A 56,016-nucleotide genomic window follows, 5' to 3' on the forward strand; every position below is an offset into this window, starting at 1 on the left:
GGCGACCCGGCCCGAGGCCACGCTCGACGTGGTGCCCGTCAGACCGAAGCCGGCCGCACCCGCCCCCGCCTCACCGAGCCGCGGACCGTACTCCTGGGCCATCACACCGGCGAACACGCCCGCCTGGGTGCCGCGCAGGGAGTCCGGGGCGATCCCGGCCCGCTCCAGCGCCTCCCAGCAGGTTTCGAGGAAAGCGCGCTGCTGCGGGTCCATCGCCAGCGCCTCACGCGGCGAGATCCCGAACAGTTCGGCGTCGAACTCCGCCGCGCTCTTCAGGAAGCCACCGTTGCGTACGTAGGTAGTGCCCACATGGGCGGGGTCGGGGTGGTAGAGACCGTCGAGGTCCCAGCCCCGGTCCGCGGGGAAGCCCGAGATGACGTCGCGCTGCTCGGCGACGACCTGCCACAGCGCCTCGGGCGAGTCCACTCCGCCCGGGAAACGGCAGCCCATGCCGACGATCACGATCGGATCGTCGTCCTGGCCGGCCCGGTCCTCGGGGGCCGCCGCGTCGTGCTGCCCGTCGGCCAGCACCGCGGCCAGGGCGGCGGGGCTCGGGTGGTCGTACACCACGGTCGAGGGGAGCTTGCGCCCGGTGGCGGCGACGAGCCGGTTGCGCAGCTCGACGACCATCACCGAGTCGATGCCCAGCTCCCTGAACGTCCGCCGCGGCTCGATCTCGGCGGCGGAGTCGTAGCGGAGCACTGCGGCGGTGTGCGCCCGCACCAGCTCCAGGGCGGCAGGGCCGGTCAGCGAGCGGGTCCGTTCGACGTCCTGCGCGTCCTCGGTGTCCTCGGCGGCCCGAACGGAGGCCGCCGGCGTCGGCGCGGTGCCGGCCGACGGCAGTGCGGGAGCGATGTCGGAGTGCCCGGCGATCCAGTGACGGCGCCGCTGGAAGGCGTACGTCGGCAGCTCGGCGCGCGTGCCGCCGGAGGGCAGGACGGCGGACCAGTCCACGTCCGCGCCGTGGCAGAACGCCTCGCCGAACGCGAGCAGCAGCCGCTGCGGGCCGCCCTCGTCACGGCGCAGGGTGCCCAGCGCGGCGACCGGCAGGTCCGCGGACTCCGCGGTCTGCTGGACGGCGAGCGCGAGTACCGGGTGCGGGCTCATCTCGATGAACAGCTCGTGCCCCGCGTCGAGCAGCGCGCGGACGGCGGGCTCGAACTGCACGGGTTCCCGCAGGTTGCGGTACCAGTAGTCGACGTCCAGCTCGGACCCGTCGAGCGCGGTGGCGGTCACGGTCGAGTGCAGCGGCACGGTTCCCGTGCGCGGTGCGATTCCGGCCAGCTCCGCCGGCAGCGTGTCGCGTACGGCGTCGACGTGCGGGCTGTGCGAGGCGTACGCGACCGGCACCCGCCGGGTGCGGACGTCCTCGCCGTACTGGGCGGCCAGGGCGTCCAGGGCGGTCCCGTCACCGGCGACCACGGTCATGCCGGGCGAGTTGACGGCGGCGACGCTCAAGCCGGGGTGTGCCACGAGGTCTTCGCGTACCCGGTCGGCGGGCAGCGCCACGGTGAGCATGCCGCCGCCGCGTCCGGCCAGCGCGCCGAGGGCGGCGCTTCGTACGGCGACCAGCCGGGCCGCGTCGTCCAGGGTGAGGGCGCCGCTGACGGTGGCGGCGGCGATCTCGCCCTGCGAGTGGCCGACGACCGCGGCCGGTTCGACACCCGCCGCGCGCCACAGCGCCGCCAGAGCGACCATCACGGCCCACAGCGCGGGCTGCACGACGTCGTCGCGATCGAGGGCCGGGGCGCCGGGGCGGCCGCGCAGCACATCGGTCAGCGACCAGTCGCGGTACGGGCGCATCGCGCGCTCGCAGTCCTCGACGACGCGGGCGAAGTCGGGGGAGCTGTCGAGGAGTTCGGCGGCCATGCCGGCCCACTGGGAACCCTGGCCGGGGAAGACGAACACGGCCTCGCGGACGGCCTGGTGGCTGCTGCCCTCGACCGCGCCCCGATGGACGCCGGCGTCGGCGACCGCGTCCAGGGCGGCCAGCAGCTCGTTCCGGTCGGCGCCGACCAGGACGGCCCGGTGGCCGAAGGCGGTCCGGTCGTGCGCGAGGGCCCGGGCGATCTCGGCGGCACCGAAGTCCTGGCGCGCGGCGAGATATTCGCGTAAGCGCGCAGCCTGGGCGCGCAGCGCCTTGTCACCGCGTCCGGAAAGCACCCAGGCGAGGGATTCGGAACGATCCGAATCGTCCCGCTGATGTGGCGTGATATCGATGGCCGAAGCGGTGTCCTCCGGCCACGAGCCGAGCACCAGATGGCAGTTGGTTCCGCCCATGCCGACCGATGTCACACCGGCGACGAGCGGCCCGTCGGGATTCGGCCATGGTCCGGTTTCGGTGGCGGCGGAGAGCCGAAGATCGGCGAAAGGAATCTGCGGATTCGGCGTCTCGTAGTTCAGGGTCGGTACGAGTTCCCGCTCGGCGAGGCAGAGAATCGTCTTGACGAGTCCCGCGATGCCCGACGCGCCTTCGAGGTGGCCGATATTGGTCTTGACGGATCCGAGCCTGAGGGGATTCTCCGGAGAACGGGAGGAGGCGAAAACAGCGCCCAGAGCAGATGCTTCGATGGGGTCGCCGACCCGGGTGCCCGATCCGTGTATTTCTACGTACTGTGCTTGTTCCAGCGGTATTCGCGCGTTATCCCAGGCATCGCGTATGACGCGTTCCTGGGCTTTTCCGTTCGGGGTGGGAAGGGTGTCGCTCGCGCCGTCGCTGCCGACGGCCCCGCCGTGCAGCACACAGTGGATGCGGTCCCCGTCGGCCAGTGCCCGGCTGAGGAGCTTCAGCGCCACCACGCCGCCGCCCTCGCCCCGGACGTAGCCGTTCGCCCGGGCGTCGAGTGCGTAACATCGGCCGTCGGGCGAGAGGCTGCCGAAGGCGGCCAGGGCGTGGGTGCTCTCCGGCGCGAGGTTGAGGTTGACGCCGCCGGCGAGGGCCACGACGGACTCGCCGCGACGCAGGCTCTCGCAGGCCAGATGTACCGCGACCAGCGCGGATGACTGTGCGGTGTCGACCACCATGCTGGGGCCCTGCAGCCCGAGGACGTACGAGACCCGGTTGGCGATGATGCCCCGGTGCAGCCCTGTCACGGTGTGCGCGGAGGTGGCGTCGGGGCCGGCCGCGTGCGTGACGGCCGCGTAGTCGTCGGCGATAGCGCCCATGAAGACACCGGTGGCGGTGTCGGCGAGGGTGGCCGGAACGATGCCGGAGTCCTCGAGCGCCTCCCAGGCGAGTTCGAGGACGAGTCGCTGCTGCGGGTCCATCGCGGCTGCTTCGCGCGGGGAAATTCCGAAGAACTCTGCATCGAAGGTGTCGACCCTGGGCAGAAAACCACCGGGGCGCGGCGACCCGTCGGCCATGGAGGCAAGGTGTGCGCGATCTGCGGGCGGCTCGGCTATGGCGTCGCGGCCGTTCCTGAGAAGTTCCCAGAATTCGGCGGGGTTCGCTCCGCCGGGAAAGCGGCAGGAAAGCCCGACGACGGCGACCGTCCGGTCGTCGATGCCCTCCGGAACCTGCAGCGACGGTCCATTCTGGACCGTCGGTCCCCGCATTTCCGCCGCACCGCCTGAAGGGCCTCGTACCGCGCTGTCTGATGGCGTTGCTGCCGCCTGAATTTGGGCATGGCGGATCATGATGTTCTTGCTCCCCCCGTGAAGCACGATCAACGGCACGGCCGACTCGGCGGCCCAGCCTGACTCAATCTCAATTTGGACCCTAGCATCGAGTCGGCGCTCCGTAAACCAATGGCCAGGGCGCGGGAGTTGGTCCAAGAATCAATATGCCGGTAATCGGGGGGACCGGCATCGAGGACCCGTCTCGCGTAACCGCACAGTTAACCACGCAGAAACAGCGCGTACTTGTGCAGCACGCGCTTTCTCGCCTCGGAAGACGTATGCCGTCGGAGAACGGCGTGTCCTCCGGCGCCCCATGCCTCCCGGCCCGGCGACCTCACCCAGGTCGCTCGACAAGGGCGAGAATCAGCCGGGCCGGAAGTCCGGAAACCCTGGGGCCGAGACCACGGGGAAGCCGGCGGGGCGGGCGTGTGCGGGGCAGGATCCACGGTTCGACCGTGGACCGGTCACCGGGAAGCGGCCGGAATGTTTCCGTCGGCCGCCGGCTCGCCCGCGGCCTTCGCCGCCGGGTCCGCCTTGGTGAGGGTGCAGACACCGTCCACGCACTGGCGCTCCAGCCGGCCGCGCGAGATCGTCTGCGCCAGGCCGACCATCCAGCAGGTGGGGCAGCCACGGAAGGCGATCAGGGCGAGCGGGGCCGCGAGGAGAGTCGCCGGACCGGCGACGGGCACCATGGCGATCGAGCCGATGATCAGCCCGAAGCCGATGACGCCGCGCGCCAGGTGGCGCGGGACGGACTTGCTGGCGAAGTTCATGTCGTTCGCCGGGGCCTTCGTGGTGACCCGGATCTGGTCGCCCTGTGCGGGCTTCACGATGTTCACGGTCCTGACTCTCCTCCGACGGGGTGGTCGATGGCTCGATCAAGCCGCCTGGTCGGTGGCCTGTTCGGGTGCTTGGTCGATCGCTTCCAGTGACTGACGTACCGCCGCGCGTGCTCGGTGCAGCCGGGACTTCATCGCGGCGTTGCTCAGACCGAGGGAATGGGCCACGGTCCTGCCGGGCAGACCCTGGACGTCCCGCATGATCAGGACCTGCCGCTGGTCGCGGGGCAGTGCGCCGACCGCGGCGGCGATCCGCTCCACTTCCAGCCTGTGCAGCACCGCTTCCTCGGCGGACGGCTCCGCGGACGCCTCCGGCTCGGCCGGCGGCTCGTCGTTGCGATGGACGAGAAACCGCACCTGCCGGAGGCATTCGTTGCGCACGATCCGGAACATCCAGGAGGCGAGCGCGCCGGTGGCCCGCAGGGTGCCGATCTTCCGGTAGAGGATGATCAGCGCCTCCTGCGCGGCGTCCTCGGCGTCCTGAGGCGAGGAGCACAGCGACTTGGCGAACTTCCGCACATGAGGCTGCGATTCCATGACGACGGTGGTGAGCGACGTGACGTCGCCGTCCTGAGCGGCCTTGATCAGCCGTTCGTCCGGCCAGGAGAAACGTTGGTTCATGTGCTACTCATACCCGGCGGGCGCCTCGCGCGCAGGCACTCGTCAGCTTCGGCTCTTGTAGCGCCGCATGAGGTGCCAGCTGCACGCGCCCACGAGCAGGACTCCGATGACTACGAGGGCCGTGACCATTGTGTTCCTCCTGTTGTTCCGCCGGCGCGTTCGGCCGGTACACACATAAGAGACGGCGACCCCCCAAGAGGATTCAGCTCCGGCCGAAGTTTTTTTTGCCGGGCACCGCGCGGGGGCCGTCCAGGGGGGTCGCGACCGTCCACGGCGCTCGCGTCGTGCCAGGTCAGCGCCTTGTGAGCAGCTGTCTCCAGGCGGACTACCAGGAGGACTTGGTCACGCCGGGAAGGAAGCCCGCGTGTGCCTGCTGCCGGGTGCGGACGCGGGAGAGCCCGAACCTCCGCAGGTGGCCGCGGGGCCGGCCGTCGACGCTGTCGCGGTTGCGGACCCGGGTGGCGCTGGCGTCGCGCGGCTGCCGGTCGAGTTCCTTCCGCGCGGCCAGACGCTGCTCGGCGGTCGACGACGGGCGACGGACGATCTCCTTCAGCTCGGCCCGCCTGGCGGCGTGGTGCTCGACGATCACCTTGCGCCTCTCGTTCCGTGCGATCTTGCTCCGCTTCGCCATCAGACCTTCCCCCCGCGCGCCCGGATCCGGGCCACGGCCGCCTCGATGCCGATCGCGTCCACCGTCCTGATCGCCCGGGCGCTCAGGGTCAGCCGGACGATGCGGCCCTCGCTGGGCAGCCGGTAGCGCTTGCGCTGGACGTTCGGGTCGAAGCGGCGCGAGGTGCGCCGGTGGGAGTGGGAGATCGCGTTGCCGAAGCCGGGCTCGGCGCCGGTCAGCTGGCAGTGGGCGGACATGGGTGTTACCTGCCTCTCTCTGCGGCCGTCGCCGGCCATTGCTTATTGGAAATGAAAACCGTTGCCATATACTAGCCTCATGGCACGCAACGAACTCCGCCCCGTCATCAAGCTGCGCTCCACCGCGGGCACCGGCTTCACCTACGTCACCCGCAAGAACCGGCGCAACGACCCCGACCGGCTGGTGCTGCGCAAGTACGACCCGACGGCCCGCCGCCACGTCGACTTCCGCGAAGAGCGCTGAGCACGTCCGCCGCGGAGAACGGCCCGGAACCGCATGCGGCGGTTCCGGGCCAGAGGTGCCCCGCACAAGCGCCGTACGAAGCGGAGCACGCACGCGCCGTACAGAAGCGGCGTCCACAAGCACCCCACACAAGCGCCGTACAGAAGCGGCGCCCACAAGCACCCCACACAAGCGCCGTACAGAAGCGGTGCACACAAGCGCCGCACACCAGCGCCGTACAGAAGAAAGGTCCCGCCATGAAGCCCGGCATCCACCCCGCCTACGGCCCCGTCGTCTTCCGCGACACCGCCTCCGGCTCCGTGTTCCTCACACGCTCCACCGTCACCAGCGAGAAGACGATCGAGTGGGAGGACGGGCGGACGTACCCGGTCGTCGACGTCGAGATCTCCTCGGTGAGCCACCCCTTCTACACGGGCACCGCCCGGGTGATGGACACCGCCGGACGCGTCGAGCGCTTCGAGCGCCGCTACGGGGCCCGCTGATGGGGCGGGATTCCCGGCTGCCCGTCGTGATCGTCGCCGGGATCCACTCGGACGCCCGCAAGGAGGCCGTCGACCGCCTCCTGCGGGCCGTTCCCGGCAGCGTCGCCCTCCACCACGACCTGACGGGCGCGCCGGACGGGACGGTGCGCCGCCTCGTCCGCGACGCGAGCGGGCTCCTGTCCGAGGACGGGACGCCCCTCGTCAACGACTGCGCGTGCTGCGCGCTGCGCGAGGACCTCGTACCGGAGCTGGAGCGGCTGGCCGGTACCGGCCGGTCCCGGCTCGCCGTGGTCGAACTGTGGGACTCGGTCGAGCCCAGGGCGATGGCCGAGGTCGTGGCGGCGCACGCGGGAGACGCGCTGGTCCTCACGAACGTGATCACCGCGGTGGACCCGGCTCTCGTGCTGCCCTGCCTCGCCAACGGCGACGACCTCGCCGAAGCCGGCCTGGCGGCCGCTCCCACCGACCGGCGCACCGTCGGCGACACCTTCGCCCGTCAGCTGGAGTACGCGCCTGTCCTCGCCCTCGTCGACAAGGGGGAGGCCGACGAGGAGGACCGTGCGCTGCTCGCCCAGCTGCACCCCACCGCCCGCCGGGTGGCGGCCGACTCGGGTGATCTGGTCGAGGCCGCCTTCGCGGGATTCGACGTCGAGGCCGCCGCCGCGGCTCAGCACCCCGCGTGCGCGCTGCTGCCGCAGGACGCGGACGACGCCGGTGTCGCGACCCTCGTCTGGCACCGCCGACGTCCCTTCCATCCCGAGCGGCTGTACGCCGCGCTGGAGGACCTGTGCTGCGCCGCCGCACGCAGCCGTGGCCGGTTCTGGCTGGCCGACCGCCCCGACACCCTGCTGGCCTGGGACGCCGCGGGCGGTGCGCTGTGCGTCGAGAGCGCCGGCCCGTGGCTCGCCTCCCTGCCGGACGCCGCCTGGGAGTCGGTCCCGCCGATGCGACGGGCCGCCGCCGCTCTGGACTGGCACCCCGAACACGGCGACTGCTGTCAGCACCTCGTCTTCACTTCGCCCGGGCTCGACCGCGACGGACTGGAACGGCTCCTCGAGTCCTGCCTGCTCACGGACGAGGAGTACGCGTCCGGGCCGGACGGCTGGAGGCACCTGCCCGCAGCCTTCGACTCCCTCCTCGACGCCGCCTGACCCACGAACGACTCGACCCGGCAGAACTCCTGCCCCCGGAAGGACATCCTCATGGCCCGCCGCCAGGAACCCCGCAAGCCTCCGAAGTCCCGCCCCAACCCGCTCGACGCCGCCGGGATCACGTCCATCGACTACAAGGACACCGATCTGCTGCGGACGTTCGTCTCGGACCGCGGCAAGATCCGCAGCCGCCGTGTCACCCGGGTCACCGCCCAGCAGCAGCGGCAGCTCGCCGCCGCCGTCAAGAACGCCCGGGAGATGGCCCTGCTGCCGTACGTCACCCGGTGAGATCCGGGAGGGAGGGCCGCCCGCCGGGCCGACCGGGGGGAGCACCCGTGGCCACGGTCCGGCATCCCCCTGCTCCCCGGCCGCGTGCCCGACCGTGTGCTCACCCGTTCGTCCCGCCCTGTCTGGCCGGAACCGTGCGGGCGGGATTGGCTGGGCGCACACCGCGAGGAGGCACCCGTGCCGGACGACGAGAATCAGAACGAACTGGCCGCGTTGCGCGCGCGGGTCGCCGCGCTGGAGGGGGAGGCGGCCGCCCGGCCCGCTCCTCGCCATCGAGGCCGCTCGTTCCTGGCCGCCGTGCTCATCGTGATCGGGTGCCTCCTCGTTCCGCTGGGCATCGTCGCCGCGTGGACCTCCGACATCGTCGGCGACACCGACCGGTACGTCGCCACGGTCGCCCCGCTCGCCTCCGACGCGGACGTGCAGGCGGCGGTCGCCAACCGGGTCACCGGCGCGGTGATGGAGCACATCGACCTGGAGGCCCTCTTGGAGGGGGTCGCGCCCGAACAGCGTCCGCTGCTCGCCAAGGCGCTGGGGAAGCTCGGCGGCTCGCTGGAGAGCGCGGTCAGCAGCTTCGTCCACGACAAGGCGCAGGACGTCGTCGCGTCGGACGCCTTCGAGACGGTCTGGACCGATGCCAACCGGGCCGTCCACACCGCCCTCGTCCGCGCCCTGACGGGCAGCGGCGACGGAGCCGTACAGATCAACAACGACACCGTGACGGTCGACCTCGCACCCGTGATCGAACGGGTGAAGGAACGGCTCGTCGACGCGGGACTCACCGTGGCCGCCAAGATCCCGGAGGTCCACACCGACTTCACGGTCGTCAAGTCCGAGGACATCGGCAAGGTCAAGACCGGGTTCCGCCTGCTTCAGGTGATGGGTCTGTGGCTGCCGGTGATCGCGGTGCTGCTGGTGGTCGCGGGCGTCCTGCTGTCCACCCATCGTCGGCGCACCGTGATCGCCTCCGCGATCGGCGTCGCCGTCGCGGCCCTGGTCCTCGGCATCGCTCTGACCGTGTTCCGTACGGTCTACCTCAACGCCCTGCCCGACACCGTCTCCCAGCCCGCCGCCGGGTCCGTCTACGACGCGCTGATCCACTTCCTGCGCACCACGGTCCGCATGGTGGTGACCCTGGGCCTGGTGGTCGCCCTCGCCGCCTGGCTCACCGGCCCCAGCCGCCCCGCGGTCGTCGTCCGCCGCATGTGGAACTCCGGCATCGACGCGACCCGTGGCGCGGCGGACCGGGCCGGTCTGAAGACGGGCCCGGTCGGTCCCTTCGCCCGCCGGTACCGGACGTGGATCACCTGGATCCTGGTGGCCCTGGCCGTCCTCGTGTACGTCCTGTGGGACCACCCCACCGGCTGGGTGGTCGTCGGTCTCGCGCTGGCCCTGCTGTTCGCCTTCGCGGTGGTCCGGTTCCTCGGGGCGGAGCATGTGGACGCCGACGAGGAAGCGCCGCCTCTCCGGGCGTAGGGCGGATGTCCGGAGAAGGCCGGATGGCGCGTGGGGCGGCCCGATGGCGGCGACTGCGCGCGAGGGCGGAGGAGCGGCTGCCCGTCCTCACCGAGATCGCGAGCCGGCTGCTGGGCGGGAGCCTGCTGGACGCGGGGACCCGGCTCGCGGCTCAGGCCTTCCTGGCCGCCGTACCGCTGCTGTTCGCCGTCGCGGCCTTCGCCCCGGCCTCCGTACGCGACCAGCTGCGGGAATCCCTGCGTGCGATGTTCGGGCTGACCGGGCGCTCGGACGTCGAGCTGCAGCAGATCCTGGGCGACTCCGCCGACGAGGAGCTGCGGGAGACGACCGGTGCGGTCGGTCTGGTCATCGCGCTGGTCTCCGCGACCAGCTTCAGCCGGGCCATGGCGAGGGTCTGCGAGCGGGCCTGGGCCCTGCCCAAGGCGAAGACGCGGGTCGCGGCCTGGCGGTGGGTGGTGTGGCTGCTCGCGCTGTTCCTGGTGGTCCTCGTGCAGGGCCCGCTGCGGAACGGCTTCGGCGTGGGCCTCTGGCTCGGGGTGCCGGTCTTCTTCCTCGTGAGCGTGGGCATCTGGATGTGGTCGCAGCATCTGCTGCTGGCCAAACGTGTCCCCTGGCTGCACCTGCTCCCCGGCGCGATCCTGGCGGCCGCGGCGACGAGCGCCCTGGCCCTGACGGCCCGGCTGTACATGCCCGCCGCGCTGAACAGGGCGCTGGGGGAGTACGGCTCCCTCGGCCTCGTCCTCACGCTGCTGTCCTGGCTGATCGTCGTGTGCGCGGGGATCACGTTCGCGCTCACCATCGGAGCGGTACTGGCTCAGGAGCCGCCCCTGTCGCACCACCTGGGGCCGATGGGCGACCCGCCGGGCGGGGCGGCGGACGGAGACGCGACACCCGCGCCCGAGCCGGATCCGTGACGGACCGACCCGCTTCAGCGCGTGCCGTGCCGCCCTCTCCGCTTCACCGCTGTGCGCGGCGCCGGGCGATGAGCAGGCCGAGGACGATGCCCACGAGGAGGGTGACGGTGAGGACGATCCACAGGGGAAGGGTGACCGTCGGGATCCAGAGCCTGACGGTGATCGAACCGGTATTGGCCGCGATGAACCAGATGGCCAGGGCGGCGAGGATCACGAAACCGATGGTGCGCACACGCATGTCCCGCCCCTTGACCGTCAAGGTCGAGGGGCCGTGCGACGTGTCTGCGGTCTTCTGGCGCATAGATCCCATTATCGGCCGATCGTGCCGCCCGGTCGATCGGACGGCATCGCCGACAAGGCGTGCGACGCCGCCACCCTGACCTACGTGCGCTCCTTCACCAGCACCCTGCGCGCCAAGACCTATCGCGCCGGCCTCGGCTTCAGCAGCTCCGGCGCCAAGGCGATCGCCACCGCCGAGAACCGCACGGACCTGCCGGGAAACCTCTGGTGCGCCCGGTGGAACGGCCAGGGGACCAACACCAGGGACTGGCCCTGGGATCCGAAGCTGTACACCGACCACAGCCGCGGCCACCACTGCAAGGCCGACAGCAGGGAGACCCGCGGCGCCCACACCATCACCGTCGGCCGCAACGCCTGGGACGCCCCGGTCGCCGTCATCGGCTGACCTGGTCGGACCGGTTCGGCCGTGACAGCCGTGCCCCCGGTCGAAGGGGCGGGCGTGAGAGATGAGAGGGTCTAGCGGGTGAGCGAGACATCACCGAACACCCTTCAATACCGTGTCGACGGGCAGGAACAGGCGCCCGTCCTCGTCCTGGGCCCCTCGCTGGGCACCACATGGCACATGTGGGACCGGCAGATACCGGAGCTCACCCGGGACTGGCGGGTCGTCCGTTTCGACCTTCCCGGGCACGGCGGGGCGCCCGCCGAGCCCTTCACCTCCGTCGCCGAGCTCGGCGACCGGCTCCTCGCCACCCTCGACTCGATCGGCGTCCAGCGCTTCGGGTACGCGGGCTGTTCCCTCGGCGGCGCCGTCGGCCTCGATCTGGCGCTGCGCGCGCCCCACCGGGTCGCCTCCCTCGCCCTGGTCGCCACCTCGCCCCGGTTCGGCAGCGCCGACGAGTTCCGCCAGCGCGGTGTCATCGTCCGCGCCAACGGTCTGGAGCCGATGGCCCGCACCGCGCCCGAGCAGTGGTTCACCTCGGTGTTCGCCGGCGCGCAGCCCGCGATCGTGGACTGGGCCGTGCAGATGGTCCGGACGACCGATCCCGCCTGCTACATCGCCGCCTGCGAGGCCCTCGCCGTCTTCGACGTGCGTGAGGCCCTCGACCGGATCGCCATCCCGGCCCTCGTCCTCGTCGGCTCGGAGGACCAGGTCACCGGCCCCGCCGAGGCCCGCACCCTGGTCGCGGGGATCGCCGACGCCCGGCTCGCCGTCGTCCCCGGCGCCTCGCACCTGGCTCCCGTCGAGCAGCCCGCAGCCGTCACCGACCTGCTCATCGAGCACTTCGCCGGTGCGGCCCCGGACACCAGCGGCACCCTGACCGTGCCGCCGCTGCCCGCGGCCCCGGCGCCCGCGGCCGAGCCGGTCCCGGACGCCGAGCCCGCCGGGGCCGGCCGCCCCGACCCGTACGAGAAGGGGCTCGGGCTGCGGCGCGAGGTCCTCGGCGACGCCCATGTCGACCAGGCCCTCTCCGGAGACGCCGACGGCGCCTTCCAGGACCTCGTCACCCGGTACGCCTGGGGCGAGGTCTGGAGCCGGGACGGCCTCGACCGGCGCACCCGGAGCGTCGTCACCCTGACGGCCCTCATCGCCGGAGGCCACCGGGAGGCCCTCGCCGACCACACCCGCGCGGCCCTCCGCAACGGCCTCTCCGCCGAGGAGCTCCGCGAAATCGTGCTCCACACGGGCGTGTACTGCGGCTTCCCCGCCGCCGAGACCGCGCTGCATGTCATCGCCCGGGTCGTCGAGGAGGAGACGACGCCCCCGGCGTAGCCTGGCCCCGTGAAGCTGACGAAGAAGTCCCACGCGTGCGTGCGGCTGGAGAAGGACGGGCGGACGCTCGTCCTCGACCCCGGCATGTTCACCGAGGAGGACGCGGTCCTCGGGGCCGACGCCCTGCTCGTGACGCACGAGCACCCCGACCACTTCGACGAGGGTCACCTGCGGGCCGCACTGGAGGCCGACCCGGCCGCCGAGATCTGGACGCTGCGCAGCGTCGCCGACCGGCTCTCGGCGGCCTTCCCGGGCCGCGTGCACACCGTCGGGCACGGTGACACGTTCACGGCCGCCGGGTTCGACGTCCAGGTGCACGGCGAGCTGCACGCCGTGATCCACCCCGACATCCCGCGCATCACCAACGTCGGATACCTCGTCGACGGCGGCGCCGTCTTCCACCCCGGCGACGCGCTCACCGTGCCCGACCACCCCGTGGACACGCTGCTGCTCCCCGTCATGGCCCCCTGGAACAAGATCTCCGAGGTCATCGACTACGTGCGCGAGGTCGAGCCGCGCCGCGCGTACGACATCCACGACGCCCTGCTCACGGACCTCGCGCGGCCCATCTACGACCGCCAGATCGGCGCGCTCGGCGGCACGGACCACCGGCGGCTCGCCCCCGGCGCCTCCGCCGAGCTCTGAGCCCGTCCGCCGGGCACCCCCGGCCGCTCCAGCCCGGCACGGCGTCGATTGTCGGACCCCGCACGTAGGCTTGCGCACATGCGCATCGCCACCTGGAACGTCAATTCGATCACCGCCCGGCTGCCCCGTCTCCTCGCCTGGCTGGAGAGCAGCGGCACGGACGTGCTGTGCATCCAGGAGACCAAGTGCACCGCCGAGCAGTTCCCCACCGAGGAGCTGCGCGCCCTCGGCTACGAGTCCGTGGTGAACGCCACGGGCCGGTGGAACGGTGTGGCCCTGGTCTCCCGAGTCGGCCTCGCGGACGTGGTCACGGGCCTGCCCGGCGGCCCGGAGTACGACGCGGCGGAGGAGCCCCGGGCGATCTCCGCGACCTGCGGCCCGGTCCGCGTCTGGTCGGTGTACGTGCCGAACGGCCGGGAGGTCGAGCACGAGCACTACGCCTACAAGCTGCGCTGGCTGGAGGCCCTGAAGGCGGCCGTCGCGGAGGACGCGGCGGGGGACCGGCCCTTCGCGGTCCTCGGCGACTACAACATCGCGCCGACCGACGACGACGTCTGGGACCGGGCGGTCTTCGAGGGCCTGACGCACGTGACGGAGCCCGAGCGGGCCGCGCTCGCCGGTCTCCGCGAGACGGGTCTGGCCGACGTGGTCCCGCGCCCCCTCAAGTACGAGCACCCCTTCACGTACTGGGACTACCGCCAGCTGTGCTTCCCGAAGAACCGGGGCATGCGCATCGACCTGGTCTACGGCAACAAGCCCTTCGCCGAGGCCGTCACCGACAGCTACGTGGACCGCGAGGAGCGCAAGGGCAAGGGCGCCTCGGACCACGCGCCCGTCGTGGTCGACCTCGACGTGTAGAAGCGCCCGACCCACCCGGCGGCGGACGATCTCCGCGCGCCGGGTGGTCGACGGGCAGGTGACGGTGCGAGGCTGTTCGGATGAACATTCCATTCCTGGACATCTGGCGCAAGCGGCACGCACCCGAACCGGCCGGCTCCCCGCTGGTCGCGGCCTTCGACCGTGACCCCGACGGTGTGGCCGAGCTGCTCGCCGAGTGCGAGCTGCTGCGCGCCCGTGTCGCGCAGTCCGGGGTGGCACTCGACGACACCCCGCGTTCTCTCCAGGAGCTGGACCAGCTGCCGCCCCGCTGGCGCGACGACCCGGAGGAGCTGCCCTGGATCGGGAACGACGCCGGGCTCTACCTCGGCACCGTGATCGTGCGGAACGTGCCCGGCGCGCGCTGGCAGGTGTGGCCCGGCGGCGGCCCCGTGGTGCGGCTCGCCTCCGGCCGGGAGATCCAGGTCGTCGAGGCCGGTCTCGACTGGGCGATGACGGGCTCGCCGGAGCTCTCCCAGGTGTACGCCGAGGCCGCCGAGTACTGAGTCCGCAGCCGCGCTCGCTCCGGTCCCGCACCCTCCGCCCCACCACCCTTTTGCAGTAAATACGGCTTATCTCGGTTTCATGCGTGTCGGGCGCGAAGTCCCTTTTCTGGTGGATAGCTTGCGCTGACTCGCACCGCTGAGAAATGGGGCAGGGCAGCGTATGGCCGTCGTCGATCCGCTGATCGAACTGCGTGGCGTCAACAAGCACTACGGCACGTTGCACGTCCTCCAGTCCATCGATCTCACCGTCGGCCGGGGAGAGGTGGTCGTCGTCATCGGCCCGTCCGGATCCGGCAAGTCCACCCTCTGCCGGGCGATGAACCGCCTGGAGAGCGTGGAGTCGGGCGAGATCGTCATCGACGGACGGCCCCTCCCCGAGGAGGGCAAGGCGCTCGCCCGGCTGCGTGCCGAGGTCGGCATGGTCTTCCAGTCGTTCAACCTCTTCGCGCACAAGACCGTCCTCGCCAACGTCTCCCTCGCGCAGATCAAGGTCCGCAGACGCAAGAAGGAGGAGGCCGACCGGCGTTCCCGCGAACTCCTCGACCGGGTCGGACTCGCCGCGCACGCCGACAAGTTCCCCGCCCAGCTCTCCGGCGGCCAGCAGCAGCGTGTGGCCATCGCCCGAGCCCTCGCCATGGACCCCAAGGCGCTCCTCTTCGACGAGCCGACCTCGGCCCTCGACCCCGAGATGATCAACGAGGTCCTCGACGTCATGCGGCAACTCGCCCACGAGGGAATGACGATGGTGGTCGTCACCCACGAGATGGGCTTCGCCCGCTCCGCCGCCAACCGGGTCGTCTTCATGGCCGACGGGAGGATCGTCGAGGACCGCGCTCCGGAGGACTTCTTCACCACCCCGCGCAGCGAGCGCGCCAAGGACTTCCTGTCCAAGATCCTCACGCACTGAGCGGGGGGAACGATGCCGCGCTCGCACCGCTCGCACCGCACCCCGGCCGTGCTCGCCGTGCTGCTCGTCCTGACGGCGACGCTCGTCGGCTGCGGCAGGGAGGGCAGCCCGCCGGTCAAGGGCCCGCAGCCCGACCGACTCCCGGTCTACCAGGTCCAGTCCGGCTTCACCCTGCCGGACTCCAGCACCTGGAACCGGGCGAAGAAGCGCGGCCGGCTCGTCGTCGGCGCCAAGGAGGACCAGCCGTACATGGGCGAGAAGGACCCGGCCACCGGCCGCTACTCCGGCTTCGACATCGAGATCGCCAAGATGATGGCGGCCTCCCTCGGCTTCGACCCGGCCGGCATCGACTTCCGCACGATCGCCTCGGCCAACCGCGAAACCGCCCTGCAGAACGGGCAGATCGACTACTACGTCGGCACCTACACCATCAACGACAACCGCAAGAAGCTCGTCGGCTTCGCAGGGCCCTACTACATGGCCGGTCAGTCCCTCCTCGTCCGCACCGACGAGAACGACATCGACGGCCCACAGGACCTGGCCGGCAAGCGCGTCTGCTCGGCCGCCGGCTCCACCCCGTACCAACGCATCGAGAAGGACTACCCGAAGGCCGAACTCGTCGCCTACGACACGTACTCCGCCTGCGTGGACAACCTGCTGACCTACCAGGTCGACGCGGTCACCACCGACGACACGATCCTCATGGGCTACGCCGCCAAGGTCCCGGACGAACTCAAGGTCGTCGGCAGACCGTTCTCGAAGGAGCCGTACGGCATCGGCGTCCCGCGCGGCGACAACGCCCTGCGCTTCGCCCTCGACGACGCCCTCGCCGCCCACGAGAGGAACGGCGACTGGAAGAAGGCCTACGACGCCACCCTCGGCCTCTCCGGGGTCCCCGCCCCGGCACCGCCCCCCATCGACCGCTATCCGGCGAGCTGACGAGAGGAGCCTCCCGACATGGACGTCCTGACGGACAACTTCTCGCTCTACGCCGAGGGATTCCTCGGCACCGTCGAACTCACCGTCTACGCATCGGCGCTGGCCCTCGTCCTGGGCTTCCTCATGGCCTCGTTCCGGGTCGCGCCCGTGGGCTCCCTGCGGGTCTTCGGGACGGTCTGGGTGACCGTCCTGCGCAACACCCCGCTGACACTGCTGTTCTTCGCCGTCATGCTGGGTCTGCCCCGGTTCGGACTCGTGCTGCCCTTCGAGCTGTTCGCCGTCCTCGCGCTCGGCTGCTACACGTCGGCCTTCATCTGCGAGGTGCTGCGCTCCGGCATCAACACGGTGCCGCGCGGCCAGGGCGAGGCCGCCCGCAGTCTGGGGATGAGCTTCACCCAGTCCCTCGGCACGGTCGTCCTGCCGCAGGCCTTCCGCACGGTCATCCCGCCGATCGGCTCCACCCTGATCGCCCTCGCCAAGAACTCCGCCATCGCCGGCGCGTTCAGCGTCACCGAACTCCTGGGCACCTACAAGACCTTGAGCGAGCTCGGCTACAACATCGTCTGGACCTTCGTCTGGATCGCCGTCGGATACCTCATCATCACCCTCACCATCAGCGTCCTCTTCAACGTCCTCGAGAAGCGCTGGGGAGTCGCCCGATGACCGATTCCACCGCCCTCTACGACATCCCCGGGCCTCAGGCCCGGCGGCGCCACCTCCTCTACGGCGTCGCGTCCACCGTCGTGATCCTCGCGCTGGTCGGATGGATCCTCTATCTGCTCTTCGACAACGACCAGTTCACCTCCACCAAGTGGTCGCCCTTCCTGTACAAGGGAATCCAGGAGCTGCTGCTCGAAGGGCTCGGCAACACCCTCAAGGCCTTCGCCTACGCCTCGGTGCTGTCGCTCGCCCTCGGCGCGGTCCTCGCCACCGGACGCCTCTCCGACCACCGGGCGCTCCGCTGGATCTCGACCCTGCTCGTCGAGTTCTTCCGCGCCATGCCCGTCCTCGTGATGATCTTCTTCATCTTCGTGGCACTCAAGGTGCAGGCCCTGCCCGCACTCGTCGCCGGACTGACCCTCTACAACGGCTCCGTGCTCGCGGAGGTCTTCCGCACCGGCATCCACGCCGTCGCACGCGGCCAGGGCGAGGCCGCGTACGCCCTCGGCATGCGCAAGACGCAGGTCATGACCTACGTCCTGGTTCCCCAGGCAGTCCGTGCGATGCTCCCGGCCATCATCAGCCAGTTGGTGGTCGCCCTGAAGGACACCTCGCTCGGATTCCTCATCACCTACGAGGAGTTCCTCCAGGCGGGAAAGCTGATCGCCTCCAACCTGGACTACGACCTGCCGTTCATCCCGGTCGTCCTGGTGATCTCGCCGATCTACATCGGGATGTGCATGCTGCTCTCCTGGTTCGCCACCTGGGTGGCCCGCAGGGAGCGCCGCAGCCCGAAGACGAAGGCCGTGGACGTCGCTCCGGCCGAACCACAGACGCTGCTGCCGGGACCGCAGTAGCGAGCGAGGGCCGCACCCGCCCGGCAGCAGCCGGTGATCACTCCTTCCGCAGCGGTACCGACACGTACGACGGGTCGGCCGAGGGGGAGGAGAAGGTCAGCTGCGCGCCGGTCGGGTTGTGCTCGATGTAGAGCGGGTCGACGGTGTCGACGACCAGCGCGAGCCGATGCCCCGCCGGGACGTCGTACGCCGTGGAGAACAGCTCCAGATCGACGCCGAACGCCGTGCCCGGGGTCCGGTCGTGGAAGGTGTACGGGGCGTTGCTGACGAGCTTGCCGACACCGAGCGGACCCACGTCGTAGAGGTACGCCACGAGGGTGCCGCTCTCCTTGGTGGAGGTGACGGTGGTGTGCACCTTCACGGTGCCGCGCACCCGCTGCGGGGTGTCGTACCGCTCCGACTGCCAGACACCGGCGAAGGCACGGGGGAGGAGAGGTACGGAGACGACGGGCGGGATGCGGAGGAACTGGTCCAGGGCGTTGGTGAGCAGGGTGACACCGCCGTTGGCGCCGGAGTCGATGTTCGCCCAGACCCGCTGCGTACCGCCGAGGTCGAACTTCCGCTGGTTCGCGTGCACGGACTTCCAGTCCGGGTAGCCCTCGTAGCCGCCGGTGGAACGGGACTTGAGCTGGACGGGCTGCTCGCGGTCGATTCCGTTGTCAGCGCCCTTGAGGTAGCGGTCGAACCAGCGGTGCGCGCTGGTCCAGGTGTCGTTGGGCAGCCCGAACAGGCCGGTGGCCTCGGCGGTGGCGTGGTCCCCGGGGCGGAACTCCAGCCGCTTGGGGCCGGTGAGCTTCTCGAAGAAGCTCGCGTACTGGTTGGGCGGGAAGATGGTGTCGCCCCAGGCGTTGCCGAGCATGATCGCGGCGCCGTTGGCGTTGATCCGGTCCAGCTGCTCGACGGGGGAGCGTGTGCGGCCCCAGGCGATCATGTCCTCCTCCTTGTCCAGGTTGGAGGAGAGGAAGTCGCCCAGGATCTGCTTGAGTTCGGGGCCGGGGCGCCCGGTGAGGTAGCCGGCGCCGCCGAGCAGGGCGGCGGCCTGGAGGTGCTGGGTGCGGCCGCTGTAGATGGACTCGATGAGGTCGGCCCAGCCGCTGAGCGCGGCGACGGCCTTGATCCGCGGGTCGTTGGCGGCGGCGAGCAGGCTGATCCCGGCGCCGTACGAGACGCCCGCCATGCCGATGTGGGCGGGGTCGGCGGCGGTGTGGGCGAGAGCCCAGTCGATCACCTTGGAGGCGTCGGCGATGTCCTTGGGGCCCGCGGTCTCGATCTCACCGCCGGACTGCCAGAAGCCGCGCGAGTTGTAACTCACCACGATGTAACCCGAGTCGGCCAGCAGCTTGGCCTGGACGAGGTACTCGACCTGGGGCATGGCCCAGCTCGTGGGCAGCACGATCAGGGGGTGGCGGGTGCCGTCGGCGGACCCGGCGGGGGTGACGACGTTCGCCTTGAGGACGGTGCCGCCCTCCCCGGCGATGTCGACGAAGCGGATGCCGGTGCCGGCGGTCTCTCCGGCCTCGGCGGCCTGGGCGGCGGGTGCGAGCCCGAGGGCCGTCCCGGCCACGAGGGCGGCCGAGACGGCGAGGGTCAGGGGTGTGCGTCGCACGGGTCACTCCTCACTGGGTACTGCTGGGTGGGCAGTACGGGCACTGATGGGGGGCAGTGAAAGTGACCCGACGGTAACCGCGAGGTCTTACCCTTGGTAACCAGTCGGTAAGTTACGTGCGGGTAACGATTGGGGTGTTCGTCGCCCCGCCCAGGAGGGCCATGGCCTCCGCGAAGTCGGCGTGGGCGTCCCCGTAGCGGGCGACGGCGGCGAGGAACATGGCGCGGTCGGTGAGGGACCGGACGATCGTCTCCGGCATCGCGGGCACACGCCGGGCGAGTGCCACGCCTTCGTCGAAGAGGGGGCGCAGGCACTCCTCGATGCCGTGGGCGTGCCGCTCGTGGAGCACGGCGGAACGCCGGACCAGCCGACGGTGCGCCTCCACCGCCTCGGCGATCCGTCCGGCCGCGGCCAGCTCGGCGACGTCCGTCTCGAGGGAGGGGATGCCGGCGACGTACGACTCCTTCGCGTCGGGGGACCAGTGGAGGCAGTCGATCCCGAAGGGCGGCATCGGCGCGTCCCGGGTCCCCGGCGGCTCGGCCGCCCGGCCCGACAGGGCGAACACGGTGGACCACCGGCCGAGGTCGTTGCTCCGGAGGCCGGGCTCGCCCCCCTCCGCCAGCCGGGCGAGGATCCTGAGGGCCTCCCGTCGATCCGCTCCGGCCTCCTCCCGCCGGCCGCCGGTGTCGAACATCTTTGAGCGGTGCACGAGTTCCCACACCAGGTTGGCGGACGAGGACGCCCCGGACTCGATCTCGCTCCGGATGCGGTCCATGTGCTCCGTGAAGGCAGCCAGCGCTTCCTCGTGCCGTCCGGCGGCGTCCAGATCCCCCACCGCTGCGACGCTCCTGCCACGGAGGTCGGCCGCCTCCCCGTGACGCCCCTCCTCGGCGAGCATCGTCGCCAGTCGACACTGCCCGTGCGCGGGACTCTGTACCTGCCCCCGCTCGAAGCCCAGCCGCCCCGCCTCGGCCATCTCCTCGCACACCGCGAACGCCTCGGCCCGCCGCCCGGCGGTGAGCAGGGTCCGCCGATACGAGTCCAGGGTCCAGCAGAGCACCTCGGTCCTGTTCGGCTCGCCGCGGTCGATGCGCCGTGCGGCGTCCGCGGCCTCGGCGTGGCACGCGAGCTCCACCTCGGGGCGGGCCGTGCGCCAGTGGTTGTTGCGGTACGAAGTCAACGTCGCCGCCAGTTTCGGCAGATAGGCCGCCGGGCTCACTTCCGCAAGCACCCGGTACGCCTCGACCTCCTGCCGCCAGCTCGGCCGGCCGGATCCGAGCAGCATCGTCCGTGCCCGCAGCACCGCATCATGATCGACGTTCTCGGAGTGATTCATGACGGCGATTCTGGGATCCGGGCGAGGGGCCGGACAAGGCTGTCGAAGTGTGCGATCAGTCCTACGAAAACCGCCCCTGACCTGTCATGATGGAAACGTCTTCACCCCTGACTGGGAGGCGCGGTGCAGGAGTCGAGCGGCGTACCGGACGTCTTCGACCCACGGATCTACGCGACCGGGATCCCGCACGAGCGTTTCCGTGCCCTGCGCGACCACGCGCCCGTCGCCTGGCAGCGGGAGCCCGAGGTCCTGGGCTGGCCCGCGGGTTCCGGGTTCTGGGCCGTCACCCGGCATGCCGATGTCGTCCGGGTGCTGAAGGACTCCGGTACGTACTCCTCGTGTCTCGGCGCCACCCAGATCCGCGACCCCGACCCCACCGACCTGCCCTTCATCCGGCGCATGATGCTCAATCAGGATCCGCCCGCACACGGCCGGTTGAGGCGGCTCGTCAGTCGGGCCTTCACCCCGGGCCGGATCGAGCGGTTCGGCGCCACCGCGCGCGAGCGGGCCCGGCAGCTGCTCGCGGGGGCGATCGACGCCGGGGGTGAGGTGGACCTCGTGCGGGCCGTCACCGACGACTACGCCCTGCTCAACCTCACCGATCTGCTCGGAGTGCCCCCGGGCGACCGGGGTCTGCTGCACGCCTGGACCGAGCGGGTCATCGCGTACCAGGACCCCGACGAGCCGCCCGTCCTCGACGCGGAGGGGCGACCGGTCAATCCGCGGTCTCCCGCGATGCTCGCCGAGATGTTCGGCTACGCGCAGGAACTCGCCGCCCACAAGCGCGAGCATCCCGCCGACGACGTGATGAGCGTGCTCGCCGCATCCGAACTCGTCGACGCCGAGCTGGAGATGTTCTTCTTCCTGCTGACCGTCGCCGGGAACGACACGGTCCGCAGCGCCGCCCCCGGCGGACTCCTCGCCCTCGTCGAACACCCGGACGAGCAGCGGAGGTTGTGGGCGGGCGAGGTCGGAGCCGACACGGCGGTGGACGAACTCCTGCGCGTGCACCCGCCCGTGCTCTCCTTCCGGCGCACGGCCGCCGTCGACACCGAACTCGCCGGGCAGGCGATCCGCCGCGGCGACAAGGTCGTCGTCTTCCACGCCTCCGCCAACCATGACGAGCGCGTCTTCCCCGACCCGCACCGACTGGACCTCGGCCGGACCCCGAACCCCCACGTGTCCTTCGGTGACGGTCCGCACGTCTGCCTCGGCGCGCACTTCGCCCGGCTTCAGCTCCGGGTGCTCCACGAGGAGGTGCGCCGGGCCTGCGGCGGACTCGCACTCGCCGGAGAACCCCGGCGCCTCGTCTCCAACTTCATCAACGGCGTCAAGTCGCTGCCGGTGCGACTACGGGAACCGTCCGCGCCGACCGCGTGACGTCGGCCACCAGCTCCACCACATCGGGGCCGTACGCCTGCGAGTTGACGACCTTCAGAAGCACCACGAAGGATCCCGAGCGGTGCAGGCGCGCCAACTTCTCGTAGTGTCGGGCGAGATAGCGGGTCGCCGCCTGGTTGGTGATGGCCCGCTGCCCGCAGAAGAGGAACACCGGCCGGTCACCCTCGCCGGCGGTGAGCCGGGCGAGGATCACGTACTCGCTGACCCCCGGCTCCGAGGGGTAGCGCTGCCCGCCTATCAGGAACGCCCCGCGGTCCGCGCTCGGCTCGACCTCGACGTTCACCTCGATGCCCGGGAGCAGGGTCGCCAGATGGGCGGCCATCCGCCGGTTCGAGTAGGGCCCGCCCACGCAGAACTCCGTCCGGTCGCCGAACCCCTGGTGGGTCTGATCGTGCGAGAGGATCCGGGCCTGGGCCCCGCAGTCCTTGATCAGTGCGGACAGTTCGAGGAGGGCGAACACGTCGAACCGGTGCACCGAGCGGTCGCCGCCCGACTCCCTGTTCACCACGAGCAGGCACTCCGAGTTCCCCGGCAGGCCGAAGAACTCCCGCTTGCGGCGGAGCTTCCGCCGCCAGAGGTACGTGCGGCCCAGCCAGCCGAGCGAGGCGCTGACCCCCGTGGCCAGCACCCCGAGCACGATGTTGCGCAGGTCTTCGTCCATGGGCGCGCATGCTAGCGGGGAAACGGCCTTCTGTTCGAGGCGGTCCTGACGGGAGGGACCGGGGGAAGTTACGCTGCGCGGACGGTCATTGACTGGAGGTAGGGAATGCGTCGCTCCGCCGCTGGGAAGGTCTCCGTTCTCGCCGTCGCGGCGACGGTGCTCTCGATGGGTGCCGCCGCCCCGCCGACGGCCCCACCGGCCGCACCGCCACCGCCCGTCAAGGAACCCGTCGCCGTCGGCTACGGCGGAGCGGTCGCCAGTGTGGACGCCGACGCCTCGGCCGCCGGTGTCGAGGTGCTCCGCAAGGGCGGCAACGCCGTGGACGCCGCCGTCGCCGTCGCGGCCGCGCTCGGCGTCACCGAGCCCTACTCGGCGGGCATCGGGGGCGGCGGCTACCTCGTCTACTACGACGCGAAGAGCCGTACGGTCCACACCGTCGACGGACGCGAGACCGCGCCGCGCTCGGCCGACGCGAACCTCTTCGTGGAGAACGGCGCGCCGATCCCCTTCGAGGAGGGGATGACCAGCGGCCGCGGCGTCGGTACCCCCGGCACCCCGGCGACCTGGAAGACCGCCCTCGACGCCTGGGGCAGCAAACGGCTCGGCACCCTGCTCGAACCCGCCGAGCGGCTGGCCCGCGAGGGCTTCACCGTCGACGCCACGTTCCGCGCGCAGACCGCGGGCAACGAGGCGAGGTTCCGCGACTTCCCCGCCAGCTCCGCGCTCTTCCTGCCCGGCGGGCAGCTGCCCGTCGTCGGCTCGGTCTTCAAGAACCCCGACCTCGCCCGTACGTACGAGAAGCTCGGGCGCGAGGGCGTCGGCGCGCTCTACCGGGGTCCGCTGGCACGGGACATCGTGAACACCGTCCGTACGCCCCCGGTCCGAGAGGGCGCCACCCGGAAGGTCAGGTCCGGCGATCTGACGGAGCGTGATCTCGCCGCGTACCGGACCGAGTTCCGCAAGCCCACCAAGGTCGCGTACCGAGGTCTCGACGTCTACGGCATGCCCCCGTCCTCCTCGGGCGGTACGAGCGTCGGCGAGGCCCTCAACATCCTGGAGGGCACCGACCTCGCGAACGCCTCCCCGGCCCGCTACCTGCACCGCTTCATCGAGTCGAGCCGCATCGCCTTCGCCGACCGGGGCCGCTGGGTCGGCGACCCCGCGTTCGAGTCCGTGCCGACGCGCGGGCTGCTGTCCCAGCGGTACGCCGACTCGCGCGCCTGCCTGATCCGGGACGACGCCGCCCTGACCAGCCCCCTCGCGCCCGGCGACCCGAACAACCCGGCGCCGTGCGCGAGCGGTGGCACGGCGGCCCCGACCACGTACGAGGGGGAGAACACCACCCACCTCACGGTGGCCGACAAGTGGGGCAACGTCGTCGCCTACACCCTCACCATCGAGTCCACCGGCGGCAGCGGCATCACGGTGCCCGGCCGGGGCTTCCTGCTCAACAACGAACTGACCGACTTCTCCTTCGCCCCGGCGAACCCGGCCGTGCACGACCCGAACCTGCCCGGCCCCGGCAAGCGGCCACGCTCCTCGATCTCGCCGACGATCGTCCTCGACGGACACGACCGGCCGGTGCTCGCACTCGGGTCGCCGGGTGGCGCCACCATCATCACGACGGTCCTGCAGACCCTCACCGGGGTCGTCGACCGGGGCCTCCCGCTCGTCGACGCGATCGCCGCGCCGCGGGCCAGTCAGCGCAACCAGGCCACCACCGAACTCGAACCCGGCCTGTGGAACAGCCCGGTGAGAGCGGAACTCGAAGCCATCGGGCACGGCTTCCGGCAGAACCCGGAGATCGGCGCGGCGACCGGCGTCCAGCGCCTGCCGGACGGCCGGTGGGTGGCCGCGGCCGAGACCGTCCGCAGGGGCGGCGGGTCGGCGATGGTGGTCAGGCCGGTGGAGAAGTAGCGGCCGGAGGGGGCACTCGGATGCCCCCTCCGCGTCCCGCAGGGGATGTGCGTGCGACCCGAGCGTCTTGGTGTGCGCCGGTGGATGTGCGTCCCACCCGAGCGTCTTGGCGTACGCCGTGGACGTGCGTCCCACCCGCACGTCCCTCGCGTACGCCGTGGACGTACGTCCTGTCGTGCCCCCGTCGTGCCCTACAGCGCCGTCAGCACCCGCGGGCCCTCGTCCGTGATCGCCACCGTGTGCTCCGCGTGCGACGCGCGCGAGCCGTCGACCGTGCGGATCGTCCAGCCGTCGCGCGCCGTGTAGTGGTCGTCGGTGCCGCCCCCGATGAGCATCGGCTCGATCGCGAGCACCATCCCGTGGCGCAGCTTCATGCCCCGGCCCGGTCGTCCCTCGTTGGGGACGCCCGGGTCCTCGTGCATCGTGCGGCCGATGCCGTGACCGCCGAACCCGTCCGGGATGCCGTATCCGGCGGCGCGGCACACCCGCCCGATCGCGTGCGCGATGTCGCCGACGCGGTTGCCGACGACGGCGGCCGCGATGCCGGCCTCCAGGGCCTCCTCCGCCGCGCCGATCAGCCGGGTGTCCTCCGGCCGGGCCGGGCCGACCGTGAAGCTGATCGCCGAGTCGCCCGCCCAGCCGCCGAGCAGGGCCCCGCAGTCCGCCGAGACCAGGTCGCCCGGGGCGAGCCGGGTGTCGTCCGGGATGCCGTGCACGATCGCGTCGTTCACGGAGACGCACACGACCGCGGGAAACGGCACCGGCGCCCACTCCGGGCGGTAGCCGAGGAAGGGTGATCCGGCGCCCGCTTCGGCGAGGACCTCCCGTGCGGCCCGGTCGAGGTCGGTCAGCGGCACGCCGGGCGCCGCCTTCTCCCGTACGGCCGCGAGGGCGCGGGCCACCACCCGTCCCGCCTCACGCATCGCGGCCAGGTTCTCGTTCGTCTTGATCTCCACCATGCCAATTACTATACCGGTATTAGTATGGCCTCATGGTGCGCACACCCCTGACCCCCGAAGAGCGCGAGCGCGGCGAGCGCCTCGGCCTGTTCCTGCGTGAAGCGCGCGGCGAGCGGTCGATGGTGGCGATCGCCGCCGCCGCAGGCCTGTCCGCCGAGACCCTCCGCAAGATCGAGACGGGCCGGGCCCCGACCCCGGCGTTCTTCACCGTCGCGGCCCTCGCCCGGGTCCTCGGTCTCTCCATGGACGAGCTGGTCGTCCGCTGCGCGCTCGCGCCCGTCTGACGGCCCGGCCCCCGGGGGCGCGGGAATTCGGTGGCGCGGCCCACCGGAACCGTCGATCATGCGTCGCATGAGCGACGCACCCGCACGATGGACCACGGCGACCGTCTACCCCGACATGTGGGCGGACCCGGACGACGACCCCCGCAACAACAACGGAGGCCCCGGCTCGGAGGGCGAGCTCGCGACGCTGCAGGACGGCCTGCGGGACTTCCGCCTGACCCTCCTGATGAAGTGCGAGGGGCTGGACGCGGAGCAGCTCGCCCGCCGGTCGGTCCCGCCGTCGACCATGTCGCTGCTCGGCCTGGTCCGGCACCTCGCCGAGGTGGAGCGGGACTGGCGCAACTGGATCAGCGACGGTGAAAGGCTGCCGAAGCTGTACGGCGAGAAGGACGCGGACTTCCACGGGGCCGTCGCCGAACAGGCCGTGGTCGACGCCGCGTTCGCCGATCTGGAGCGTGAGCAGGCGGCGCTCGACGCCGAGCTGGCGGAGCACCCGGACCTCGGTGCGCGCGTGGGGCGGGAGAAGATCGCCGTCCGGGAGCTGATGGTGCACCGGATCGACGAGTACGCCCGCCACTGCGGCCACGCCGACCTGCTGCGCGAGTGCGTCGACGGCAGGGTCGGCCAGTGACGGGCGCCGGGCGGCTCCCGGGCCGGGCCCGGCTGTAGAGCGGGGTCGAGGCCGGGGTCGAGGACCGGGCCCGGGCGGGGGCCCGCCGGGGGAGCGGGCGAGCTCGTCGTGTCCGGGGAGGCCCTGGCCCGCACCCTCCGCCCGACACCGGCATAGGCTCCCGGGCATGATGCCCGAAGAGCTGCGGCGCGGCCGCTACGTCAGCCTGACCACCTACCGCAAGAACGGCACGGGGGTCGCCACACCCGTCTGGTACGCGGTGGAGGGCGACGAGCTGTACGCCTGGACCCGCACGGACTCCTGGAAGGTCAAGCGGCTGCGGAACGACCCGAGGGTCGAGGTCGCGGTCTGCGACCTGCGCGGCAACGTCGCCGAGGGCGCCGAGCGCTTCACCGGCGAGGGCCGGCTGGTGACGGGGGAGGAGCTGCGCCGGATCCGGGGGCTGCTCTCGCGCAAGTACACCTGGCAGTACTGGCTGACCGACGTGCCCGCCATGCTCGTCCGGCTCGGGAAGCGCCCGCACACCGGGATCGTCGTTCGCTTCGGGTGAATCGGTCCATAGGGCACGCGCAGGAAAACGGTCCGTAGTCGTCCCGTAACACGACTGCGGTCCAATACCCGCGGACCGGAGGGTTCCAGTCGACGGCGGGGCAGGTGCGGATCGCATGACGGTGTATCAACTTGTGGTGGAAGTCGCTACGTTCAGACACTGGCTGGCGGAGCTCACGCGCCGCATCCCGTCGGACGGCGGCTGGTACGGAGTCTTCGCCCGACGCGACCCCGACGGGCTGCGGGCCTGCTTCGACGGGACGGAGATCCTGCCCTGGGACATCGTCGAGTCCCTGCTCCAGGACGCCGGCGAACCGTTCGGGGGACCGTTCGCCCTCCGTGGCGCGACGCTGTACGCGGCGGCCGCCGGCGCCCATGACCGTCGGCCCGGCGGAGCGGAGGCGCTCACCGAACGCCGCGAGCTCTTGGAACGCGAACGCCGGTACGCCGAGTCCCGCGCCCGCGAACTGGGCGACCGGCTCCGCGCGGCCCCGGCCCCCGGCCCGGACGACACGGCCCGCCTGGAGAACGACCTGGCCTGGACGCGCGACGACCACGCGCGGGCGACCGCACGGGTCGCCGACCTGACGGCCCGGCTCGCACGCCTGGGGGAGTGGGCCGAGGGCGGGGCGACGCCGGGGCCGCCGCCGGCACCTGTTGTCCAGGCGGACCCGCCCGGGCCTGTTCCGCCGCCGGTGACGACGGCATCCGTCCCGACAGCCGAGCCGCCCGCCCCGACCGCCGAGCCGCCCGCCCCGACCGCCCAGTCACCGGCTCCGATCGCCGGGCCCCCCGCCCGTCCCGCCAGGACCAAGCGCCGCCCGCGCGGCGCGCGCTACGCGTGGCTGGACCGCGGCGCCGAGGACCAGGGGCCGGTGGCCGCACCCGCACCCGTACTCCCCGCCGGGGGAGCGGCGCCGCGAGGGGCACGGTTCGGGGGCGCCGGCCAGCCCTCCGAGGCCGCCGCGCCCGGCGGTGCCGACCCGGCCGTGCGCTCCGATGCCGACCCCGCCGAGGCGGGCCGCGCCGCCGCCAACGCGGTCTACGCGCTCCAGCGGCTCCGCGCCCAGGGGCGTAGCGGCGAGGCCCACGCCCTGCTCTGCGAGGCGCTCAACGGGCCGGCCGCCCGGCTGCCCGCCCTCGCCGGGGAACTGCACCGGGCCGGTCTCGGTGCCGACTGGTCCGTCCTGCTCTGGGAGGCGGCCTCGCTGCCGCCCGGCCGGCTCGCCGCCGTCGCCGGGGTGCTCGCCGACGCGGGGCGGGCCGCCGACTGCGATCAGCTCCTTCGGCAGGGCGTGGCGCGCCCCGTCGAGGAGCTCGCCGGGGCGTGCGCCGCCCTGCGGGCCGAGGGGCACCACCGCGAGGCCCGCGCGCTGCTCACCGCCTTCGTCCGGGTCCGCGCCCCCGAGGACTCGGCCCGCCTCGCGGCCGAGGACCCGCGGGGGCTCGCCCCCCAACTCCTCGAAGCCGCCCGAGCGGTGTCCGCGGTCCGCGAGAGCGATCTGCTGCACGCCCTCCGCGTGGCCGGCCTCGCGGGCGCGTGACCCGGTCGGGCGGCCTCCGGCAGGGGCCCGGCGGCACCCCGCACGGCCCGGAACACCGCTCCGGGCGGGAGGGTCGCGCCCGGACGTCTCCGGCATGCCCGGACGTGCCGGTACGTGTCGGTACGTGTCCGACGTGGACCACTCGGGTATGAAACATGATCGACCCCGCCGCTTCCCGGCGGCGGTCTTGCTCCGAGGTGTGACGGGGCTTACGTTCTCCTCCTACGCATCGCGTCTACGTGCGTAGAGGCTCTCTGACGCCGTGCCGAAGGAGCAGATCATGACCGACGTCGTACGCGCCGCGCTCGTCCAGGCGACCTGGACCGGCGACACCGAATCCATGATCGCCAAACACGAGGAGTACGCCCGGGAGGCCGCCCGTCAGGGTGCCAAGGTGATCGGCTTCCAGGAGGTGTTCAACGCCCCCTACTTCTGTCAGGTGCAGGAGCCCGAGCACTACCGGTGGGCCGAGCCCGTCCCCGACGGCCCCACCGTCAGCCGGATGCGGGACCTCGCCCGGGAGACCGGGATGGTGATCGTGGTGCCCGTCTTCGAGGTCGAGGGCGAGGGCTTCTACTACAACACCGCCGCCGTCATCGACGCCGACGGCAGCTACCTCGGCAAGTACCGCAAGCACCACATCCCCCAGGTCAAGGGATTCTGGGAGAAGTACTACTTCCGCCCGGGGAACGCCGGCTGGCCGGTCTTCGACACCGCCGTCGGGCGCGTCGGCGTGTACATCTGCTACGACCGGCACTTCCCGGAGGGCTGGCGCCAACTCGGTCTCAACGGAGCCCAGTTGGTCTACAACCCCTCGGCCACCCATCGCGGTCTCTCCTCATACCTCTGGCAGCTGGAGCAGCCCGCCGCGGCCGTCGCCAACGAGTACTTCGTCGCCGCCATCAACCGCGTCGGCATCGAGGAGTACGGCGACAACGACTTCTACGGCACGAGCTACTTCGTCGACCCGCGCGGGCAGTTCGTCGGCGACGTCGCCTCCGACAAGACCGAGGAACTCCTCGTCCGCGACCTCGACTTCGGCCTGATCGAGCAGGTCCGCCAGCAATGGGCGTTCTACCGGGACCGGCGCCCCGACGCGTACGACGGGCTGGTGCGGCCGTGAGCAGTCTCTTCGACCGGCACAAGGCAGTCATCCCCGACTGGGTCGCCCTCTACTACAAGGACCCGATCGAGATCACCCACGGCGAGGGCCGCCACGTCTGGGACGCCGACGGACGCCGGTACCTCGACTTCTTCGGCGGCATCCTCACCACCATGACCGCCCACGCCCTGCCCGAGGTCACCAAGGCCGTCGCCGAGCAGGCCGGGCGGATCATCCACTCCTCGACGCTCTACCTCAACCGCCCCATGGTGGAGCTCGCCGAGCGGATCGCCGGACTCTCCGGCATCCCCGACGCCCGGGTCTTCTTCACCACCTCCGGCACCGAGGCCAACGACACGGCGCTGCTCCTCGCGACGGCGTACCGCCGGTCGAACCAGATCCTCGCCATGCGGAACAGCTACCACGGCCGCTCCTTCTCCACCGTCGGCATCACCGGCAACCGCGCCTGGTCGCCCACCAGCCTCTCGCCGCTGCAGACCCTGTACGTCCACGGCGGTGTCCGTACGCGCGGTCCCTACGCCCAGTACACCGACGAGCGGTTCATCGAGGCCTGCGTCGCCGACCTTGAGGACCTCCTCGGCCACACCCGGGACGTCGCCGCCCTCATCGCCGAACCCGTCCAGGGCGTCGGTGGCTTCACCGTGCCGCCCGACGGCCTGTACGCCGCCTTCCGCCGGGTCCTCGACCGGCACGGCATCCTGTGGATCTCCGACGAGGTGCAGACCGGCTGGGGCCGTACCGGCGAGCACTTCTGGGGCTGGCAGGCGCACGACCAGGCCGGGCCGCCCGACATCCTCACCTTCGCCAAGGGCATCGGCAACGGCATGTCCGTCGGCGGAGTCGTCGCCCGCGCCGACATCATGAACTGCATCGACGCCAACTCCATCTCCACCTTCGGCGGTTCGCCGGTCACCATGGCCGCAGGCCTCGCCAACCTCTCGTACCTCCTGGAGCACGACCTCCAGGGGAACGCGCGCCGGGTCGGCGGTCTGCTCATCGAGCGGATCAGGGCCGCCTGCGCCGGAGTCGACGCGGTTCGGGAGGTCCGCGGCCGCGGCCTCATGATCGGCATCGAGCTGACCGAACCGGGCACCGAGCGGGCGAACCCGGACGCGGCCGCCACCGTCCTGGAGGCCGCCCGCGAGAACGGCCTGCTGATCGGCAAGGGCGGCGGCCACAACACCAGCACCCTGCGCATCGCGCCACCGCTCTCGCTCACCGTCGCCGAGGCGGAGGAGGGCGCGGCGATGCTCGAAGCGGCCCTGCGAGAGCTGTAGCCACACCGTCCCGCCGTATCGAGATCGGCCCGCCGTATCGAGCAGGGAGAGTCCCGTGAGCATCCGAACCGTCATCCGGGGCGGCCTCGTCGTCACCGCCGCCGACGAACTCCACGCCGATGTGCTGATCGAGGACGGCGGTGTGGTCGCCCTCGCGGCCCACGGCTCCGACGCGGCGGCCGCCTGGACCGCCGACCGGACGATCGACGCCACCGACCGCTACGTGCTGCCCGGTGGCGTCGACGCACACACCCACATGGAGCTGCCCTTCGGCGGCACCTCCGCCTCCGACACCTTCGAGACCGGCACCCGCGCCGCCGCCTGGGGCGGCACCACCACCATCGTCGACTTCGCCGTGCAGAGCGTCGGCCAGGCCCTGCGCGAAGGGCTCGACGCCTGGTACGCCAAGGCCGACGGCAACTGCTCGATCGACTACGCCTTCCACATGATCCTCTCCGACGTCAACGAGCACTCGCTCAAGGAGATGGACAAGCTCGTCCAGGAGGGCATCACCTCCTTCAAGCTCTTCATGGCCTACCCCGGCGTCTTCTACAGCGACGACGGCAGGATCCTGCGGGCCATGCAGCGCTCCGCCGACAACGGCGGGCTGATCATGATGCACGCCGAGAACGGCATCGCGATCGACGTCCTCGTCGAGCAGGCCCTCGCCCGCGGCGAGACCGACCCGCGCTACCACGGGGAGGTCCGCAAGGCACTCCTGGAGGCGGAGGCCACCCACCGGGCGATCCAGCTCGCCCGGGTGGCGGGAGCGCCGCTGTACGTCGTGCACGTCTCGGCGGAGGAGGCGGTCGCCGAGATCGCGACGGCCCGGGACAAAGGGCTGCCCGTCTTCGGCGAGACCTGTCCCCAGTACCTCTTCCTCTCCACCGACAACCTCGCGGAGCCGGGCTTCGAGGGCGCCAAGTACGTGTGCAGCACCCCGCTCCGGCCGAAGGAGCACCAGGCGGCGCTCTGGCGCGGACTGCGGACGAACGACCTCCAGGTGGTCTCCACCGACCACTGCCCGTTCTGCTTCGTCGGGCAGAAGGACCTCGGACGCGGCGACTTCTCGAAGATCCCCAACGGTCTGCCGGGGGTGGAGAACCGGATGGACCTCCTGCACCAGGCCGTCGTCGACGGGCACATCTCGCGGCGCCGCTGGATCGAGATCGCCTGCGCGACGCCGGCCAGGATGTTCGGCCTGTACCCGAAGAAGGGCACGATCGCCCCGGGCGCCGACGCCGACGTCGTGATCTACGACCCGCACGCCGTCCAGACCCTGTCCGCCGAGACCCACCACATGAACGTCGACTACTCGGCGTACGAGGGGAAGACGGTCACCGGCCAGGTCGAGACCGTCCTCTCACGGGGCGAGGTCGTCATCGACCAGCGCAAGTACGTCGGGCATGCCGGTCACGGCACCTTCGTGCCGCGTTCCACCTGCCAGTACCTGAACTAGGAGAGCGACGTTGGATTTTGGACTCGTCCTGCAGACCGACCCGCCGGCGTCGCAGGTCGTCGGGCTGATGCGCCGGGCGGAACGCAACGGCTTCCGCTACGGCTGGACCTTCGACTCCGCCGTCCTGTGGCAGGAACCCTTCGTCATCTACAGCCAGATCCTCGAACACACCACCAAGCTGCACGTGGGCCCGATGGTGACCAACCCGGGGACCCGTACCTGGGAGGTGACCGCCTCCACCTTCGCCACGCTCAACGACATGTTCGGGAACCGCACCGTCTGCGGCATCGGCCGCGGCGACTCGGCGATGCGCGTCGCCGGCCGCAGGCCGAACACCCTGGCCCGCCTCGGCGAGGCCATCGACGTCATCCGTGACCTCGCCGAAGGGCGGGAGGCTCAGGTCGACGGCAACCCGGTCCGCATCCCCTGGATCAAGAACGGGAAGCTCCCCGTCTGGATGGCGGCGTACGGCCCCAGAGCGCTCGCGCTGGCCGGACAGAAGGCCGACGGCTTCATCCTCCAGCTCGCCGATCCCTTCCTCACCGAATGGATGGTCAAGGCGGTCCGCCAGGCCGCCGCGGACGCCGGCCGCGACCCCGACGCGCTCACCATCTGCGTGGCCGCGCCCGCCTACGTCACCGCAGACGACTCCCCGGAAGCCCTGGCGCACGCACGCGAGCAGTGCCGCTGGTTCGGCGGCATGGTCGGCAACCACGTCGCCGACCTGGTCGCCAAGTACGGCGAGCACTCCGACATGGTCCCGGAGGAGCTCACCGCGTACATCAAGGACCGGCACGGCTACGACTACTCCCACCACGGCCGCGCCGGAAACCCCGACACCCGGTTCGTCCCCGACGAGATCGTCGACCGCTTCTGCCTCCTGGGCCCCGCCGATGCCCACATCGAGAAGCTGCGGCGGCTGCGGGAGATGGGCGTGGACCAGTTCGCCGTGTACGCCATGCACGACGCGAAGGAGACGACGATCGACGCCTACGGCTCCGAGGTCGTCCCCGCCCTCCGCTGACATCCCCAGGCCGAGGCCCCGGTCGACCACCACGCGGCCGGGCCACCTCCGGGACTCCGCGATCAGAGGAACCATGCACAGCAAGCAGCACCTCACCGAGCAGCGGCTCGTCCGGGTCCTCGACCAGCGCATCCGGCCGGCGGTCCACGCCCGCAGCGTCCCCCTCTCCGTGGCGGTCTGGAACGTCCCCGGCGAGCCGGTCCCCGTGGCCGAGGGCCTGGCCGCCCCGTACGAGCCGGTGTCGCTCGGCCACCGGTGGGGGCCGCCGTGGTCGACCAGCTGGTTCCGGATCAGCGGCAGGATCCCCGAGGAGTGGGCCGGCCGCAGGGTCGAGGCGGTCGTCGACCTCGGATTCGACACCACCGGCCCGGGCTTCTCCAGCGAGGGCCTGGTCCACCGCCCGGACGGCAGCGTCGTGAAGGCCCTCAACCCCCGCAACGCCTACTTCCCGGTCGCCGACCCGGCCCTCGGCGGCGAGGAGTTCACGTACTACGTCGAGGCGGCCGCGAACCCGAACCTCGGCGCACAGACTCCCACCAGGACCGGGGACCGGCCCGCCTGGCTGACCGGAACCGGTTCCGCCGGCGCACCTCTCTACCGGCTGCTCCGCCTGGACCTCGCGGTCTTCGACGCCGAGGTCTGGGAGCTGGCCCAGGACCTGGACGTCCTCGGGCATCTCATGCGTGAACTCCCCGAGGCCGAACCGCGCCGCTGGAGGATCCTGCGGGCCGTCGAGAAGGCACTCGACGCCATCGACCTGCAGGACGTCTCCGGCAGCGCCACCGCCGCGCGCGAACAGCTGCGTCCGGCGCTCGCCGCACCCGCGGCCCCCAGCGCCCACCGCGTCTCCGCCGTCGGACACGCCCACATCGACTCCGCCTGGCTGTGGCCGCTCCGCGAGACCGTACGCAAGGTCGCCAGGACCCTGTCCAACGTCACCCGGCTCATGGACGACCACCCCGGCTTCCGCTTCGCCATGTCCCAGGCACAACAACTGGCCTGGCTCAAGGAACACCACCCCGGGGTCTACGCCCGGGTACGGGAGAAGGCGGCGGGCGGACAGTTCCTCCCCGTGGGCAGCCTGTGGGTGGAAGCCGACACCAACATGACCGGCGGCGAGGCCCTCGCCCGCCAGCTGATCCACGGAAAGCGCTTCTACCTCGACGAGTTCGGCGTCGAGACCGAGGAGATGTGGCTGCCCGACACCTTCGGCTACAACGCGGCCATGCCGCAGTTGATGAAGCTCGCCGGCGTGCGCTGGTTCCTCACCCAGAAGATCTCCTGGAACACCACCGACACGTTCCCCCACCACACCTTCTGGTGGGAGGGCATCGACGGCACCCGGATCTTCAGCCACTTCCCGCCCGTCGACACCTACAACGCCCAGCTCACCAGCGCCGAACTCGCACACGCGGTACGCAACTTCCGGGACAAGGAGGCCGCCGACAGCTCGCTGCTCCCGTTCGGCCACGGAGACGGCGGCGGGGGTCCCACCCGGGAGATGCTGGCCCGCGCGGCCCGCCTTGCGGACCTGGAGGGCTCGCCCAGGGTCGTCGTCGAGAGCCCGGCGGACTTCTTCGAGCGGGCGCACGCGGAGTACCCCGACGCTCCGGTATGGCTCGGGGAGCTGTATCTGGAGTTCCACCGCGGCACGCTCACCAGCCAGCTGCGGACCAAGCAGGGCAACCGGCGTGGCGAGCACCTGCTCCGCGAGGCCGAGCTGTGGTCGGCCACCGCGGCCTGCCGCAGGGGGTTCGGCTACCCGTACGAGGCCCTCGACCGGCTCTGGAAGACGGTCCTGCTCCATCAGTTCCACGACATCCTGCCCGGCTCCTCCATCGGCTGGGTCCACCGGGAGGCGGAGGAGACCCACGCCGCCGTCGCCGCCGAACTGCACGGGATCGTGGCCGCCGCCCAACGTGCCCTGGCAGGGGACGGCGAGGCCGGGGGAGCGGAGGGCGGAGGGGGAGCGGAGGGCGACGACGCCGTGGTCTTCAACGCCTCACCCTTCATCCGCGACGGCATCCCGGCCCTCGGCGCCGCCCGGCGTTCGGCCTCGCCCGCCCGGCCCGTCGCCTCCGCGCCCGCCCCCTCCCCGTACGAGGGAAGCCACCTCCTCGACAACGGACTCGTCCGGGTCCGCATCGACGACCGGGGCCTGGTGACCTCGGCGTACGACATCGCGGCCGACCGGGAAGCCGTGCCGCCGGGCGCCGTCGCCAACCTCCTCCAGCTCCATCAGGACTTCCCCAACGCGTTCGACGCCTGGGACATCGACGCCTTCTACCGCAACACCGTGCACGACCTCCTCGACGCCGACTCGGTCTCGGCGGAGGCCGGCGGCATCCGCGTCGTCCGGACCGTCGGCGCCTCCCGGATCGAGCAGCTGATCTCGCTCGCCGAGGGGTCCCGGCGCCTGGACATCGACACCGAGATCGACTGGCAGGAGACGGAGAAGCTCCTGAAGGCCGCCTTCCCGCTCGACGTCCGGGCCGACCACTCCAGCGCGGAGATCCCCTTCGGTCACGTCCGGCGCCCCACGCACACCAACACCAGCTGGGACGCGGCCAAGTTCGAGTTCTGCGCCCACCGCTTCCTGCACCTCGGGGAACCGGGCTGGGGTGCGGCCTTGGTCAACGACTCGTCCTACGGGCACGAGGTCACCCGCGACGTCCGCCCCGACGGCGGGACGACCACGACCGCCCGGCTCACCCTGCTCCGCTCCCCGCGCTACCCCGACCCGGACGCGGACCGGGGCCTGCACCGGCTGGCGTACGGCCTCGTCATCGGCGCCGACATCGCCGACGCCGTGCGCGAGGGCTACGGCTTCAACCTGCCCGAGCGTTCCGTCCCCGGCGGCACGGCGGAGGTCGTGCCGCTCGTCGCCACCGACGACGAAGCCGTCGTCATCGACACGGTCAAGCTCGCCGACGACCGCTCGGGCGACCTCGTCGTACGCCTCTACGAGGCTCGTGGAGGCCGGGCCGCCACCCTTCTGACCACCGGTTTCCCGCTGGAGTCGGCGACGGTGACGGATCTCCTCGAACGCGAGCTCGACGCCGAGGACGCCGAGGACGCCGTCGAGGCCGGGGCAGCCGCCGGGGCCGCCGCGGCCGCCCGGACCGCCGACGGGCGGGTGTCCCTCACCCTGCGCCCCTTCCAGATCCTCACCCTGCGGCTGCGGCCCGTGCGGCGATATCGTTCGCCGACCGGGTCCGAAGAGCGCGACATCGCGGCTCCCGCCGGGCCCGCCGCCGTGCGCACGCTGGATACGATCGGCCGGTGAACGCCACCGTCCTGCTCGACGCCCCCGCGACGCCGACCGCTCCCGCCCTCCTCCTCCGGCCCTGGCGCGCCGACGACGTGGCGGAGCTGGTCGAGGCGTACCGCGATTCCGCTCTGCGCCGCTGGGCGCTCGCGCCGATCGAGACCGAGCGGGACGGCCTGGCGTGGGTGCGGGCCCAGGAGGAGGCACGTGCGGCGGGCGTGCGGCTCGGGTTCGCCGTCGTCGAGGCGTCGTTCGGCGCGGAGCCGCAGCGGCTGGCGGGCGGCGTCGTGCTCAAGGAACTCGCGCCCGGCAGTCCGTCCGCCGAGGTCGGCTACTGGACGGCGGCGCGGGCCCGTGGACGGGGTGTGGCTCCCAGGGCCCTGGAGACCCTCACCACCTGGGCGCTCGACTCCTTCCGGGCCGACGGCCTGGAACGTCTCGAACTCCTTCACCAGGCCGACAACGTGGCCTCCTGCCGCGTCGCGGAGAAGTGCGGCTACGTGTTCGAAAGGATCCTTCCGGCGACGCCTCCGGCCTTCCCCCTGGACGGCCATCTGCATGTACGGGGGAGGTCGTAGGCGGCTCGCGGCACCCGACGTGGCGTCGGGGGTCTACCCGCGTCCCGCGGCGAGTGGAAGAATCGGTTCCCGACTCCCTGGCTGCACGTGGTCCTCGACCGACCACGACGGAGCCGTTCCGGCATGGCACCCCTCGCCCTTCCCGGGCGACACCTCGTTCCGTCCTCCCCGCCGAACGAAGGGTTCCTCCGTATGACCGCAACCGTTCCCCCGGAGAGATCCGCAGGCCCCTCCGAACCCGCCGCACCCGGCGGCCGCGTCGAACTCGCCCCCGGCACCGCCCCCGACGACCCCCGTTTCGTCAACGAGGACCTGCTGCCCGTCCCCGTCGCCCAACGCCGCTGGACCACCTACAACTTCGCCGCCCTCTGGGTCGGCATGGCCCACAACATCCCCTCCTGGATGCTCGCCTCCGGCCTCGTCGCCCTCGGCATGGACTGGAAGCAGGCGGTGCTCACCATCGCCCTCGCCAACGTCGTGGTCCTGCTGCCGATGCTGCTCACCGGGCACGCCGGACCCAAATACGGCATCCCCTTCCCCGTCCTCGCCCGCGCATCCTTCGGACTGCGCGGAGCGAACCTGCCCGCCCTCGTCCGGGCCGGGGTCGCGTGCGCCTGGTTCGGCATCCAGACCTGGATCGGCGGCCAGGGCATCTTCGTCCTGCTCGACAAGGTCTTCGGCGGCGGCTGGGCGGACGCGTCGAGGATCGGCGGCCAACCCTGGACCCTCTGGCTCTGCTTCCTCCTCTTCTGGGCCCTCGAACTCGCCATCATCTACCGGGGGATGGAGGCCCTGCGCCGCTTCGAGAACTGGGCCGCGCCCTTCGTGATCGTCGGCGCTCTCGTGCTCCTCGGCTGGATCGCCGTCAAGGCCGGCGGCCTCGGCCCCCTGCTCGACCAGCCGTCGAAGCTCGGCTGGGGCGCCGACTTCTGGCCCGTCTTCTTCCCCGCCCTGATGGGCATGATCGCCTTCTGGGCGACGCTCAGCCTCAACATCCCCGACTTCACCCGCTTCGGCGCCGGCCAGCGCTCCCAGGTCCTCGGTCAGTCCCTCGGACTCCCCACCACCATGACCCTGTTCGCGTTGCTCTCGGTGCTCGTCACCTCCGGCTCGCAGGCCGTGTACGGGGCGCCGGTGTGGGACCCGGTGGCACTCGCCGCCAAGACAGACAGCGTCTTCGGACTGCTCTTCGCCCTGGTGACGGTGCTGGTGGCCACCCTGTCGGTGAACATCGCGGCGAACGTCGTCTCCCCGGCGTACGACCTCGCCAACCTCGCCCCGAAACTGATCGACTTCCGTACGGGCGCGCTGATCACCGGAGTCGTCGGCGTGCTCATCATGCCGTGGAAGCTCACCGCCACCCCCGAGCTGTACATCTTCACCTGGCTCGGCCTGGTCGGGGGTCTCCTCGGTACCGTCGCGGGCATCCTGATCGCCGACTACTGGCTCGTCCGCCGTACCGTCCTCGACCTGGCGGGGCTCTACCGGGCCGACGGACCCTACTGGTACCGGGGTGGCTGGAACCCGGCGGCCGTGCTCGCCTTCGTGGTCGGCGGCGTCCTCGCCGTCGGCGGCTCCCACTCGGCCCCGGGCACCGGCCCCTTCCCCGAGGACGGTTTGATCCCCTTCCTGAAACCCCTGTCCGACTACGGCTGGGCCGTCGGCCTCGCCGCCTCGCTGCTCCTCTACACCGCCCTCATGAGGCGCGGGGCAGCCGGCCGATCGTCCGCTCGATCCAGCTGAGATAGGAGCGCACCCGGGTGTTCACGGCGGGAGTGTCGGTGGCGCACTCCTTGCCGTAGGACACCAGGCCGACGACGTACGGCCGCCCCCGGACCACCCGGACCAGAGGACCGCCGGAGTCGTACTGGCAGGTGTCACGACCGGGGGCGTACGTGCAGATCTGCGTGGGGGCGATCTGCGCCATGCCCCGGCTCGCGCAGGCGGAGTTGCTCATGGTGGAGAGGGCCACGGTCCGCAGCACGTCCGACGTGCGGCCGCCGAACGAGGTGGTGCCCCAGCCCGGCACCTCGACCCGGGTGCCGTCGACGCTGCCGGGGGCGGGCGTCACGGGCAGCTCGATCGGGCGCACGTCGCGGTTGAGGGCGAGCGGCTCGGTGAGCTCGACCAGGGCGATGTCGTTCCGCTGGGTGCCGGGGTCGTACTCCGGGTGCGGGACGAAGCGCGCGGGCGAGGCCAGGACCGCGTGGGGGCTCTCGGACCCGGTCGTCAGGTCGTGGTCGCCGAGCAGTACGCCCACCCGCGTGGGATCGCTGTACGAGCCCGTCAGGCAGTGGGCTGCGGTGAGGACGTAGCGGTCGCCGATCAGCGCCCCACCGCACATCACCCGCCGTTCGAGGACGTCCACGAGCCCCGCCATGAAGGGGTACTGGTGGGGCCGTGCCTCCTGTCCGCCGACCACCGCCTGCGCGGGCGGTGCGATCCCGAGGGGGCTCATGGCGAGCATCGCCCCCGCGACCGCCGCCGGCAACCTCTTCAGCCGTGCCACCTGATCTCCGTACCGTCGACGCCGTGGTCCCGGGGCCGCCGGTGTGCGGAGACGTTTCCTCACGCCCACCGCCCGCCGTCCCGGCCCCGCATGGGCTCAACGACGCGGGCCGGATACGGTCACCTGCCCGCGGGGCCGGACCGGTGACCGATGCCGTGACCGACGCCGCGATCGGTGCGGCGGTGACCAGGTGACGTGGCGGCCGGGTGAGTCAGCGGTCGGCGTCCGGGGCCCAGCCGGGGACGTGCGCGGCCGCGGCCGCGACCCAGGCTCGGGCGCCCCCGGGGAAGGGCCAGGCCCGGGTGAGGTCGTACCCGCTGGTGATCGATGTCAGCTCGTCGGCGAGACTGCGGCTCCGGTGCGCGATCCGCGACGCGGCGAGCGGCCCCTCCAGAGCGGCGACCCGCTTCTCGTACTCCTCCACGGCACGGGCGGAGAAGAACTCCACCCACCGGGAGGCCGCGGCCGCCCGCGAGAGGATCAGCACTCCGGTCGCCCGCCCTCCGCGAGCACCGCCGTCAGGCGGTCGTGACCGTCCAGCACCACGGGGGAGTTGAGCCCGCTGATCCACCAGGCGAACACCGGCGGCAGGACACCCTCCCGGTACTGCCGGCGGTACGCCTTCACCCGCGGAGCCTCCGGGGCCGACAGCGCCCGCAGCGGCAGCAGGTCCCGCGCGTCCTCCACCGGATCGCCGTATCCGAACCAGGTCAGATGCCCCCGGTCCGGATCGTGGGTGAGGAGTTTGGGCCAGTTGACGGTCTTGAACCACCGGTGGACGTCAGGGACCAGCAGCCACTCGCCCGCGTGGAGCGGCCCCTCGGCGGCCCCCCGCAGCTCCACTTCCGCGTGCGCGGCCCAGCGCTCCGACCACTCCGCCGACCCCGGTGCCGCGAACTCCGCGACCGCACGCGCCCGGTCCGCCCGCAGTGGGGCGAAAGGCGAGGCGTACCGGCCGGTGCGCGCGTAGTGCAGGCCGCGGTGGGTGGCCCGCTGCCGGGCGAAGAGCACGGGGGTGGCGCCCTGCATCAGCACCAGCCGCCGCCCGTCGGCGCACTCCATCCGCAACCCCGGCTTCACCGGCCCCTCGACACGCATGCCGCCACCCTACGCAGCGGGTGCGCCCGCCGGGCCCGGAGCCCGGGCGGCGCCCCGGGCCGGCGCGGCGGCTACGGCACCCGCCCCGTCCACTCCGCCGTCCCGAACTTCGTCTCCGCGAGCCCCTTCGCCCGTGTCAGCTCGTCCTCCGTGACATGGCCCTCCGTCAGGCCGTACCGGCCCCGGAAGGAGGCGATCATCCGGTCGATCACCGTCTCGCGCGGCAGGCCGGTCTGGCGCCGCAGCGGGTCCACCCGCTTCTTCGCGCTCTTCGTGCCCTTGTCGGAGAGCTTCTCGCGGCCGATCCGCAGCACCTCCGTCATCTTGTCGGCGTCGATGTCGTACGCCATCGTCACGTGGTGCAGGACCGCCCCGTGCCCCGTCACCAGCCGCTTCTGCGCCGCGCCCGCGATCTTGCCCGCGTCCGTGGCGATGTCGTTGAGCGGCTGGTACCAGGCGCGGATGCCCATGTCGCCGAGGGCGCCGAGCACCCAGTCGTCGAGGTAGGCGTAGCTGTCGGTGAAGGACAGACCCTGCACGAGGGCGTCGGGCACGGAGAGCGAGTACGTGATCGTGTTGCCGGGCTCGATGAACATGGCCCCGCCGCCGCTGATCCGGCGCACCACCTGGATGCCGTGCCGCTCGGCCGCCTCCGGGTCGACCTCGTTGCGGAGGGACTGGAAGCTGCCGATGACCACCGCGGGGGCGCCCCACTCCCAGACCCGCAGGGTCGGCGGCCGGTGGCCCGCGGCGACCTCGGCCGTGATCACCTCGTCGAGCGCCATGTGCAGGGCGGGGGACTGCGGCGGCTCGTGGATCAGCTGCCAGTCGTAGTCGGTCCAGTCCGTGGCGTGGGCGAGTGCCCGGCGGACCGCGACGCCGATGCCCTCCGTGGTCAGCCCGAACATCCGGGTGCCCGGCGGCAGTGCCGCGTCGATCCGCGCCGAGAGCCCGGACGCTTCGGTGTCGACCGGCGCGCCCTCCAGAGCACGGTCGATCGCCAGGATCGCCTCGTCCGGTTCGAGGAAGAAGTCGCCGGCGACCCGGACGTTCCGCAGGACCCCGTCCTCGGCGTCGAGGTCGACGACCACCAGCTTGCCGCCGGGAACCTTGTACTCACCGTGGTACGCGCCGTGCACGGAACCCTCCCTGCATGTAAGGGGTGAACTCGGCCAAAGGGTACTCCCCGGGGAAACAGAGGATGACAAATCCGACGGTCGGGTTGTCAGCGTCCCGTGCTTAGCTGGGCGCATGAGTGAAGAGTTCCTTGACCTTGTCCTGGCTGGCCGTACGACCGACGTGGAGGAGGCGGTCCGCAAGGCGGCCGCCGCCGAGATCATGCCGCGCTTCCGGCAGCTCGCCGCCGACGACATCGTCGAGAAGAACGGCCCGCACGACCTGGTCACCGTCGCCGACCGGGCCGCCGAGGCCCATCTCACGGAGTCCCTGACCGCTCTGCTCCCGGGCTCGGTGGTGGTCGGCGAGGAGGCGGTCCACGCCGACCCCGCCGTCTACGACGCCCTGCGCGGCGACGCCCCCGTCTGGATCGTCGACCCCGTCGACGGCACACGCCAGTTCGTCCACGGCGACCCCGGCTTCTGCACCCTCGTCGCCCTCGCCCGGCACGGCGAACTGCTCGCCTCCTGGACGTACGCACCGGCCCTCGACGAGTTCGCCGTGGCTGTGCGGGGCCGAGGCGCCACGCTCAACGGGCAGCCGCTGCACGCCGGTTCACCCGCCCCCGGCGAGGTCATCGAAGTCGCCACCTCGCACCCCGACTACACCACCCCGGACCAGAAGCGGGCCCTCCTCGGCCTGGTCACCGAGGGTGTCTCCCCCCGGCCCTGCGGCTCCGCGGGACTGGAGTACCTGGCCGTGGCGCGCGGCGCACTCGCCGGAACGGCGTTCTCCTGGGAGTACGCGTGGGATCACGCGGCCGGGCTGCTCCTCGTCACCGAGGCGGGCGGTACGCACACGACCCTCGCGGGCGAGCCCTTCAGGATCACCGGCGGGAACGCCCTGCCGTTCACCGCGGCCCGGGACGCGGCGACCGCCGACCGGATCCTCAGCCTCCTCAGGGGGCAGTGAGAGCCTCATAACCACCGGCCTATCCTGGGAGTCCTGGCCTCGGCTGACGAAGGAGTCCGAAGGTGTCGAAGGTGACGTCGATGCTCGATGCCGTCGTCGTGGGGGCGGGGCCCAACGGACTGACCGCCGCCGTCGAACTGGCCCGCCGCGGCTTCTCCGTGGCCGTCTTCGAGGCGAAGCCGACCGTTGGCGGGGGCGCCAGGACCGAGGAACTCACCCTCCCCGGCTTCCGTCACGACCCCTGCTCCGCGGTGCATCCCCTCGGAGCCGGCTCGCCGGTCTTCGGGACGATGCCCTTGAAGCGGTACGGACTTGAGTGGCTCCACCCCGAACTGCCCATGGCCCACCCCTGGGACGACGGCACCGCCGCCGTCCTCGCCCGCTCCGTCGCCGAGACAGCCGCCTCCCTCGGGCCGCGCGACGCGGGCGCGTACCGCAGACTCGTCGCCCCCTTCGCCGGCAAGTGGGACACTCTCGCCCGGGACTTCATGCAGCTGCCGCTCACCGCGCTGCCCCGCGACCCGGTCACCCTGGCCCGCTTCGGCCTCGCCGGACTGCCACCGTCCACCTGGCTGATGCGCCGCTTCCAGGACGAGAAGGCGCGGGGTCTGTTCGCCGGGATGGTCGCCCATGCCATCGCCCCGCTCGGAGGATTCGCCACGGGTGCCGTCGGCCTGGTCTTCGCGCTCGCCGCCCACGCGGGCGGCTGGCCGGTGCCCCGGGGCGGCTCGCAGTCCCTCTCCGACGCCCTCACCGCGTACCTCAAGGACCTCGGCGGAGCCGTCCACACCGACTTCGAGGTCAAGCGGCTCGACGACCTGCCGCCCGCCCGCGCCTACGTCTTCGACACCTCGCCCAGGGCCCTCGCCCGGATCGCGGGCTTCGGCGGCCACTACGACCACTACCGGTACGGCGCGAGCGCCTTCAAGATCGACTACGCCCTGGACGGCCCCGTCCCGTGGACCGCCGAGGCGGCCCGCCGCGCCGGAACCGTCCAGGTCGGCCCCACCGCGGGCGAGATCGACACCGCTCTGCACCAGGCCTCCACCGGCACCGCGCCCGACGTGCCCTTCCTCATCACCGCCCAGCCCAGCGTCGTCGACCCCTCCCGCGCCCCCGAGGGCAAGCACGTGTTCTGGGCGTACGGCCATGTGCCGAACGGCTGGCAGGGGGACCTCACCGACGCGATCGAGCGCCAGATCGAGCGTTTCGCCCCCGGCTTCCGCGACCGCGTCCTGGCCCGCGCCACCGCGGGACCGCCCCAACTCGCCGAGCGCAACGCCAACTACATCGGCGGCGACATCGCCTGCGGCGCCGCCCGCGGCCTCCAGCTCGTGCTGCGCCCCACGCTCTCGCTCCGCCCGTACGCCACCCCGCACCCGGCGGTCTTCCTCTGCTCCTCCGCCACCCCGCCCGGCCCCGGCGTGCACGGCATGTCCGGGCACAACGCGGCGAAGGCCGTCTGGCGCCTGCTGCGAAAATAGACTGCCCCCATGGCGAAGTACTTTGACGTGCACCCCGACAACCCCCAGCCGCGCACCATCGGCACGGTGGCCGACAGCATCCGGAACGGTGCGCTCGTCGCGTACCCGACCGACTCCTGCTACGCGCTGGGCAGCCGACTCGGAAGCAAGGACGGCATCAGCCGCATCCGGGCGATCCGCGACCTCGACGACCGGCACCACTTCACACTCATGTGCCAGAACTTCGCCCAACTGGGCCAGCTCGTGCACATCGACAACGACGTCTTCCGCGCGGTCAAGGCGGCGACCCCCGGCGCCTACACCTTCATCCTGCCCGCGACGAAGGAGGTGCCCCGGGCGCTCCTCCACCCCAAGAAGAAGACGGTCGGCGTCCGCATCCCCGACCACGTCGTCACCCAGGCCCTCCTCGCCGAGCTCGGCGAACCACTGCTCTCCAGCACCCTGCTGCTGCCCGACGAGGCGGAGCCGCTGACGCAGGGCTGGGAGATCAAGGAGCGGCTCGACCACCTGGTGGACGCGGTCCTCGACTCCGGTGACTGCGGAACCGAACCCACCACCGTCGTCGACTTCTCCAGCGGCGAGCCCGAGGTCGTGCGCCGCGGCGCGGGGGACACCACGCGGTTCGAGTAGCGGACGCGCCCGCGGGGGCCACCGCTCGGGAGAGCGGTCCACGGCTCGCGAAGCGGCCCTTACGGCACGGACCACGATCACCGTACGGTCGGGCGGGTGGGTACCCGCCCGACCGACGGAGGACCGAGCCACGTGATCGTCATCGCTCATGTCAGCGACATCCATGTCGACCTGGAGCAGCGCAGCGCCGACCGCACCCGCGCGGTCATGCGCTACCTGGAGGAACTGCCCTACGACCTGGCGGCCGTGGTCGTCACCGGCGACATCGCCGACCATGCGACCCCGGACGAATACGCCCTCGTGCGGGAGCTGCTGACCTCCCGTCACCCGCTGCTCCTCTGCCCCGGGAACCACGACGACCGGGCCGTCCTCCGGAAGGTCCTCCTCCCCGAGACGACCGGAACGCGCCCGTACGCCCCCGTCAACCAGGTGCTCCGGGGAGAGGGCTTCGTGATCGCCCTCTGCGACTCGTCCGTGCCCGGCAAGCACGACGGACGTCTGGAGGACGAGACCCTGGAGTGGCTGGACGGCGTCCTCGACGCCACCCCGCGCGACACACCCGTCCTCGTCGGCTTCCACCACCCGCCGGTCCCGCTGCACACCCCGTACGTCGACGAGATCCGGCAGTTCGGCGAGGAGCGGCTCGCCGCGGTCGCCACCCGCCACCCGCACCTGACCGCCTTCCTCGCGGGACACGTCCACACCGCCGCCGCGACGACCTTCGCCGGGCGCCCGCTGCTCGTCGCGCCCGGGGTCGTCTCCTCGATCCGCCTCCCCTGGGAGCGCCCGGTGACGCATCCGCACATCCATCTCGACCAGCCGCCCGCGCTCGCCTTCCACGTCCTCGGGGACGACGGCAGACTGACCACGCACTACCGCTCGGTCGCGGTCTGACCCCACCTGGGGGCTTCCCGGTCGGGGGCGGACCTCGGGCGCGGCGATGTCCATGTCGTTTTCTCGCCAGCCCGCGAGCCGTCCGTCCCCGATCCTGGACTCATGCACACCGACACCGAGCGCTGCGTACGGGCCGTCCAGTCGAAGGACGCCCGCTTCGACGGCGTGTTCTTCACCGCCGTCCGCACCACCCGGATCTACTGCCGCCCCAGCTGCCCGGTCGTCCCGCCCAAGCCCGAGAACATGGAGTTCCACGCCAGCGCCGCCTCCTGCCAGCGCGCCGGTTTCCGGGCCTGCAAGCGGTGCCGGCCCGACACCAGCCCCGGCTCGCCCGAGTGGAACGTCCGCGCCGACGCCGTCGCCCGCGCCGTACGCCTCATCCAGGACGGCGTCGTCGACCGGGAGGGCGTCCCCGGGCTCGCCCGGAGGCTCGGCTGGTCCACCCGCCAGATCGAGCGCCAGCTCCTCGCCGAGCTGGGTGCGGGGCCGCTCGCCCTGGCCCGCGCCCAGCGCGCCCAGACCGCCCGGGTCCTCATCGAGACGACCCCGATGCCGCTCGGCCAGATCGCGTTCGCAGCGGGTTTCGCCTCGATCCGCACCTTCAACGACACCGTCCGCGAGGTCTTCGCGCTCACGCCCGGCGAACTCCGCGCCCGCGCCTCCCGACCCGCCGCCGGGGCGCCCACCCCGGGAGTGATCAGCCTCCGGCTGCCGTTCCGCGCCCCGCTGGAGCCCTCCAACCTCTTCGGCCACCTCGCCGCGACCGCCGTCCCCGGCGTGGAGGAGTGGCGCGACGGCGCCTACCGCCGGACCCTCGACCTCCCGTACGGGCACGGCATCGTCGCGCTCGCGCCCCGCGCCGACCACATCGCCTGCCGGCTCTCCCTCACCGACCCCCGCGACCTCACCCACGCCATCAGCCGCTGCCGCCGGCTCCTCGACCTCGACGCCGACCCCGTCGCCGTCGACGAGCGGCTGCGCACCGACCCGCTGCTCGCGCCGATCGTCGACGCCGCCCCCGGCCGCCGGGTCCCCGGGACCGTCGACCCCGCCGAGTTCGCCGTCCGGGCCGTCCTCGGCCAGCAGGTCTCCACCGCCGCCGCCCGCACCCACGCCGCCCGGCTCGTCACCGCGCACGGCACCCCCGTCGACGACCCCGAGGGCGGCCTCACCCACCTCTTCCCGGGCCCCGAGGCGCTTGCCGCACTCGACCCCGAGACCCTGGCCCTGCCCCGCAGCCGCCGCACCACCCTCCTCACCCTGGTCCGCGCGCTCGCCGACGGATCGCTCACCCTCGGCCCCGCCGACGACCGCGAGCAGACCCGCGCCCAGCTGCTCGCCCTGCCCGGATTCGGCCCCTGGACCACCGAGATCATCGCCATGCGCGCCCTCGGAGACCCGGACGCCTTCCTCCCCGGTGACCTCGGCGTCCGCCGCGCCGCCGAGGGACTCGGCCTCCCCGGCACCCCGGCCGCCCTCACCGCCCGCGCGGCGCACTGGCGCCCCTGGCGGGCGTACGCCGTCCAGTACCTCTGGGCGACCGACGACCACCCGATCAACCACCTGCCCGCGTAAAGGACCGTGAGGACCCCTCCCATGCCCGCCATCCAGCACACCGTCGTGGACAGCCCGTACGACCCGCTGACCCTCGTCGCCGTCGACGGCGTCCTCAGCCGCGTCCACATGACCGGCCAGCGCCACCGCCCGCCGGAGGAGACCTTCGGCGAGCCCGACCCCCGCCCCTTCGGGGAGGCGATCCGCCAGCTCGACGCCTACTTCGCGGGTGAACTCACCGCGTTCGACCTGCCGTTGAACCTGATCGGCACCCCGTTCCAGCTCAGGGTCTGGGAGGGGCTGCTGCGCATTCCGTACGGGGAGACCCGGACGTACGGCGAGCTCGCCGAGGAACTCGGCAACCCCGGCGCCTCCCGGGCCGTGGGCCTCGCCAACGGCAAGAACCCCGTCAGCATCATCGTCCCCTGCCACCGGGTGATCGGTTCGGGCGGCAGCCTCACCGGCTACGGCGGCGGCCTGGACCGCAAGCAGCGGCTGCTCGCCTTCGAATCGGGTACGGCGGAACCGGCCGCGCTCTTCTAGCGGAGCCGGTCGAGGAGCGCCGGCAGCGCCGTGCCGATCGGCTCGCGCACGACGTCGTCGGCGACGGGGTCGTACGGGGTGGGCTCGGCGTTCACGATGATCAGCCGGGCGCCGTGCTCGGCCGCGATCCCCGCGAGAGAGGCCGCCGGCTGGACCTGGAGGCTGCTGCCGACCGCGATGAACACCTCGGTGGCCTTGGCGATCGACATGGCGTCGCCGAGCACCACCGGATCGAGCCGCTGACCGAACATCACCGTCGCCGACTTCAGGATCCCGCCGCACACCCGGCACGCCGGGTCGTCCTCGCCGGCCCGTACCCGGTCGAGCGCCTCCGCCATCGCCGAGCGCGCATGGCAGGCCGTGCACACCACCGACCGGGCCGAGCCGTGGAGTTCGAGGACCTTCCGATCGGGCACCCCGGCGGCCTGGTGCAGTCCGTCCACGTTCTGCGTGATCACCCGCAGCGCGTTGCCGCTCGTCCGCTCGTACGCGGCGATCGCGCGGTGCGCGACATTCGGCTCGGCGCTCAGCGCCGGACCGTCGAGCCGCATCCGCCACGAGCGGCGGCGGATCTCAGGATCGGCCATGTACGGCCCGTACGTGACGAGCCGCGCGGCCTCGGGGTCCTGCCGCCACATGCCGTTCGGACCCCGGTAGTCGGGGATGCCCGAGTCGGTGGAGATACCGGCGCCACTGAAGATCGCGACCATCGCCATGGGGCGACCCTAGGCACCACCGAACCGCTCCCGCGAACGGGTTTCCCGATGCTAGGTTCCCGCCATGGCCAAGGTGAACATCGGACTCGACGCCGAACTCGTCGTGGAAGTCATGGTCCTGGCCGGTATCGGCAACCCCCAGGACGCCGTCGAGGCGGTCGTCCGCGACTACATCGCCCGCGGCCACCGCACGGAGGCCCGAGCCGTCAGCCGCGACGAGGCCGTGCGCACCGGCGAGGTCGTCCGGCCGGAACCGCCCCAGGGCTGAAGAGAGTCACGCGGACTCGGCCAACCGCACCGTCCGCTCCGCCAGTTCACGGATCCCGACCCCGTCGAAGCCGAAGACGGCGCTGCGCACCCGGTTCCGCAGCGGCTCCGACCACTGCGGGGGGATCGCCGCCGCCCCGCACCTCACGCCCGCGACCGAACCGGCCGTCGCGCCGTTGGAGTCCGTGTCCAGGCCGCCGCGCACGGTCAGGGCGATCGTCCGGCTGAAGTCCCCCTCCCCGTAAAGGAGTCCGGCGGTCAGCACGGCCGCGTTGGGGACCGTGTGGATCCAGCCGAGTCCCGCCGTCCGCTCCGCCTGCGTGATCAGCGTCGCCGACCAGTCGAGGCCCGCCTCGTGCAGCGCCATCGTGTCCCGCACGGTCCGGGCGAGCCGGCAGCTCGCCGGGATCCGCTCCAGGGACGTCTCCAGGGCGCACCGGACGTCCGGTGCGGTGAACGCCGACGCGATCAGCGCAGCCGCCCACATCGCTCCGTACACCCCGTTCCCGGTGTGTGAGAGGACCGCGTCCCGCCGGGCGAGCGAGGCGGCCCGGCGCGGATCCCCCGGACTGGTCCAGCCGTGGACGTCGGCCCGGATCAGCGCGCCGATCCACTCCTGGTACGGATTGTCGTACGTGGCCGTCAGCGGCGGCCGCAGCCCGTTGGCGAGGTTCCGGTACGCGGCCCGCTCGGCGGTGAAGGTCTGGAGGTACGGCATCCGCAGCAGCCACTCCCGACCCACCTGCTCGGTCGTGAAGACGAAGCCGTACGTCTCCAGGACGCGCAGCCCCAGGATCGACCAGTCGATGTCGTCGTCCCGGCAGCTGCCGTCGATCCCGCCGCGCACGCACTGCCGCCACTCGGGGCGCAGCTCGAAGCCGGTGGCGCCGGGCGGCGGGGGCGGCAGGTAGTCGGTGAGCGGGAGCGCGCCGGTCAGCCGTAGATAGGCGTCGATGCGCTCCCGGGTCCAGTGGTCGCCCTGCTCCACGGGCTTGCCCAGCATGTTCCCGGCGATCCGGCCGGTCCAGCCGCCCAGGACACGGTCCGCGAGCTCCGCACGGGGGAGCTCCCCGTGTGCGTGCTCCCCGTGCGTCAGGCCCATACCTCCGGTCTACCGAACCGGGCGGCCGCCCGCGCGCCGAAGCCCCTCCCGGTCGGCCCCGCGTCCGACGGCACGGTTCCGCCGCTCCCGCGGGGCCCGGCCGACCGCTTCCGTACGCATGTGAGCCCACTATGGTGCGACATATCCGCCGATCCGGGGGTAGCACACCGTCCGGCGGTACGGATAGGGTCGGCCTCGGCGCGACTGCACGTTCGAAAGCAAGGGATGCAAGGTGACGGACGGGGCAGCAACTCAGGTCGCTCACGTGCTCGTGGCGGCCGACAAGTTCAAGGGCTCGCTCACGGCCGTGCAGGTCGCGGAGCGGGTCACAACAGGACTGCGACGGGTGATCCCGGAGCTCACGGTGGAGACGCTGCCCGTCGCGGACGGCGGCGACGGCACCGTCGCCGCGGCCGTCGCGGCCGGGTTCGAACGCCGAGAGGTCCAGGTGACGGGGCCGCTCGGCGAGCAGGTCACCGCCGCGTTCGCACTGCGCGACACCACCGCGGTCGTCGAGATGGCCGAGGCCTCCGGGCTTCAGCTCCTCCCGGCCGGCGTCTTCGCCCCGCTGACCGCGACCACGTACGGCTCCGGTGAACTGCTCCGCGCGGCGCTCGACGCCGGCGCGACCACCGTCGTCTTCGGCGTCGGCGGCAGCGCCACCACCGACGGCGGCGCCGGCATGCTCGCCGCGCTCGGCGCCCGCTTCCTCGACGCGTCCGGCGCACCCGTCGGCCCCGGCGGCGCGGCCCTCGCCGACCTCGCCACGGCCGACCTCACCGGCCTCGACCCCCGCTTCGCCTCGGTCGACCTGATCCTCGCGAGCGACGTCGACAACCCGCTCACCGGGCCCAAGGGCGCCCCCGCGGTCTACGGGCCGCAGAAGGGCGCCACGCCCGACGACGTCCGGACCCTGGACGCGGCCCTCGCCCACTTCGCCACCGTCCTGGAGAAGGCCATCGGCCCGAAGGCGGCCGAGGCGGCCGTCGCCCCCGGCGCGGGCGGCGCGGGCGGCATCGGCTACGGCGCGCTCATCCTCGGAGCGAGCTTCCGGCCCGGCATCGAGCTGATGCTGGAGGTCCTCGGCTTCGCGCCCGCCCTGGAGCGCGCGACCCTGGTCATCACCGGCGAGGGCTCCCTCGACGAGCAGACCCTCCACGGCAAGGCCCCGGCGGGCGTGGCGGCCGCGGCGCGCGCGGCGGGCAAGGAGGTCGTCGCGGTCTGCGGCCGCCTGGCGCTCCCGCCGGAGGCACTGGGCACGGCGGGCATCCGCCGCGCGTACGCCCTCTCGGCCCTGGAGCCGGACCCGGCGAAGTCCATGGCGAACGCGGGCCCGCTCCTGGAAGAAGCGTCGGCGGACATCGCCCGGGACTTCCTCCGGTAGCTCACCCCGCCCTGCCCCTCGGCCCCGCGCCGGCGACCCTCCACCCCGGCGGGGGCGACCCCGGCCGCCCTCGCACGGGGCCTTCGCCGCGCTGAGCCCCCACGTTGTGGCCAAGTCGCCCGGCCGGGGCGCTTCCCACCTGCCTGGTCCGCCCCCATGGCGTGGGCATCCGCCCGGCCGGGGCGCTTCCCACCCGCCCGGGCCGCCTCCCCGCCACCCACGTTGTGGGCATCTGTTCCGCTGGGGCGGGACGGGTGGGCACAACGGAACGGCGCCCCTGCCGGGCCTGGGCTTCCGCGCCTGAACCCGCACCCCTGGTGCGGCGCAGAGTCCGGTGCGGGTCCAGACACAAGGGGCGGAGGCGCCGCCAAGGGCGCCGTCCCGTGTGCCCACCCGTCCCGCCCCAGCCGGACGAATGCCCACACGGCGGGGGCGACGCGGCAGGTGCATCCGGGCCGTGCGAGCCCCACGCGGCGGGGGCATCCAGGCGCGCCGGCCCACGCGGCAGCGGCAGGGCCAACGGCGTGCGGGCCCACGCGGCGGACGCGGGGACGCCCCGGCGGGCCCGTATGCGGCGGGCGGCCTACCCCTGTGACGTCAAGCGGAACGCGTCCAGCGCCAAGGTCATCTCCGTGAGGTCCCGCGGTCGCGACAGCGACCGTGCCGTCAGCTGCTCCAGGCGGCGCAGCCGGTTGAAGACCGTGTTCCGGTGGCAGTACAGCCGTCCTGCCGCCCGCCCCGCCGACCCCTCGCACTCCAGCCACGCGTCCAGCGTCTCCAGGAGCACCGCCCGGTCCGCCGGGTCCAGTTCGAGCAGGCCGCCCAGGACGTCCGAGACCAGCAGGCTCGCCACCTCCGGCTGGGCCACCACCAGCGCGCCCGCCATCCGCCGGTCGAGCCGTACGATCTCGCGGCTCCCCGGCGGACACGTCCGCAGCGCCAGCTCGGCGAGCCGCCGAGCCCGGCCCAGTTCGGTCAGGCCCACCACCACCGGACTGATCCCTCCGGGGCCCGGGCACCGCCCGTCGAGGAGTTCCGACAGCGCGTCCAGGCCGGTGTCCCCGGCGAGCGCCACCACCCCCAGCTCGCAGTCGGCACCCATCCGCCACAGGAACCGCACGCCCTCGCCCTGCACCTGCCGGTGGAACAGCTCGCGTTCCTCCCGCCGGTCGTAGCGCAGCACCACCACCGCGTACCGCCCCTGCTCGGGCAGGTCCAGGCCCGCCGCCGCCCGCGCCACCAGCTCGGGCGAGCGCTCGCCCTGGAGCAGCGCGTCGAGGAGTGCCTGGAGCTGCTCGTCCGTGCGGCGGCGCAGTTCGAGCTCCGTCGTCCGGTACGCCTCCGAGGCCGTGTCCGCCTGCGCGTCCACCGCCGACCACACCGTCGTCGCCGACTGCATCAGCGCCGCCAACTGCGCCGTGTCCGCCCCCGCGCCCTCGATCAGCGCGTCCCAGACGAGGTGCCCGGCGTGCCGGTAGGCGTGCACGACCAGTTCGAGCGGCATGCCCTGCGCGGCCCGCCGCCGGCCCATCTCGTCCGCGTGCTCCAGGTCCCGCCGTGGCGAGCTCCGGGGCGCCGAGATCATCTCGATCCCGATGCGTATCGCCTTCTCGGCCTCCTGCCAGTGCTGGTCGTACGGCAGGATCCGCCCGTAGGCGGGCTCGTACGCGTGGAGTTCCCTCAGATGCTCGTCCACCAGTTCCGGCACCCGCTCAAGAAGCGCTGTGCACGCCTGCGCGAGCACCTTCCAGTCGTCACCGGTCCGCCGTCTGCGCCGTCCCATGCCCGGAGGATCCACCGCCCCGGCCCCCTCCGCACAGCCCTGACGCGCAGCGTTGTGCGCATGCACAGCCCTTCGGCGCGCCCGCTGGTCACCGGCAGCGATTCGGCCGCGGGCCGTGGACGCGCGGTCCGGCGCGGTGTTGGGGTGAGCGCCATCGAACGGCCGAGTAACAAGAACGGCCGGGAACACCGGAAAAAGGGGAACCATGGGAGGTACCGCACCCGCCCTCGAGGTGACGGACCTGACGGCGGGATACGGACCGGTACACGCGTTGCGACAGGTGTCGCTGACCGTGCCGGCGGGTGAGGTCGTCACCGTCCTCGGGGCCAACGGGGCCGGCAAGTCGACGCTGCTGCGGGCGGTCTCACGCACCCTCCGGTTCCACGGCGGCGCCGTGGTCTCCGGCACGGTGAGCCGCGACGGCCGGCCGCTCGACGGGCTGCCGCCCGACCGCGTCGTCGCGGCCGGCGTCTCCCAGGTGCCCGAGGGCCGCCAGGTCTTCGCACGGATGACGGTCGAGGACAACCTGCGCGCCGGAGCGCTCGGCAGCCGCGGCGGACGGGCGGCCAAGGCGGCCTCCCTGCGCCGGGTCCACGAGCTCTTCCCGGTGCTCGCGGAGCGGGCCCGTCAGCCCGCCGGGCTGCTCTCCGGCGGCGAACAGCAGATGCTGGCCGTCGGCCGTGCCCTGATGGCCGCGCCGGGCCTGCTCCTGCTCGACGAACCCTCGCTCGGGCTCGCGCCGCTGATGGCGGCCCGGATCGCGGACGCGATCCGGGAGATCAACGCCCAGGGCACCGCGGTGCTGCTCGTCGAGCAGAACGCGGCGCTCGCCCTGCGGCTCGCCTCCCGCGCCTACGTCCTGGAGGTCGGCGAGGTCACCCTCTCGGGCCCGGCCGCCGAGCTCGCCGCCTCCGACGAGGTACGCCGCCGCTATCTGGGCGTGGTCGACGAGGACGCCGCGGCCGACGCGGCCCGCGCCCGCGCCACGCACCCGGTCCTGTCCCGCTGGGAGGAGACGACATGACGGCCCCGCCCCCGCCGCCCGGCGAGCACATCCCCGCCCTCGAAGTCCGCGACCTCACCGTCCGCTTCGCCGGCCTCACCGCCCTCGACGCCGTCGGCTTCACCGTCCGGCCCGGCACCGTGCACGCCCTCATCGGGCCCAACGGCGCGGGGAAGTCCACCTGCTTCAACGTCCTGTCCGGCGTCTACCGTGCCACCGAGGGCTCCGTGCGCCTCGGACCGCACGAGCTGACCGCCCTGCCCCCGCACCGGATCGCGGACCTCGGCGTCGGCCGGATCTTCCAGAACCTGGCGCTGCCGCCCCGCGCCACCGTCGAGGACAGCCTGATGCTCGGCCGCCACCGGCTGACCCGCACCGGCTTCGTCGCCGCCGGGCTCCGCCTCCCCTCCGCCGCCCGCGAGGAGGCGCGCCACCGCGCCCGGGTCAGGGAGATCGCCGCCTTCGTCGGTCTGGAGCAGCAGCTCGCGCGACCGGCGGGCTCCCTCCCGTACGGGCAGCAGAAGCTGGCCGAGCTGGCCCGCGCCCTCTGCATGGAGCCGAAGCTGCTGCTCCTCGACGAGCCCGTCGCCGGGATGACCGCCGACGAGCGGCGCCGGACCGCCTCGGTCATCGCCGGGGTCCGCGACAGCCTCGGCATCTCGGTGCTCCTCGTCGAGCACGACATGGGCCTGGTGATGAGGCTCGCCGACTCCGTCACCGTCCTCGACTTCGGCCGCCGGATCGCCGACGGGGCCCCCGGCGACGTCCAGAACGACCCGGCGGTCGTCCGCGCCTACCTCGGAGAGGAGTCCGCCGCGTGAGCACGTTCGCCGAGTTCCTGATCAACGGCATCTCACTGGGCTCGATCTACGCCCTCATCGCCCTCGGTTTCGTGGTCATCTTCCGGGCCACCGAGGTCGTCAACTTCGCCCACGCCTCCCTCCTCCTCGCGGGCGGCTACGTGACTGCCGTCCTCCACGACGAGATCGGCTTCTGGCCCGCCCTGCTCGCCGGCATCGCGGGCGCGGCGGTGGTCGGCGCGGCCGTCGAGTTCTTCGTGATGCGCCGCCACCGGGGCGCCGACCACAGCGTCCTCGCCATCGTCACCATCGGCGTCGACATCCTCCTCGCCACCGAGCTGACCCGTCGGATCGGCACCGACATCCTCGCCCTCGGCGACCCGTGGGGCGACTCCGTCGTCACCGTCGGCGGGGTCACGATCGCGGAGACCAGGATCGCCGCGCTGCTCGCGGCGGGCCTCCTCATCACCGCGTTCCTGCTCGCCTTCCGGTACACGTCCTGGGGCGTCGCCATGCGGGCAGCCGCCGAGAACCAGGAGACCGCCGCCCTCATGGGCATCCGGCTGGGCCGCGTCTCGATCGGCGCCTGGGCGGTCGCCGGCGGTCTCGCCGCCGTCGCCGCGCTCTTCCTCACCGTGTT

55 protein-coding genes and 1 pseudogene (1 of these 56 only partly in view) are annotated in these 56,016 nt (G+C 72.4%); 39 read left to right on the forward strand and 17 right to left on the reverse strand.

The window, feature by feature from the left end:
* From IF00_RS0120390 to rpmB, 5 genes are all read right to left on the reverse strand, one after another.
* Nucleotides 1-3,504: type I polyketide synthase (locus IF00_RS0120390; protein WP_425338339.1), on the reverse strand; the 3,504-nt coding region annotated here is incomplete at its 3' end.
* A 578-nt stretch (nt 3,505-4,082) separates the two neighbouring features.
* A complete protein-coding gene (locus IF00_RS0120395; RefSeq protein ID WP_030320020.1) occupies nt 4,083-4,457 on the reverse strand; it encodes a hypothetical protein in 375 nt (124 codons plus the stop codon).
* Between the two features lie 39 nt (nt 4,458-4,496).
* A complete protein-coding gene (locus IF00_RS41490) occupies nt 4,497-5,078 on the reverse strand; it encodes an RNA polymerase sigma factor (protein ID WP_030320021.1) in 582 nt (193 codons plus the stop codon).
* A 325-nt stretch (nt 5,079-5,403) separates the two neighbouring features.
* Complete coding sequence (gene rpsN / locus IF00_RS0120410; protein ID WP_030320022.1) at nt 5,404-5,709, reverse strand: 30S ribosomal protein S14; 306 nt, start codon at nt 5,707-5,709, stop codon at nt 5,404-5,406.
* On the reverse strand, nt 5,709-5,945 hold the full coding sequence (gene rpmB / locus IF00_RS0120415; protein ID WP_030320024.1) for a 50S ribosomal protein L28: 237 nt from the start codon (nt 5,943-5,945) through the stop codon (nt 5,709-5,711). Before rpmB ends, rpsN begins: the two co-directional genes overlap by 1 nt.
* A gap of 79 nt (nt 5,946-6,024) precedes the next feature.
* On the opposite strand from rpmB, the gene rpmG reads away from it, so the two are divergent.
* From rpmG to IF00_RS0120445, 6 genes are all read left to right on the forward strand, one after another.
* Complete coding sequence (gene rpmG, locus IF00_RS0120420; RefSeq protein WP_030320026.1) at nt 6,025-6,189, forward strand: 50S ribosomal protein L33; 165 nt, start codon at nt 6,025-6,027, stop codon at nt 6,187-6,189.
* Nucleotides 6,190-6,425: 236 nt separating this feature from the next.
* On the forward strand, nt 6,426-6,671 hold the full coding sequence (locus IF00_RS0120425; RefSeq protein WP_030320027.1) for a type B 50S ribosomal protein L31: 246 nt from the start codon (nt 6,426-6,428) through the stop codon (nt 6,669-6,671).
* The gene (locus IF00_RS0120430) at nt 6,671-7,822 is read left to right on the forward strand and encodes a CobW family GTP-binding protein (RefSeq protein ID WP_030320029.1); all 1,152 of its coding nucleotides are present in this window, start codon (nt 6,671-6,673) and stop codon (nt 7,820-7,822) included. The genes IF00_RS0120425 and IF00_RS0120430 overlap by 1 nt, the downstream gene beginning before the upstream one ends.
* Before the next feature lie 51 nt (nt 7,823-7,873).
* A complete protein-coding gene (gene rpsR, locus IF00_RS0120435; RefSeq protein ID WP_030320031.1) occupies nt 7,874-8,110 on the forward strand; it encodes a 30S ribosomal protein S18 in 237 nt (78 codons plus the stop codon).
* 177 nt (nt 8,111-8,287) lie between these two features.
* Nucleotides 8,288-9,586 (forward strand): hypothetical protein, encoded by a 1,299-nt coding sequence (locus IF00_RS0120440; protein WP_245234594.1) that lies wholly within the window; start codon nt 8,288-8,290, stop codon nt 9,584-9,586.
* A 23-nt stretch (nt 9,587-9,609) separates the two neighbouring features.
* Nucleotides 9,610-10,500: a YhjD/YihY/BrkB family envelope integrity protein gene (locus tag IF00_RS0120445; protein WP_037638715.1), complete on the forward strand. Its 891-nt coding sequence runs from the start codon at nt 9,610-9,612 to the stop codon at nt 10,498-10,500.
* A 43-nt stretch (nt 10,501-10,543) separates the two neighbouring features.
* On the opposite strand, the gene IF00_RS0120450 is transcribed toward IF00_RS0120445, so the two are convergent.
* Nucleotides 10,544-10,738, reverse strand: coding sequence for a lipopolysaccharide assembly protein LapA domain-containing protein (locus IF00_RS0120450; protein WP_245234595.1), 195 nt, complete (start codon nt 10,736-10,738; stop codon nt 10,544-10,546).
* A 105-nt stretch (nt 10,739-10,843) separates the two neighbouring features.
* Between IF00_RS0120450 and IF00_RS0120455 the strand changes: the two are divergent.
* The 9 genes and pseudogenes from IF00_RS0120455 to IF00_RS0120495 all read left to right on the forward strand — a co-directional run.
* Nucleotides 10,844-11,185 (forward strand): annotated as a pseudogene (locus IF00_RS0120455) (glycoside hydrolase domain-containing protein); the annotation flags it as partial.
* A 78-nt stretch (nt 11,186-11,263) separates the two neighbouring features.
* On the forward strand, nt 11,264-12,514 hold the full coding sequence (pcaDC, locus tag IF00_RS0120460; protein WP_030320042.1) for a bifunctional 3-oxoadipate enol-lactonase/4-carboxymuconolactone decarboxylase PcaDC: 1,251 nt from the start codon (nt 11,264-11,266) through the stop codon (nt 12,512-12,514).
* Between the two features lie 9 nt (nt 12,515-12,523).
* Entirely contained in the window at nt 12,524-13,159 is a 636-nt protein-coding gene (locus tag IF00_RS0120465) for an MBL fold metallo-hydrolase (protein WP_030320045.1), read from the forward strand.
* A 78-nt stretch (nt 13,160-13,237) separates the two neighbouring features.
* Nucleotides 13,238-14,017, forward strand: a complete 780-nt coding sequence (locus IF00_RS0120470; RefSeq protein ID WP_030320046.1) for an exodeoxyribonuclease III — start codon at nt 13,238-13,240, stop codon at nt 14,015-14,017.
* Between the two features lie 80 nt (nt 14,018-14,097).
* Nucleotides 14,098-14,541: a DUF6278 family protein gene (locus tag IF00_RS0120475; protein ID WP_030320048.1), complete on the forward strand. Its 444-nt coding sequence runs from the start codon at nt 14,098-14,100 to the stop codon at nt 14,539-14,541.
* Nucleotides 14,542-14,701: 160 nt separating this feature from the next.
* Nucleotides 14,702-15,448 carry an amino acid ABC transporter ATP-binding protein gene (locus tag IF00_RS0120480; protein WP_030320050.1) on the forward strand — a complete coding sequence of 249 codons (747 nt, stop codon included), beginning with the start codon at nt 14,702-14,704 and terminating at the stop codon, nt 15,446-15,448.
* A gap of 12 nt (nt 15,449-15,460) precedes the next feature.
* A complete protein-coding gene (locus IF00_RS0120485) occupies nt 15,461-16,387 on the forward strand; it encodes a glutamate ABC transporter substrate-binding protein (protein WP_030320052.1) in 927 nt (308 codons plus the stop codon).
* An 18-nt stretch (nt 16,388-16,405) separates the two neighbouring features.
* Complete coding sequence (locus IF00_RS0120490) at nt 16,406-17,050, forward strand: amino acid ABC transporter permease (protein WP_030320053.1); 645 nt, start codon at nt 16,406-16,408, stop codon at nt 17,048-17,050.
* Nucleotides 17,047-17,904 (forward strand): amino acid ABC transporter permease, encoded by an 858-nt coding sequence (locus IF00_RS0120495; RefSeq protein ID WP_030320055.1) that lies wholly within the window; start codon nt 17,047-17,049, stop codon nt 17,902-17,904. The genes IF00_RS0120490 and IF00_RS0120495 overlap by 4 nt, the downstream gene beginning before the upstream one ends.
* A 37-nt stretch (nt 17,905-17,941) precedes the next feature.
* Here the strand turns inward: IF00_RS0120495 and IF00_RS0120500 are convergent, their stop codons facing one another.
* A complete protein-coding gene (locus tag IF00_RS0120500) occupies nt 17,942-19,510 on the reverse strand; it encodes an alpha/beta fold hydrolase (protein WP_030320057.1) in 1,569 nt (522 codons plus the stop codon).
* 112 nt (nt 19,511-19,622) lie between these two features.
* Nucleotides 19,623-20,846: a hypothetical protein gene (locus tag IF00_RS0120505; RefSeq protein ID WP_030320060.1), complete on the reverse strand. Its 1,224-nt coding sequence runs from the start codon at nt 20,844-20,846 to the stop codon at nt 19,623-19,625.
* A gap of 123 nt (nt 20,847-20,969) precedes the next feature.
* On the opposite strand from IF00_RS0120505, the gene IF00_RS0120510 reads away from it, so the two are divergent.
* Complete coding sequence (locus IF00_RS0120510) at nt 20,970-22,226, forward strand: cytochrome P450 (protein WP_030320062.1); 1,257 nt, start codon at nt 20,970-20,972, stop codon at nt 22,224-22,226.
* Here the strand turns inward: IF00_RS0120510 and IF00_RS0120515 are convergent.
* Nucleotides 22,177-22,908 carry a hypothetical protein gene (locus IF00_RS0120515; RefSeq protein ID WP_030320063.1) on the reverse strand — a complete coding sequence of 244 codons (732 nt, stop codon included), beginning with the start codon at nt 22,906-22,908 and terminating at the stop codon, nt 22,177-22,179. The genes IF00_RS0120510 and IF00_RS0120515 overlap by 50 nt on opposite strands.
* Nucleotides 22,909-23,013: 105 nt before the next feature.
* On the opposite strand from IF00_RS0120515, the gene ggt reads away from it, so the two are divergent.
* Nucleotides 23,014-24,825, forward strand: coding sequence for a gamma-glutamyltransferase (ggt, locus tag IF00_RS0120520; protein ID WP_030320064.1), 1,812 nt, complete (start codon nt 23,014-23,016; stop codon nt 24,823-24,825).
* A gap of 191 nt (nt 24,826-25,016) precedes the next feature.
* On the opposite strand, the gene map is transcribed toward ggt, so the two are convergent.
* Nucleotides 25,017-25,784, reverse strand: coding sequence for a type I methionyl aminopeptidase (gene map, locus IF00_RS0120525; RefSeq protein ID WP_030320065.1), 768 nt, complete (start codon nt 25,782-25,784; stop codon nt 25,017-25,019).
* 32 nt (nt 25,785-25,816) lie between these two features.
* Between map and IF00_RS0120530 the strand changes: the two genes are divergently transcribed.
* The 11 genes from IF00_RS0120530 to IF00_RS0120580 all read left to right on the forward strand — a co-directional run bounded on the left by IF00_RS0120530 (nt 25,817) and on the right by IF00_RS0120580 (nt 39,264).
* On the forward strand, nt 25,817-26,068 hold the full coding sequence (locus IF00_RS0120530; RefSeq protein WP_030320066.1) for a helix-turn-helix domain-containing protein: 252 nt from the start codon (nt 25,817-25,819) through the stop codon (nt 26,066-26,068).
* Nucleotides 26,069-26,126: 58 nt separating this feature from the next.
* Entirely contained in the window at nt 26,127-26,699 is a 573-nt protein-coding gene (locus IF00_RS0120535) for a DinB family protein (protein ID WP_030320068.1), read from the forward strand.
* 166 nt (nt 26,700-26,865) lie between these two features.
* Complete coding sequence (locus IF00_RS0120540) at nt 26,866-27,249, forward strand: PPOX class F420-dependent oxidoreductase (protein WP_030320070.1); 384 nt, start codon at nt 26,866-26,868, stop codon at nt 27,247-27,249.
* Between the two features lie 136 nt (nt 27,250-27,385).
* A complete protein-coding gene (locus tag IF00_RS0120545) occupies nt 27,386-28,792 on the forward strand; it encodes a UL36 very large tegument protein (RefSeq protein ID WP_245234596.1) in 1,407 nt (468 codons plus the stop codon).
* A 280-nt stretch (nt 28,793-29,072) separates the two neighbouring features.
* A complete protein-coding gene (locus IF00_RS0120550) occupies nt 29,073-29,915 on the forward strand; it encodes a nitrilase-related carbon-nitrogen hydrolase (protein WP_030320074.1) in 843 nt (280 codons plus the stop codon).
* Nucleotides 29,912-31,192 carry an aspartate aminotransferase family protein gene (locus IF00_RS0120555; RefSeq protein ID WP_030320076.1) on the forward strand — a complete coding sequence of 427 codons (1,281 nt, stop codon included), beginning with the start codon at nt 29,912-29,914 and terminating at the stop codon, nt 31,190-31,192. The genes IF00_RS0120550 and IF00_RS0120555 overlap by 4 nt, the downstream gene beginning before the upstream one ends.
* A gap of 55 nt (nt 31,193-31,247) precedes the next feature.
* Nucleotides 31,248-32,651, forward strand: coding sequence for a dihydropyrimidinase (hydA, locus tag IF00_RS0120560; RefSeq protein WP_030320078.1), 1,404 nt, complete (start codon nt 31,248-31,250; stop codon nt 32,649-32,651).
* A 10-nt stretch (nt 32,652-32,661) separates the two neighbouring features.
* Nucleotides 32,662-33,675, forward strand: coding sequence for a TIGR03842 family LLM class F420-dependent oxidoreductase (locus IF00_RS0120565; protein WP_030320083.1), 1,014 nt, complete (start codon nt 32,662-32,664; stop codon nt 33,673-33,675).
* 73 nt (nt 33,676-33,748) lie between these two features.
* Nucleotides 33,749-36,961, forward strand: coding sequence for an alpha-mannosidase (locus tag IF00_RS0120570; RefSeq protein WP_078944787.1), 3,213 nt, complete (start codon nt 33,749-33,751; stop codon nt 36,959-36,961).
* Nucleotides 36,958-37,521, forward strand: a complete 564-nt coding sequence (locus IF00_RS0120575; protein ID WP_030320090.1) for a GNAT family N-acetyltransferase — start codon at nt 36,958-36,960, stop codon at nt 37,519-37,521. The genes IF00_RS0120570 and IF00_RS0120575 overlap by 4 nt, the downstream gene beginning before the upstream one ends.
* Nucleotides 37,522-37,713: 192 nt before the next feature.
* Nucleotides 37,714-39,264 carry an NCS1 family nucleobase:cation symporter-1 gene (locus tag IF00_RS0120580; protein WP_030320092.1) on the forward strand — a complete coding sequence of 517 codons (1,551 nt, stop codon included), beginning with the start codon at nt 37,714-37,716 and terminating at the stop codon, nt 39,262-39,264.
* Here IF00_RS0120580 and IF00_RS0120585 read toward each other — a convergent pair.
* The 4 genes from IF00_RS0120585 to lplAB all read right to left on the reverse strand — a co-directional run bounded on the left by IF00_RS0120585 (nt 39,218) and on the right by lplAB (nt 42,267).
* Nucleotides 39,218-40,030 (reverse strand): serine protease, encoded by an 813-nt coding sequence (locus IF00_RS0120585; protein ID WP_245234597.1) that lies wholly within the window; start codon nt 40,028-40,030, stop codon nt 39,218-39,220. The genes IF00_RS0120580 and IF00_RS0120585 overlap by 47 nt on opposite strands.
* 211 nt (nt 40,031-40,241) lie before the next feature.
* Entirely contained in the window at nt 40,242-40,517 is a 276-nt protein-coding gene (locus IF00_RS0120590) for a hypothetical protein (RefSeq protein ID WP_030320094.1), read from the reverse strand.
* On the reverse strand, nt 40,511-41,128 hold the full coding sequence (locus IF00_RS0120595; protein WP_158710508.1) for a hypothetical protein: 618 nt from the start codon (nt 41,126-41,128) through the stop codon (nt 40,511-40,513). The genes IF00_RS0120590 and IF00_RS0120595 overlap by 7 nt, the downstream gene beginning before the upstream one ends.
* Nucleotides 41,129-41,199: 71 nt before the next feature.
* Nucleotides 41,200-42,267 carry a lipoate-protein ligase LplAB gene (gene lplAB / locus IF00_RS0120600; RefSeq protein WP_030320098.1) on the reverse strand — a complete coding sequence of 356 codons (1,068 nt, stop codon included), beginning with the start codon at nt 42,265-42,267 and terminating at the stop codon, nt 41,200-41,202.
* 112 nt (nt 42,268-42,379) lie between these two features.
* Between lplAB and IF00_RS0120605 the strand changes: the two genes are divergently transcribed.
* The 6 genes from IF00_RS0120605 (at nt 42,380) to IF00_RS0120630 (ending at nt 48,321) form a co-directional block, all read left to right on the forward strand.
* A complete protein-coding gene (locus IF00_RS0120605; RefSeq protein ID WP_030320099.1) occupies nt 42,380-43,216 on the forward strand; it encodes an inositol monophosphatase family protein in 837 nt (278 codons plus the stop codon).
* 71 nt (nt 43,217-43,287) lie between these two features.
* Nucleotides 43,288-44,700, forward strand: a complete 1,413-nt coding sequence (locus IF00_RS0120610; RefSeq protein ID WP_030320101.1) for a phytoene desaturase family protein — start codon at nt 43,288-43,290, stop codon at nt 44,698-44,700.
* 9 nt (nt 44,701-44,709) lie between these two features.
* Nucleotides 44,710-45,330, forward strand: coding sequence for an L-threonylcarbamoyladenylate synthase (locus IF00_RS0120615; RefSeq protein ID WP_030320103.1), 621 nt, complete (start codon nt 44,710-44,712; stop codon nt 45,328-45,330).
* A 132-nt stretch (nt 45,331-45,462) separates the two neighbouring features.
* Nucleotides 45,463-46,224: a metallophosphoesterase gene (locus IF00_RS0120620; protein WP_030320105.1), complete on the forward strand. Its 762-nt coding sequence runs from the start codon at nt 45,463-45,465 to the stop codon at nt 46,222-46,224.
* Between the two features lie 102 nt (nt 46,225-46,326).
* Nucleotides 46,327-47,799, forward strand: a complete 1,473-nt coding sequence (locus tag IF00_RS0120625; RefSeq protein ID WP_030320106.1) for an AlkA N-terminal domain-containing protein — start codon at nt 46,327-46,329, stop codon at nt 47,797-47,799.
* A 21-nt stretch (nt 47,800-47,820) separates the two neighbouring features.
* Entirely contained in the window at nt 47,821-48,321 is a 501-nt protein-coding gene (locus IF00_RS0120630) for a methylated-DNA--[protein]-cysteine S-methyltransferase (RefSeq protein ID WP_030320108.1), read from the forward strand.
* On the opposite strand, the gene IF00_RS0120635 is transcribed toward IF00_RS0120630, so the two are convergent.
* The gene (locus tag IF00_RS0120635) at nt 48,318-49,037 is read right to left on the reverse strand and encodes an SIR2 family NAD-dependent protein deacylase (protein ID WP_030320110.1); all 720 of its coding nucleotides are present in this window, start codon (nt 49,035-49,037) and stop codon (nt 48,318-48,320) included. The two genes, IF00_RS0120630 and IF00_RS0120635, sit on opposite strands and share 4 nt — an antisense overlap.
* A 64-nt stretch (nt 49,038-49,101) precedes the next feature.
* On the opposite strand from IF00_RS0120635, the gene IF00_RS0120640 reads away from it, so the two are divergent.
* Nucleotides 49,102-49,305: a type II toxin-antitoxin system VapB family antitoxin gene (locus IF00_RS0120640; RefSeq protein ID WP_030320111.1), complete on the forward strand. Its 204-nt coding sequence runs from the start codon at nt 49,102-49,104 to the stop codon at nt 49,303-49,305.
* A 6-nt stretch (nt 49,306-49,311) separates the two neighbouring features.
* On the opposite strand, the gene IF00_RS0120645 is transcribed toward IF00_RS0120640, so the two are convergent.
* Nucleotides 49,312-50,406, reverse strand: coding sequence for an ADP-ribosylglycohydrolase family protein (locus IF00_RS0120645; RefSeq protein ID WP_051820525.1), 1,095 nt, complete (start codon nt 50,404-50,406; stop codon nt 49,312-49,314).
* A gap of 232 nt (nt 50,407-50,638) precedes the next feature.
* On the opposite strand from IF00_RS0120645, the gene IF00_RS0120650 reads away from it, so the two are divergent.
* The gene (locus IF00_RS0120650; RefSeq protein WP_078944788.1) at nt 50,639-51,790 is read left to right on the forward strand and encodes a glycerate kinase; all 1,152 of its coding nucleotides are present in this window, start codon (nt 50,639-50,641) and stop codon (nt 51,788-51,790) included.
* A gap of 583 nt (nt 51,791-52,373) precedes the next feature.
* Here the strand turns inward: IF00_RS0120650 and IF00_RS0120655 are convergent.
* Nucleotides 52,374-53,573, reverse strand: coding sequence for a PucR family transcriptional regulator (locus IF00_RS0120655; RefSeq protein WP_030320114.1), 1,200 nt, complete (start codon nt 53,571-53,573; stop codon nt 52,374-52,376).
* A 205-nt stretch (nt 53,574-53,778) separates the two neighbouring features.
* Here IF00_RS0120655 and IF00_RS0120660 point away from each other — a divergent pair, with 205 nt between their 5' ends.
* The 3 genes in view from IF00_RS0120660 to IF00_RS0120670 are tightly spaced (each overlapping or abutting the next) and all read left to right on the forward strand, a layout consistent with a single transcriptional unit that may run on beyond the window.
* Nucleotides 53,779-54,597: an ABC transporter ATP-binding protein gene (locus tag IF00_RS0120660; RefSeq protein WP_030320116.1), complete on the forward strand. Its 819-nt coding sequence runs from the start codon at nt 53,779-53,781 to the stop codon at nt 54,595-54,597.
* Nucleotides 54,594-55,397, forward strand: a complete 804-nt coding sequence (locus IF00_RS0120665; protein ID WP_051820526.1) for an ABC transporter ATP-binding protein — start codon at nt 54,594-54,596, stop codon at nt 55,395-55,397. The genes IF00_RS0120660 and IF00_RS0120665 overlap by 4 nt, the downstream gene beginning before the upstream one ends.
* A protein-coding gene (locus IF00_RS0120670; RefSeq protein ID WP_030320123.1) for a branched-chain amino acid ABC transporter permease crosses the window boundary here: on the forward strand, nt 55,394-56,016 show its 5' portion. It continues 268 nt past the right edge of the window; the window shows 623 of its 891 coding nt (coding positions 1-623); the start codon lies at nt 55,394-55,396; its stop codon lies beyond the right edge, outside the window. Before IF00_RS0120665 ends, IF00_RS0120670 begins: the two co-directional genes overlap by 4 nt.

Origin of the sequence: Streptomyces flavochromogenes (assembly GCF_000717595.1) — a bacterium.
GTDB classification, from domain to species: domain Bacteria; phylum Actinomycetota; class Actinomycetes; order Streptomycetales; family Streptomycetaceae; genus Streptomyces; species Streptomyces flavochromogenes.

What these genes read in the sequence shown, in the direction of transcription:
- IF00_RS0120475 (WP_030320048.1), top strand. Translation starts at nt 14,098, where the DNA reads ATGAACATTCCATTCCTGGACATCTGGCGCAAGCGGCACGCACCCGAA.
- map (WP_030320065.1), bottom strand. Translation starts at nt 25,784, where the DNA reads ATGGTGGAGATCAAGACGAACGAGAACCTGGCCGCGATGCGTGAGGCG.
- IF00_RS0120550 (WP_030320074.1), top strand. Translation starts at nt 29,073, where the DNA reads ATGACCGACGTCGTACGCGCCGCGCTCGTCCAGGCGACCTGGACCGGC.
- rpsN (WP_030320022.1), bottom strand. Translation starts at nt 5,709, where the DNA reads ATGGCGAAGCGGAGCAAGATCGCACGGAACGAGAGGCGCAAGGTGATC.
- IF00_RS0120445 (WP_037638715.1), top strand. Translation starts at nt 9,610, where the DNA reads ATGGCGCGTGGGGCGGCCCGATGGCGGCGACTGCGCGCGAGGGCGGAG.
- IF00_RS0120515 (WP_030320063.1), bottom strand. Translation starts at nt 22,908, where the DNA reads ATGGACGAAGACCTGCGCAACATCGTGCTCGGGGTGCTGGCCACGGGG.
- IF00_RS0120485 (WP_030320052.1), top strand. Translation starts at nt 15,461, where the DNA reads ATGCCGCGCTCGCACCGCTCGCACCGCACCCCGGCCGTGCTCGCCGTG.
- IF00_RS0120645 (WP_051820525.1), bottom strand. Translation starts at nt 50,406, where the DNA reads ATGGGCCTGACGCACGGGGAGCACGCACACGGGGAGCTCCCCCGTGCG.
- IF00_RS0120430 (WP_030320029.1), top strand. Translation starts at nt 6,671, where the DNA reads ATGGGGCGGGATTCCCGGCTGCCCGTCGTGATCGTCGCCGGGATCCAC.
- ggt (WP_030320064.1), top strand. Translation starts at nt 23,014, where the DNA reads ATGCGTCGCTCCGCCGCTGGGAAGGTCTCCGTTCTCGCCGTCGCGGCG.
- IF00_RS0120615 (WP_030320103.1), top strand. Translation starts at nt 44,710, where the DNA reads ATGGCGAAGTACTTTGACGTGCACCCCGACAACCCCCAGCCGCGCACC.
- IF00_RS0120570 (WP_078944787.1), top strand. Translation starts at nt 33,749, where the DNA reads ATGCACAGCAAGCAGCACCTCACCGAGCAGCGGCTCGTCCGGGTCCTC.
- IF00_RS0120605 (WP_030320099.1), top strand. Translation starts at nt 42,380, where the DNA reads ATGAGTGAAGAGTTCCTTGACCTTGTCCTGGCTGGCCGTACGACCGAC.
- IF00_RS0120660 (WP_030320116.1), top strand. Translation starts at nt 53,779, where the DNA reads ATGGGAGGTACCGCACCCGCCCTCGAGGTGACGGACCTGACGGCGGGA.
- IF00_RS0120655 (WP_030320114.1), bottom strand. Translation starts at nt 53,573, where the DNA reads ATGGGACGGCGCAGACGGCGGACCGGTGACGACTGGAAGGTGCTCGCG.
- IF00_RS0120495 (WP_030320055.1), top strand. Translation starts at nt 17,047, where the DNA reads ATGACCGATTCCACCGCCCTCTACGACATCCCCGGGCCTCAGGCCCGG.
- IF00_RS0120505 (WP_030320060.1), bottom strand. Translation starts at nt 20,846, where the DNA reads ATGAATCACTCCGAGAACGTCGATCATGATGCGGTGCTGCGGGCACGG.
- IF00_RS0120490 (WP_030320053.1), top strand. Translation starts at nt 16,406, where the DNA reads ATGGACGTCCTGACGGACAACTTCTCGCTCTACGCCGAGGGATTCCTC.
- IF00_RS0120535 (WP_030320068.1), top strand. Translation starts at nt 26,127, where the DNA reads ATGCGTCGCATGAGCGACGCACCCGCACGATGGACCACGGCGACCGTC.
- IF00_RS0120540 (WP_030320070.1), top strand. Translation starts at nt 26,866, where the DNA reads ATGATGCCCGAAGAGCTGCGGCGCGGCCGCTACGTCAGCCTGACCACC.
- rpmG (WP_030320026.1), top strand. Translation starts at nt 6,025, where the DNA reads ATGGCACGCAACGAACTCCGCCCCGTCATCAAGCTGCGCTCCACCGCG.
- IF00_RS41490 (WP_030320021.1), bottom strand. Translation starts at nt 5,078, where the DNA reads ATGAACCAACGTTTCTCCTGGCCGGACGAACGGCTGATCAAGGCCGCT.
- IF00_RS0120630 (WP_030320108.1), top strand. Translation starts at nt 47,821, where the DNA reads ATGCCCGCCATCCAGCACACCGTCGTGGACAGCCCGTACGACCCGCTG.
- IF00_RS0120665 (WP_051820526.1), top strand. Translation starts at nt 54,594, where the DNA reads ATGACGGCCCCGCCCCCGCCGCCCGGCGAGCACATCCCCGCCCTCGAA.
- IF00_RS0120480 (WP_030320050.1), top strand. Translation starts at nt 14,702, where the DNA reads ATGGCCGTCGTCGATCCGCTGATCGAACTGCGTGGCGTCAACAAGCAC.
- IF00_RS0120635 (WP_030320110.1), bottom strand. Translation starts at nt 49,037, where the DNA reads ATGGCGATGGTCGCGATCTTCAGTGGCGCCGGTATCTCCACCGACTCG.
- IF00_RS0120595 (WP_158710508.1), bottom strand. Translation starts at nt 41,128, where the DNA reads ATGCGTGTCGAGGGGCCGGTGAAGCCGGGGTTGCGGATGGAGTGCGCC.
- IF00_RS0120580 (WP_030320092.1), top strand. Translation starts at nt 37,714, where the DNA reads ATGACCGCAACCGTTCCCCCGGAGAGATCCGCAGGCCCCTCCGAACCC.
- IF00_RS0120625 (WP_030320106.1), top strand. Translation starts at nt 46,327, where the DNA reads ATGCACACCGACACCGAGCGCTGCGTACGGGCCGTCCAGTCGAAGGAC.
- IF00_RS0120450 (WP_245234595.1), bottom strand. Translation starts at nt 10,738, where the DNA reads ATGCGTGTGCGCACCATCGGTTTCGTGATCCTCGCCGCCCTGGCCATC.
- IF00_RS0120530 (WP_030320066.1), top strand. Translation starts at nt 25,817, where the DNA reads ATGGTGCGCACACCCCTGACCCCCGAAGAGCGCGAGCGCGGCGAGCGC.
- IF00_RS0120425 (WP_030320027.1), top strand. Translation starts at nt 6,426, where the DNA reads ATGAAGCCCGGCATCCACCCCGCCTACGGCCCCGTCGTCTTCCGCGAC.
- IF00_RS0120640 (WP_030320111.1), top strand. Translation starts at nt 49,102, where the DNA reads ATGGCCAAGGTGAACATCGGACTCGACGCCGAACTCGTCGTGGAAGTC.
- IF00_RS0120470 (WP_030320046.1), top strand. Translation starts at nt 13,238, where the DNA reads ATGCGCATCGCCACCTGGAACGTCAATTCGATCACCGCCCGGCTGCCC.
- rpmB (WP_030320024.1), bottom strand. Translation starts at nt 5,945, where the DNA reads ATGTCCGCCCACTGCCAGCTGACCGGCGCCGAGCCCGGCTTCGGCAAC.
- rpsR (WP_030320031.1), top strand. Translation starts at nt 7,874, where the DNA reads ATGGCCCGCCGCCAGGAACCCCGCAAGCCTCCGAAGTCCCGCCCCAAC.